The 57,315-nt window shown below is 64.6% G+C and carries 52 protein-coding genes, 1 tRNA gene and 1 riboswitch (2 of these 54 cut by a window edge); of the genes, 39 read left to right on the forward strand and 14 right to left on the reverse strand.

The window, feature by feature from the left end:
* The 18 genes from dapB to LO55_RS09075 all read left to right on the forward strand — a co-directional run.
* Nucleotides 1–9 carry the final stretch of a 4-hydroxy-tetrahydrodipicolinate reductase gene (dapB, locus tag LO55_RS08990; RefSeq protein WP_071361200.1) on the forward strand. 804 nt of this gene lie to the left of the window's left edge, so only the last 9 of its 813 coding nucleotides appear in the window; the start codon falls outside the window, past its left edge; the stop codon is at nt 7–9.
* Nucleotides 9–335 (forward strand): barstar family protein, encoded by a 327-nt coding sequence (locus tag LO55_RS08995; protein WP_071361201.1) that lies wholly within the window; start codon nt 9–11, stop codon nt 333–335. The genes dapB and LO55_RS08995 overlap by 1 nt, the downstream gene beginning before the upstream one ends.
* A gap of 129 nt (nt 336–464) precedes the next feature.
* Nucleotides 465–3,107: a leucine--tRNA ligase gene (gene leuS / locus LO55_RS09000; RefSeq protein ID WP_071361202.1), complete on the forward strand. Its 2,643-nt coding sequence runs from the start codon at nt 465–467 to the stop codon at nt 3,105–3,107.
* 8 nt (nt 3,108–3,115) lie between these two features.
* The gene (locus LO55_RS09005) at nt 3,116–3,625 is read left to right on the forward strand and encodes an LPS-assembly lipoprotein LptE (protein WP_071361203.1); all 510 of its coding nucleotides are present in this window, start codon (nt 3,116–3,118) and stop codon (nt 3,623–3,625) included.
* 14 nt (nt 3,626–3,639) lie between these two features.
* Nucleotides 3,640–4,653 (forward strand): DNA polymerase III subunit delta, encoded by a 1,014-nt coding sequence (gene holA, locus LO55_RS09010; protein ID WP_071361204.1) that lies wholly within the window; start codon nt 3,640–3,642, stop codon nt 4,651–4,653.
* A gap of 66 nt (nt 4,654–4,719) precedes the next feature.
* Nucleotides 4,720–5,985, forward strand: coding sequence for a glutamate-5-semialdehyde dehydrogenase (locus LO55_RS09015; RefSeq protein ID WP_071361205.1), 1,266 nt, complete (start codon nt 4,720–4,722; stop codon nt 5,983–5,985).
* Between the two features lie 21 nt (nt 5,986–6,006).
* A complete protein-coding gene (locus tag LO55_RS09020) occupies nt 6,007–6,420 on the forward strand; it encodes a CopD family protein (protein ID WP_071361206.1) in 414 nt (137 codons plus the stop codon).
* Nucleotides 6,421–6,555: 135 nt separating this feature from the next.
* Nucleotides 6,556–7,758 carry a THUMP domain-containing class I SAM-dependent RNA methyltransferase gene (locus LO55_RS09025; protein WP_441293275.1) on the forward strand — a complete coding sequence of 401 codons (1,203 nt, stop codon included), beginning with the start codon at nt 6,556–6,558 and terminating at the stop codon, nt 7,756–7,758.
* A gap of 12 nt (nt 7,759–7,770) precedes the next feature.
* Nucleotides 7,771–9,060, forward strand: a complete 1,290-nt coding sequence (locus LO55_RS09030) for a multidrug effflux MFS transporter (RefSeq protein WP_071361208.1) — start codon at nt 7,771–7,773, stop codon at nt 9,058–9,060.
* Nucleotides 9,061–9,376: 316 nt separating this feature from the next.
* Nucleotides 9,377–11,548 (forward strand): HDOD domain-containing protein, encoded by a 2,172-nt coding sequence (locus LO55_RS09035; RefSeq protein WP_071363729.1) that lies wholly within the window; start codon nt 9,377–9,379, stop codon nt 11,546–11,548.
* Between the two features lie 35 nt (nt 11,549–11,583).
* Complete coding sequence (locus LO55_RS09040) at nt 11,584–13,776, forward strand: putative bifunctional diguanylate cyclase/phosphodiesterase (RefSeq protein WP_071363730.1); 2,193 nt, start codon at nt 11,584–11,586, stop codon at nt 13,774–13,776.
* A gap of 6 nt (nt 13,777–13,782) precedes the next feature.
* Nucleotides 13,783–15,354, forward strand: coding sequence for a tetratricopeptide repeat protein (locus LO55_RS09045; RefSeq protein WP_071361209.1), 1,572 nt, complete (start codon nt 13,783–13,785; stop codon nt 15,352–15,354).
* Between the two features lie 104 nt (nt 15,355–15,458).
* Complete coding sequence (locus tag LO55_RS09050; RefSeq protein WP_005664860.1) at nt 15,459–16,688, forward strand: putative DNA modification/repair radical SAM protein; 1,230 nt, start codon at nt 15,459–15,461, stop codon at nt 16,686–16,688.
* Nucleotides 16,685–18,250, forward strand: coding sequence for a UdgX family uracil-DNA binding protein (locus tag LO55_RS09055; RefSeq protein WP_083415265.1), 1,566 nt, complete (start codon nt 16,685–16,687; stop codon nt 18,248–18,250). The genes LO55_RS09050 and LO55_RS09055 overlap by 4 nt, the downstream gene beginning before the upstream one ends.
* Before the next feature lie 109 nt (nt 18,251–18,359).
* Nucleotides 18,360–19,391, forward strand: coding sequence for a TraB/GumN family protein (locus LO55_RS09060; RefSeq protein ID WP_071361210.1), 1,032 nt, complete (start codon nt 18,360–18,362; stop codon nt 19,389–19,391).
* A 68-nt stretch (nt 19,392–19,459) separates the two neighbouring features.
* A tRNA-Gly gene (locus tag LO55_RS09065) sits at nt 19,460–19,533 on the forward strand.
* Between the two features lie 169 nt (nt 19,534–19,702).
* The gene (locus LO55_RS09070; protein WP_083415266.1) at nt 19,703–20,632 is read left to right on the forward strand and encodes an aldo/keto reductase; all 930 of its coding nucleotides are present in this window, start codon (nt 19,703–19,705) and stop codon (nt 20,630–20,632) included.
* Nucleotides 20,629–21,309, forward strand: coding sequence for a DUF6064 family protein (locus LO55_RS09075; RefSeq protein WP_071361212.1), 681 nt, complete (start codon nt 20,629–20,631; stop codon nt 21,307–21,309). The genes LO55_RS09070 and LO55_RS09075 overlap by 4 nt, the downstream gene beginning before the upstream one ends.
* Nucleotides 21,310–21,327: 18 nt before the next feature.
* Here LO55_RS09075 and LO55_RS09080 read toward each other — a convergent pair whose 3' ends face one another.
* Complete coding sequence (locus LO55_RS09080) at nt 21,328–22,443, reverse strand: succinylglutamate desuccinylase/aspartoacylase family protein (protein WP_071361213.1); 1,116 nt, start codon at nt 22,441–22,443, stop codon at nt 21,328–21,330.
* Nucleotides 22,444–22,612: 169 nt separating this feature from the next.
* Between LO55_RS09080 and trmB the strand changes: the two genes are divergently transcribed.
* The 3 genes from trmB (at nt 22,613) to LO55_RS09095 (ending at nt 25,385) form a co-directional block, all read left to right on the forward strand.
* Nucleotides 22,613–23,293 (forward strand): tRNA (guanosine(46)-N7)-methyltransferase TrmB, encoded by a 681-nt coding sequence (trmB, locus tag LO55_RS09085; protein WP_071361214.1) that lies wholly within the window; start codon nt 22,613–22,615, stop codon nt 23,291–23,293.
* Nucleotides 23,294–23,424: 131 nt separating this feature from the next.
* Nucleotides 23,425–24,639 (forward strand): sensor histidine kinase, encoded by a 1,215-nt coding sequence (locus LO55_RS09090; RefSeq protein WP_071361215.1) that lies wholly within the window; start codon nt 23,425–23,427, stop codon nt 24,637–24,639.
* Nucleotides 24,636–25,385, forward strand: coding sequence for a LytR/AlgR family response regulator transcription factor (locus LO55_RS09095; protein ID WP_071361216.1), 750 nt, complete (start codon nt 24,636–24,638; stop codon nt 25,383–25,385). The genes LO55_RS09090 and LO55_RS09095 overlap by 4 nt, the downstream gene beginning before the upstream one ends.
* Nucleotides 25,386–25,391: 6 nt before the next feature.
* Here LO55_RS09095 and recQ read toward each other — a convergent pair whose 3' ends face one another.
* Both recQ and LO55_RS09105 read right to left on the reverse strand, forming a co-directional pair.
* Nucleotides 25,392–27,224, reverse strand: coding sequence for a DNA helicase RecQ (gene recQ / locus LO55_RS09100; protein WP_071361217.1), 1,833 nt, complete (start codon nt 27,222–27,224; stop codon nt 25,392–25,394).
* A gap of 42 nt (nt 27,225–27,266) precedes the next feature.
* A complete protein-coding gene (locus tag LO55_RS09105) occupies nt 27,267–28,100 on the reverse strand; it encodes an undecaprenyl-diphosphate phosphatase (protein WP_071361218.1) in 834 nt (277 codons plus the stop codon).
* Between the two features lie 238 nt (nt 28,101–28,338).
* On the opposite strand from LO55_RS09105, the gene LO55_RS09110 reads away from it, so the two are divergent.
* Nucleotides 28,339–28,746, forward strand: coding sequence for a hypothetical protein (locus tag LO55_RS09110; protein WP_071361219.1), 408 nt, complete (start codon nt 28,339–28,341; stop codon nt 28,744–28,746).
* Nucleotides 28,747–28,768: 22 nt separating this feature from the next.
* Here LO55_RS09110 and LO55_RS26270 read toward each other — a convergent pair whose 3' ends face one another.
* Nucleotides 28,769–29,041, reverse strand: coding sequence for a YkgJ family cysteine cluster protein (locus tag LO55_RS26270; protein WP_143054485.1), 273 nt, complete (start codon nt 29,039–29,041; stop codon nt 28,769–28,771).
* Nucleotides 29,042–29,240: 199 nt separating this feature from the next.
* On the opposite strand from LO55_RS26270, the gene LO55_RS09115 reads away from it, so the two are divergent.
* From LO55_RS09115 to LO55_RS09130, 4 genes are all read left to right on the forward strand, one after another.
* Nucleotides 29,241–29,882 (forward strand): TetR/AcrR family transcriptional regulator, encoded by a 642-nt coding sequence (locus LO55_RS09115; protein WP_071361220.1) that lies wholly within the window; start codon nt 29,241–29,243, stop codon nt 29,880–29,882.
* Nucleotides 29,883–30,043: 161 nt separating this feature from the next.
* Nucleotides 30,044–30,697 carry a protein-L-isoaspartate O-methyltransferase family protein gene (locus LO55_RS09120; protein WP_071361221.1) on the forward strand — a complete coding sequence of 218 codons (654 nt, stop codon included), beginning with the start codon at nt 30,044–30,046 and terminating at the stop codon, nt 30,695–30,697.
* Between the two features lie 9 nt (nt 30,698–30,706).
* Complete coding sequence (locus LO55_RS09125) at nt 30,707–31,030, forward strand: rhodanese-like domain-containing protein (protein WP_005664887.1); 324 nt, start codon at nt 30,707–30,709, stop codon at nt 31,028–31,030.
* A 37-nt stretch (nt 31,031–31,067) separates the two neighbouring features.
* Nucleotides 31,068–32,426, forward strand: a complete 1,359-nt coding sequence (locus LO55_RS09130) for a TolC family outer membrane protein (RefSeq protein ID WP_071361222.1) — start codon at nt 31,068–31,070, stop codon at nt 32,424–32,426.
* Nucleotides 32,427–32,511: 85 nt separating this feature from the next.
* Here the strand turns inward: LO55_RS09130 and ribB are convergent, their stop codons facing one another.
* From ribB to LO55_RS09155, 7 genes are all read right to left on the reverse strand, one after another.
* Complete coding sequence (gene ribB, locus LO55_RS09135; protein WP_071361223.1) at nt 32,512–33,159, reverse strand: 3,4-dihydroxy-2-butanone-4-phosphate synthase; 648 nt, start codon at nt 33,157–33,159, stop codon at nt 32,512–32,514.
* A 102-nt stretch (nt 33,160–33,261) separates the two neighbouring features.
* Nucleotides 33,262–33,413: riboswitch (FMN riboswitch) on the reverse strand.
* A gap of 163 nt (nt 33,414–33,576) precedes the next feature.
* Nucleotides 33,577–34,101, reverse strand: a complete 525-nt coding sequence (locus LO55_RS26275) for a hypothetical protein (protein WP_143054486.1) — start codon at nt 34,099–34,101, stop codon at nt 33,577–33,579.
* Nucleotides 34,098–35,402: a hypothetical protein gene (locus LO55_RS26280; RefSeq protein ID WP_143054487.1), complete on the reverse strand. Its 1,305-nt coding sequence runs from the start codon at nt 35,400–35,402 to the stop codon at nt 34,098–34,100. Before LO55_RS26280 ends, LO55_RS26275 begins: the two co-directional genes overlap by 4 nt.
* On the reverse strand, nt 35,403–38,219 hold the full coding sequence (locus tag LO55_RS09140) for a type VI secretion system Vgr family protein (protein WP_071361224.1): 2,817 nt from the start codon (nt 38,217–38,219) through the stop codon (nt 35,403–35,405). It lies immediately after the preceding gene.
* Between the two features lie 207 nt (nt 38,220–38,426).
* Nucleotides 38,427–38,840, reverse strand: a complete 414-nt coding sequence (gene gloA / locus LO55_RS09145; protein WP_005664902.1) for a lactoylglutathione lyase — start codon at nt 38,838–38,840, stop codon at nt 38,427–38,429.
* Nucleotides 38,841–38,939: 99 nt separating this feature from the next.
* On the reverse strand, nt 38,940–39,371 hold the full coding sequence (locus tag LO55_RS09150) for an OsmC family protein (RefSeq protein WP_071361225.1): 432 nt from the start codon (nt 39,369–39,371) through the stop codon (nt 38,940–38,942).
* 3 nt (nt 39,372–39,374) lie between these two features.
* Nucleotides 39,375–39,695, reverse strand: coding sequence for a hypothetical protein (locus LO55_RS09155; RefSeq protein WP_071361226.1), 321 nt, complete (start codon nt 39,693–39,695; stop codon nt 39,375–39,377).
* A gap of 145 nt (nt 39,696–39,840) precedes the next feature.
* Here LO55_RS09155 and LO55_RS09160 point away from each other — a divergent pair, with 145 nt between their 5' ends.
* The 12 genes from LO55_RS09160 to LO55_RS09215 all read left to right on the forward strand — a co-directional run bounded on the left by LO55_RS09160 (nt 39,841) and on the right by LO55_RS09215 (nt 53,271).
* A complete protein-coding gene (locus LO55_RS09160; RefSeq protein WP_071361227.1) occupies nt 39,841–40,749 on the forward strand; it encodes a DUF3667 domain-containing protein in 909 nt (302 codons plus the stop codon).
* A gap of 129 nt (nt 40,750–40,878) precedes the next feature.
* Nucleotides 40,879–41,781: an NAD kinase gene (locus LO55_RS09165; protein WP_005664908.1), complete on the forward strand. Its 903-nt coding sequence runs from the start codon at nt 40,879–40,881 to the stop codon at nt 41,779–41,781.
* A 66-nt stretch (nt 41,782–41,847) separates the two neighbouring features.
* Entirely contained in the window at nt 41,848–43,512 is a 1,665-nt protein-coding gene (gene recN / locus LO55_RS09170) for a DNA repair protein RecN (RefSeq protein ID WP_071361228.1), read from the forward strand.
* Nucleotides 43,513–43,646: 134 nt separating this feature from the next.
* The gene (locus tag LO55_RS09175; RefSeq protein WP_005664912.1) at nt 43,647–44,075 is read left to right on the forward strand and encodes an organic hydroperoxide resistance protein; all 429 of its coding nucleotides are present in this window, start codon (nt 43,647–43,649) and stop codon (nt 44,073–44,075) included.
* A gap of 135 nt (nt 44,076–44,210) precedes the next feature.
* Nucleotides 44,211–45,314: a ferrochelatase gene (hemH, locus tag LO55_RS09180; RefSeq protein ID WP_005664914.1), complete on the forward strand. Its 1,104-nt coding sequence runs from the start codon at nt 44,211–44,213 to the stop codon at nt 45,312–45,314.
* A 237-nt stretch (nt 45,315–45,551) separates the two neighbouring features.
* The gene (grpE, locus tag LO55_RS09185) at nt 45,552–46,127 is read left to right on the forward strand and encodes a nucleotide exchange factor GrpE (RefSeq protein WP_005664916.1); all 576 of its coding nucleotides are present in this window, start codon (nt 45,552–45,554) and stop codon (nt 46,125–46,127) included.
* 121 nt (nt 46,128–46,248) lie between these two features.
* Nucleotides 46,249–48,198: a molecular chaperone DnaK gene (dnaK, locus tag LO55_RS09190; protein WP_005664918.1), complete on the forward strand. Its 1,950-nt coding sequence runs from the start codon at nt 46,249–46,251 to the stop codon at nt 48,196–48,198.
* A gap of 115 nt (nt 48,199–48,313) precedes the next feature.
* Nucleotides 48,314–49,444: a molecular chaperone DnaJ gene (gene dnaJ, locus LO55_RS09195; protein WP_005664920.1), complete on the forward strand. Its 1,131-nt coding sequence runs from the start codon at nt 48,314–48,316 to the stop codon at nt 49,442–49,444.
* Nucleotides 49,445–49,668: 224 nt separating this feature from the next.
* Nucleotides 49,669–50,367 (forward strand): carbonate dehydratase, encoded by a 699-nt coding sequence (gene can, locus LO55_RS09200; RefSeq protein WP_005664922.1) that lies wholly within the window; start codon nt 49,669–49,671, stop codon nt 50,365–50,367.
* Nucleotides 50,345–50,713, forward strand: a complete 369-nt coding sequence (locus LO55_RS09205; protein WP_071361229.1) for a nucleotide pyrophosphohydrolase — start codon at nt 50,345–50,347, stop codon at nt 50,711–50,713. Before can ends, LO55_RS09205 begins: the two co-directional genes overlap by 23 nt.
* A gap of 327 nt (nt 50,714–51,040) precedes the next feature.
* Nucleotides 51,041–51,820 (forward strand): gamma-glutamyl-gamma-aminobutyrate hydrolase family protein, encoded by a 780-nt coding sequence (locus tag LO55_RS09210; protein ID WP_071361230.1) that lies wholly within the window; start codon nt 51,041–51,043, stop codon nt 51,818–51,820.
* A gap of 80 nt (nt 51,821–51,900) precedes the next feature.
* Complete coding sequence (locus LO55_RS09215; protein WP_071361231.1) at nt 51,901–53,271, forward strand: glutamine synthetase family protein; 1,371 nt, start codon at nt 51,901–51,903, stop codon at nt 53,269–53,271.
* Nucleotides 53,272–53,304: 33 nt separating this feature from the next.
* Here LO55_RS09215 and LO55_RS09220 read toward each other — a convergent pair whose 3' ends face one another.
* The 3 genes from LO55_RS09220 to LO55_RS09230 all read right to left on the reverse strand — a co-directional run bounded on the left by LO55_RS09220 (nt 53,305) and on the right by LO55_RS09230 (nt 56,702).
* The gene (locus LO55_RS09220; RefSeq protein ID WP_071361232.1) at nt 53,305–54,765 is read right to left on the reverse strand and encodes a high affinity choline transporter 1; all 1,461 of its coding nucleotides are present in this window, start codon (nt 54,763–54,765) and stop codon (nt 53,305–53,307) included.
* Nucleotides 54,766–54,893: 128 nt separating this feature from the next.
* Nucleotides 54,894–55,640: a LytR/AlgR family response regulator transcription factor gene (locus tag LO55_RS09225; RefSeq protein ID WP_071361233.1), complete on the reverse strand. Its 747-nt coding sequence runs from the start codon at nt 55,638–55,640 to the stop codon at nt 54,894–54,896.
* A 3-nt stretch (nt 55,641–55,643) separates the two neighbouring features.
* Nucleotides 55,644–56,702 (reverse strand): sensor histidine kinase, encoded by a 1,059-nt coding sequence (locus LO55_RS09230; RefSeq protein ID WP_071361234.1) that lies wholly within the window; start codon nt 56,700–56,702, stop codon nt 55,644–55,646.
* 177 nt (nt 56,703–56,879) lie between these two features.
* Here LO55_RS09230 and LO55_RS09235 point away from each other — a divergent pair, with 177 nt between their 5' ends.
* Nucleotides 56,880–57,315: the 5' portion of a DeoR/GlpR family DNA-binding transcription regulator gene (locus tag LO55_RS09235; protein ID WP_005664935.1), read on the forward strand. It continues 341 nt past the right edge of the window; the window shows 436 of its 777 coding nt (coding positions 1–436); it begins with the start codon at nt 56,880–56,882; the stop codon falls past the right edge of the window.

Genomic DNA, 57,315 nt, shown 5'->3' on the forward strand with positions numbered 1-57,315 from the left:
GACAAATAATGGCCGTGGCAGAACTGAACGGCGCCGTCATCACGGACGAAGCGTCGTTTCACCAGCAGAGCCGCGAGGCCTTCGGTTTCCCGGCCTCGTATGCGGACAGCATCGACGCCTGGGTCGACTGCATGAGCTATCTGCGCGACGACGAGAACATGACCAAATTCAAGCTCAAGCCGGACGAGGTGCTGGAAATCGTCATCCTCGAGGCCGACAAGATGAAGGCGGCGGCGCCCGACCTGCTCGAAGAGCTGAGCTATTGCGTCGGCGGCATCAACGAACGCTACGAGGACTACGGCGAAAAGCCGGCGCTGGAACTGGTCCTGCGCTGATCCTCGAAGGCAGCGTTCAACGGGACGCTGCCTTTTTTGCATTTTCCTTCATGCACCGCGCCTCGCCGCAGTGCAAAATGAACGGGTTATAATGACCGGTTCCACCTTCCACATTACGTCTGCAGAATCATGCAAGAAAAATATAGTCCAGCCGAAGTAGAACAGGCCGCCCAGGCCTACTGGAAGTCGATCGACGCCTACAAGGCCGTCGAAAACGACCCGCGTTTCCCTAAAGGCAAGTATTACGCCTGCTCGATGCTGCCTTACCCATCGGGCAAGCTGCACATGGGTCACGTGCGCAACTATACGATCAACGACGTGATGTACCGCTACCTGCGGATGAACGGCTATAACGTCCTGATGCCGATGGGCTGGGACGCGTTCGGCATGCCGGCCGAAAACGCGGCGATGGCCAACAACGTCCCGCCGGCCGAATGGACGTATTCGAACATCGCCCACATGCGCGGCCAGATGGAATCGATGGGCCTGGCGATCGACTGGTCGCGCGAGATGACCGCCTGCAAGCCGGACTACTACAAGTGGAACCAGTGGATGTTCCTCAAGATGCTCGAGAAGGGCATCATCTACCAGAAGACCGGTACCGTGAACTGGGACCCGATCGACCAGACCGTGCTGGCCAACGAACAGGTCGTGGACGGCCGCGGCTGGCGCTCGGGCGCGCTGATCGAGAAGCGCGAGATCCCGATGTACTACGTGCGCATCACCGACTACGCCGACGAGCTGCTCGACCACGTCGACAACAAGCTGCCGGGCTGGCCGGAGCGCGTGCGCACCATGCAGGCCAACTGGATCGGCAAGTCGACCGGCGTGCGCTTCGCCTTCCCGCACACGATTGCGGGCGACAATGGTGAGCTGATCAATGATGGCAAGCTGTACGTGTTCACCACCCGCGCCGACACCGTCATGGGCGTGACCTTCTGCGCCGTGGCGCCGGAACACGCGCTGGCCCAGCACGCGGCCCGCAACAACCCGGCCCTGCAGGAATTCATCGCCGAGTGCAAGATGGGTTCCGTGATCGAGGCCGACATGGCGACCATGGAGAAGAAGGGCATGCCGACCGGCCTGTTCGTCACCCATCCGGTCACCCAAGAACAGATCCCGGTCTGGGTCGGCAACTACGTCCTGATCACCTACGGCGACGGCGCCGTGATGGGTGTGCCGGCGCACGACGAGCGCGACTTCGGCTTCGCGAAAAAATACAACCTGCCGATCAAGCAGGTGGTCTCTAGCGAGGGCCAGGAATTCTCGCTAGAAGCCTGGCAGGAGTGGTACGGCGACAAGGAAAACGGCCGCACCATCAACTCGGGCAAGTACGACGGCCTCGATTACATCTCGGCCGTGAACGCGGTCGCGGGCGAACTGGCCGAACAGGGCCTGGGCGAAAAGAAGACCACCTTCCGCCTGCGCGACTGGGGCATCTCGCGCCAGCGCTACTGGGGCACCCCGATCCCGATGATCCACTGCGGCGAGTGCGGCTCGGTGCCGGTCCCCGAGGCCGACCTGCCGGTCGTGCTGCCGGAGCACCTGGTCCCGGACGGCACCGGCAATCCGCTGAACAAGGACGAAGCCTTCCTCAAGTGCGACTGCCCGCAATGCGGCAAGCCGGCGCGCCGCGAGACCGACACGATGGACACCTTCATCGATTCGTCGTGGTACTACATGCGCTATACCTCGCCGGGCTCGAACGAGGCGATGGTCGACGCCCGCAACGATTACTGGATGCCGATGGACCAGTACATCGGCGGCATCGAACACGCCGTCATGCACCTGCTGTACGCGCGCTTCTGGACCAAGGTGATGCGCGACTTCGGCCTGGTGAAATTCGACGAGCCGTTCGTGAACCTGCTCACCCAGGGCATGGTGCTCAACGAGACCTATTACCGCGAGGACGAAGCGGGCAAGAAGACCTGGTTCAACCCGGCCGACGTCGAGCTGACGTTCGACGACAAGGGCCGTCCAGAGAGCGCGACCCTGCGCGCCGATGGCCAGCCGGTGGAAATCGGCGGCACCGAGAAGATGTCGAAGTCGAAGAACAACGGCATCGACCCGCAGGCCCAGATCGAACAGTACGGCGCCGACACCGCGCGCCTGTTCACGATGTTCGCCTCGCCGCCGGAGCAGACCCTGGAATGGTCGAACAGCGGCGTCGAAGGCGCCAGCCGTTTCCTGCGCCGCGTGTGGGCTTTCGGCTACGCGCAGCGCGAACGCATCGCGGCATCGTTCAACGGTGAAGCGCAGGGCACCTTGAACGACGACCAGAAGACGCTGCGCCGCGAAGTGCACAAGGTGCTGCAGCAGGCCGACTACGACCTCAAGCGCATCCAGTACAACACCGTGGTCTCGGCCTGCATGAAGATGCTCAACACCCTCGAGTCGGCGAAGCTGGACGACTCGCCGGCCTCGAACGCCATCGTCGCCGAAGGCTTCTCGATCTTCCTGCGCCTCCTGAACCCGGTCGCGCCGCACATCACGCACGCGCTGTGGCAGGAGCTGGGCTTCGCCGCCGCCCATGGCGACATCCTGAACGCCGCCTGGCCGCAGGTCGATCCGGCCGCGCTGGAGCAGTCCGAGATCGAGATGATGATCCAGGTGAACGGCAAGCTGCGCGGCTCGGTCAAGGTGCCGAAGGAGGCCGACAAGGCCGCCATCGAAGCCGCGGCGCTGGCTTCCGAGGCGGTGCAGAAGTTCATCGAAGGCACGCCGAAGAAAGTCATCGTGGTGCCGGGTAAACTCGTCAACATCGTGGTGTAAGGATCAATATGTCGAACAAGACCCTGGTGCGTGCGCTGGCGGCGCTCTTGATGGCAGGCGTGCTGGCCGGCTGCGGCTTCCAGCTGCGCGGCAGCGACGGCCAGTACAACCTGCCGTTCCAGAGCATCTGGCTGTCGTTCAACGAGTCCTCGCCGCTCGGCACGGAGCTCAAGCGCAACCTGCGCGCGGGCGACACCGTGCGCATCGAGACCGACGCCTCGAAGGCCCAGGCCCTGTTCGACGTGATCAGCGAAACGCGCGGCAAATCGATCCTGTCGCTCAACAGCCTGGGCCGGGTGCGCGAGTACTCGCTCAGCTACACCCTGGTGTTCCAGGTGCGCGACGCCAACAATCGCCAATTGCTGGCGCCGACCGAGATCACCCTGCGCCGCAACATCGCCTTCGACGAATCGCAGGTGCTGGCCAAGGAATCGGAAGAAGCGCTGCTGTACCGCGACATGCAGTCCGACCTGGTGCAGCAGATCCTGCGCCGCCTGGCGGCGATCAAGCCGGCATAAGGAAACCAGTAACGATGCAGTTGCGGCTCGAGGCGCTCGACGGCCATCTGAGCAAGGGCTTGGCGCCCTTGTACGTGATCACCAGCGACGAGCACCTGCTCGCGCTGGAAGCGGCCGACCGGATCCGCAAGACGGCGCGCGCGCAAGGGTATACCGAGCGCGACGTGCTCACGGTCGAGCGCAGCTTCAAGTGGGGCGAGCTGCTGGCAGCCAACCAGGCGCTGTCGCTGTTCGGCGACAAGAAGCTGATCGAGCTGCGCATCCCGACCGGCAAGCCCGGCAAGGACGGCAGCGCCGCGCTGCAGAGCTACGCCAAAGACCTCGGCCCCGACAACCTCACCCTGATCACGCTGCCGAAGCTGGACTGGCAGACCGCCAAGTCGTCGTGGGTGACGGCGCTGCAGCAGTCGGCGGTCTATATCGAGATCCCGAACGTCGAACGCGCCCACCTGCCGGGCTGGATCGGCCAGCGGCTGTCGAGCCAGGGGCAGAGCGCCGAACGCCAGAGCCTGGACTTCATCGCCGACCGGGTCGAGGGCAACCTGCTGGCGGCGCACCAGGAAATCCAGAAGCTGGGGCTGCTGTACGAACCGGGCAAGCTCAGTTTCGAGCAGGTGCACGATGCGGTGCTGAACGTGGCGCGCTACGACGTGTTCAAGCTGTCCGAGGCGATGCTGGGCGGCGACCCGGCGCGCCTGGCGCGCATGCTCGAAGGCTTGAAGGGCGAGGGCGAGGCGCTGCCGCTGGTGCTGTGGGCGGTGTCCGAAGAGATCCGCACGCTGCTAAAATTAAAGACCGGCATGTCGCAGGGACGCCCGCTGGGCGCGCTGCTGAAGGAATACCGGATCTGGGGGCCGCGCGAGCGGATGATGGAGCCGGCGCTGCGCCGCGTGTCGCTGGGCACGCTCGAGGCGGCGCTGCAGGACGCGGCGCAGGTCGACCGCATGGTCAAGGGCTTGCGCGCGAAGGGGTTCGCGGGCGATGCGTGGGATGCGATGTTGCAGCTGGCGTTGAAGGTGGCGCGCTAAGGCAGCCGCTTTCGATACGGATGTGCATCGCTCGGCGCGCCTGATCGATAACGCAACGGGAATACGATGGACATCACCGCACACATGCACCAACTTGGCCGCCAGGCCAGGATCGCTTCGCGCGCCATGGCGCGCGCCGACACGGCCACCCGCAACCGCGCACTGGAGCTGATCGCGACCGCCATCGAGCGCGACGCCGGGCTGCTGCGCGCGGCGAACCAGAAAGACCTGGACGCCGCGCAGGCCGCCGGCCTGGCCCCGGCCCTGATGGACCGCCTGGCGCTGTCGGATGGCGCGATCGCCACCATGGTCGCCGGCCTGCGCCAGATCGCCACCTTGCCCGACCCGGTCGGCGAGATCTCGAACATGAAGGTGCGTCCGAGCGGCATCCAGGTCGGCCAGATGCGCGTGCCGCTGGGCGTGATCGGCATCATCTATGAAGCGCGCCCGAACGTGACGGTCGACGCGGCGGGCCTGTGCATCAAGAGCGGCAACGCCGCCATCCTGCGCGGCGGTTCGGAAGCGATCCACTGCAACCGCGCGCTGGCGACGCTCGTGGCCGAGGGCCTGGCGGGCGCCGGCCTGCCGCAAGATGCCGTGCAGGTGGTCGACACGACCGACCGCGCCGCCGTCGGCGCCCTGATCACGATGCCGGAATACGTCGACGTGATCGTCCCGCGCGGCGGCAAGGGCCTGATCGCGCGCTTGATGAAGGAAAGCACGGTGCCGATGATCAAGCACCTGGACGGCATCTGCCACGTCTACATTGACGACAAGGCCGACGTCGAGAAGGCGCTGGCGGTCGCGTTCAACGCCAAATGCCATCGCTACGGCACCTGCAACACGATGGAAACCCTGCTGGTCGCGCGCGGGATCGCCCCCACCGTGCTGCCGCGCCTGGCCGCGCTGTATGCGACGAAAGAGGTCGAGCTGCGCGCCGATGCCGAGTCGCGCGCGATCCTGGCCGGCTATCCGCACCTGGCCAACGCGAGCGAAGAGGACTGGAGCACCGAATACCTGGCGCCGATCCTGGCGGTGAAGGTGGTGGCCGATATGGATGAAGCGATCGACCACATCACCGCCTATTCGTCGAAGCACACCGAGGCCATCATCACCGAGGACTACACGAGCGCCATGCGCTTCCTGCGCGAAGTAGACTCGGCCTCGGTGATGGTGAACGCCTCGACCCGCTTCGCCGACGGCTTCGAGTACGGCCTGGGCGCCGAGATCGGCATCTCGAACGACAAGCTGCACGCGCGCGGACCCGTCGGGCTGGAAGGACTCACGTCGCTCAAGTACGTCGTGTTCGGGCACGGCGAAGTTCGTCAGTAATCAACAATAACAAGGAATCGCATGTACCTCTGGATCAAAGCCCTGCACATCGTCTTCATCGCCTCGTGGTTCGCCGGCCTGTTCTACCTGCCGCGCATCTTCGTGAACCTGGCCCAGGAAACCAACCCGGCGGCGCTCGAGCGCCTGCAGGGCATGGCGCGCCGCCTGTACCGCTTCACCACGATCCTGATGGTGCCGGCGCTGCTGCTCGGCCTGTGGCTGGCGATGATGATCGGCATGAAGCACGGCTGGCTGCACGCCAAGCTGGTGCTGGTGATCCTGGCGATCGGCTACCATCATGCCTGCGGCTCGATCCTCAAGAAATTCGAGCGCGGCGTGAACACGCGCAGCCATACGTGGTTCCGCTGGTTCAATGAAGTGCCGGTGGTCCTGCTGCTGGTGATCGTGATCCTGGCGACGGTCAAGCCGTTCTAACGACGCAGTTTTCAAGCAGTATCTTGGCAGTCCCGCGCAGCGACCCATCAGGGCGTTGCGCGTTTTGCGTCATCGGCCAAGGGCCCTGGCGCGTTATTCCTGAACAGTTTCATCAACGGACAAAGGGTTCCCCTCATGGCTTCCTATTTTTGCCCATGCCCGCGCGGCATGGAAGCGGCGCTGGCCGAAGAACTGGGCGAGATCGCCCAACTTTCCACCACCTTCAAGGTGCACAACCAGGTGCCGGGCGGCGTGCACTGCTCGGGCACGATGCAGGATGCCTGGCTGGTCAACCTGCATTCGCGCATCGCCTCGCGCGTGCTGATGCGCATGGGTCAACGCAGCTACAGCAACGAAAACGACATCTACGACCTGGTGCTCGAGCAGCCCTGGGAAGACTGGTTCGGCCCCGACCACACGATCCGCGTGGACGTCACCGCCGTCAAGTCGCCGCTCAAGAGCCTCGAATTCACCACGCTCAAGATCAAGGACGCGATCTGCGACCGCTTCCGCGACCAGTACAACAAGCGTCCCTCGGTCAACACGCGCGAGCCGGACATGCGCATCGTCGGCTTCCTCGATCAGCGCAACTTCATCATCTACCTCGACACCTCGGGCGAAGCGCTGTTCAAGCGCGGCTGGCGCGAAGAGACGGGCGACGCGCCGCTGCGCGAAAACCTGGCCGCGGGCCTGCTGCGCGTCTCGGGCTGGAAGCCGGGCGTGCCGCTGTTCGACCCGATGTGCGGCTCGGGCACGATCCTGGTCGAGGCGGCCCAGATGGTGCAGGGCATCCCGCCCGGCGCGCGCCGCCGCTTCGCCTTCGAGCAGTTCGCCGACCACGACCGCCAGGCCTGGGCCGCGATGAAGGCCGCGATCAAGCCCAATCCCTTGCCGAGCGAGCCGACCATCTTCGGCTCCGACATCTCGGGCGACATGGTCGCCATGACGCGCCATAACCTGAAGGTGGCCGGCATCCTGTTCGACGTGCCGCTCAAGCAGATCGAGGCCCAGCACGTGTCGGCGCCGACCGCGCAGCCGGGCATTCTGCTTACCAACCCGCCGTATGGCGAGCGGATCGGCGTGCGCGGCGACAGCACCATGCCGCAGGACGAGATGGCGCTGGGCTTCTACTCGGCCTTTTCCACCACGCTCAAGCAGCGCTTCGCCGGCTGGACCGCTTATCTGTTCACCGCCGATCTTGGCTTGCCCAAGATGCTGCGCCTGAAGGAATCGCGCAAGACGCCGTTCTTCAATGGCGCGCTCGAATGCCGCCTGTTCCGCTTCGACATGGTGGCCGGTTTCAACCGCCGCGAAGAAGCAAAACCAAAGCAGGACTGACCTGGACTGACGATGCTGCCGCCAACCGACCCGCCCGATCTTCCCAAGGACCCCGTCACCCCGGTTCCACTTCCCACTCCCCACAAGATCGCGATGCTGTCGGCCGGCGGCCTGGCGACCCTGCTGGCGGCCCTGTCGATGCTGGGGCCGTTCTCGATCGACGCCTATCTGCCGGCCTTCCCGCAGATCCAGGCCGAGCTGCGCGCCACCCCGCTCGAGGTGCAGCAGACCCTGACCGCCTACATGCTGGCCTTCGCCGGCATGGTGCTGTGGCATGGCGCGCTGTCGGACGCCTTCGGGCGCCGCAACGTGATCCTGGTGGCGCTGGTGGTGTTCGCGATCGGCACCTTCGGCTGCGCCTCGGCCTCCTCGGTGCATTACCTGTGGGTGTTCCGCATCATGCAGGGCGTGTCGGCGGGGGCCGGCGTGGTGGTGGGACGCGCCATCATCCGCGACCTGTATTCCGACACCGCGGCGGCGCGCCTGCTGTCGATGGTAACGATGATCTTCTCGATCGCGCCGGCCATCGCGCCAGTGGTGGGCGGCTGGATCGTGCTGTGGTTCGACTGGCGCGCGATCTTCCTGGCGCTGTGCATCTACACCGTGCTGCTCGGCTGGTTCTGCTGGAAGCACCTGCCCGAGACCATCCCCAGCACTCAGCGCCAGCCGTTCAACCCGCGCTTCCTGGCCAAGAGCTATGGCGCGATCTTCAGCTCCTTCCTGTTCCACATGAAGGCCGGCGTGACCGCCCTGAACTTCGGCGGCCTGTTCCTGTACATCGCGGCGGCGCCGGTCATGCTGCCCGAAAGCCTGGGCCTGGGACCGTCGCAGTTCGCCTGGCTGTTCGTGCCGACCGTGAGCGGGATCTTCCTCGGCTCGCTGATGGCCAACCGCCTGGCCGGCAGGATGGACTTCGCGCGCCAGATCCGCATCGGCTACTTCTTCATGCTGGGGGCGGTGACCTTCAATGTGACCTACCACGCCTTCCTGCCGCCGGCGCTGCCGTGGACGGTGGCGCCGATGTTCTTCTTCACCTTCGGCAGCTCGCTGATCGCGCCCGGCGCGACCCTGCTGGCGCTCGACCTGTTCCCGCACATCCGCGGCACCGTGGCCTCGTGCCAGTCCTTCGTCTCGACCCTGCTCGGCGCGGTAGTGGCCGGCGCGGTCGCCCCGGCGCTGTCGCACTCGGTGCTGGCGCTGGCCGTCGGCCAGATGTTCTTCGTGCTGGTCTCGCTGGCGTTCTGGGACACGGCGCGGCGCCACCGGAGAAAATTGCGGGCGCGGGGGGAACACGTTCCCTGAGCGCGAACCCGGCGAATGCCGGGTTTTTTTGTGCCTGAATTTTACGATTTTTTATGCAACAGTCGTATCGATGCAACAAGCATATGTCTCATTTCGCTCTGCCATACAGTTAGAGCCGGCCCTCGGCAAGAGTTACTACTGTAACTATTGTTCCTGATCAGAAATGTATATATGCTACGATACGCGTTTTTACATCTGGAGCAGAGGGCAAGTTACTCGCCTGTTCCATTGACTGAAGTGCTAGATGTTGTGGCAGGCCTCCCGCAAGGGCAACGCCACCAACCAACCTTCGACAAGTGGCGCCGTGCTAGAAAACATGCACCAATCCGACCAGGACATCCGCAATCGCTTGCTGATTGCGCGTCTGCCGGCCATGCCGCAGATTCTGGTCAAGCTGATCGAGCATCTGCAGGCCGACGACCTCGGCATGCCGGAGCTTGCCGCCCTGATCGCGAAGGATGCCGGCATGACCGGCAAGCTGCTGGCGGTCGCCAACAGCTCCGCCTACCACCGCCACTCGCGCAGCGCCGACCTCGAACAATCGCTGGTGGCACTCGGCACCGACATGATCAAGACCCTGGTCATCAGCGATTCGGTGTTCCAGACCTTCAACAGCTTCCCCCATTCGAACAGCACCGACCTGCGCGCGTTCTGGAAGCATTCGCTCAGCGCGGCGGTGCTGGCGCGCGACGTGGCGCGTGCGCTGGGTTACGCGCATCCCGAAGAAGCCTACCTGGCCGGCTTGCTGCACAACGTGGGCCGGCTGGCGCTGCTGGCCGCGGCGCCCAAGGAATACGGCTTCAACTTCACCGCGCGCGATGACGACGACCTGTGCGCGGTCGAGCAGCGCACCCTGCAGATCACCCACACCGAGGCCGGCGCCTGGCTGATCGAGCGCTGGCAGCTCGATTCCTTCCTGGCCGACGCGGTGCTGTACCACCACGAACCGAGCGAACGGCTCGAGTCCAGCCATCCCCTGATCCGCATCGTGCGCCTGGCGCACGTGCTGTCCCATCATGCGGACGATGCGACGATGGTGTTTGAAGCCAGCGCGCTGTGCGGCCTCGACGCCGGAGACGGGGCCCAGCTGGTGGAAAAGGCCGCGCGCCAGGTGGAGCAGGCCGCCGCCCACCTGGGCATCGACCTGGCGGGCGCCGACGACATCCCGAGCCCGCCGGCCTACGCGCCGCCAGCGCCCGTCGATCCGGTGCAACAGCGCCTGAACGAGGAAGTGCGCAATATGGTGCTGGTGTCCGAAGTCGGCCAGAGCCTGGCGCGCCAGCAGGGCGAGTCCAGCCTGCTGGACGCGATGACGCGCACCGCGCGCATCCTGTTCGATTTCGACAGCGCCGTGGTGCTGCTCGAGAACCCGACCGGCCAGCTGCTTGCCGGCGCGCCGACCTTCGGCGCGCAGCGCATCGCCGAGTTCACGCTGCCGCTGGCGAAAGGCGGCCCGGTCGCGCGCAGCGCGCTGGAACGCCGTCCGGCCTTCGTGCAGCGCGCGCGCCACCACGACCAGCTGGGCCTGGCCGAGGAACAGCTGCTGCGCATGCTGGGCACCGACAGCCTGGTGGTGGTGCCGCTGGTCGCCGGCCCGCGCTGCCTGGGCGTGCTGATCGGCGGCGTGCCGGGCTGGCAGCTGCCGCATTGCCAGCGCCGCGAGCGTTTCATGCAGGCCTTCGGCGCGCAGGCCGCCGCGGCGCTGGAGAACCTGCTGCTCGAGCGCGGCCACGCGCGGCGCCAGCTGGCCAGCGTGGCCGAGGAATTCCGCGACGCCTCGCGCCGCGTGATCCACGAAGTGAACAATCCGCTGGCGATCATCAAGAACTACCTCAGCGTCCTGGACGGCAAGCTGGCGCGCCAGGAGCCGGTGGGCGGCGAGCTGTCGATCCTGAGCGAAGAGATCGACCGCGTCGGCCAGCTGATCGGCAGCCTGGCCGACCAGCGCACGCCGGACGCTGCTCCGCGTCCGCTCGACGCGGCCAAGGTGGTGGACGACGTGCTGCGCCTGTTCCGCGGCAGCGGCTACGTGCCGGCAACGACCCAGGTCGTGGCGCGCATGGAAGGCGATGGCGCGATCGAGGGCGATCCCGACCTGCTCAAGCAGATCCTGGTCAACCTGGTCAAGAACGCGGTCGAAGCCCTGGGCTCGCGCCCGGCGGGGCGCATCGAGATCGTCAACCGCGGCCACGTGAACCGCGAGCGCCGGGTCTACCTGGAACTCGTCGTCAGCGACAACGGCCCGGGCCTGTCGCGCGAGGTGCTGGCCAACCTGTTCTCTCCGGTCAGGAGCGCCAAGGACGGCCTCGAGGCCGGCGCCAACCGCGGCCTTGGCCTGTCGATCGTCCACGGCCTGGTCAAGCAGCTGGACGGCCACATCGCCTGCCGCAGCGGCAGCGCCGGCACTTCCTTTGAAATCCTCCTGCCGGCGTGGTCCGGCGCCGGCGCGGCCCCCGCGCTCCCGGCGCGCGCCCTCGGTTCCGCTTGACCCTCACCATGCACGCGCATCCAGTCACCGCCACCATGCTTCCCGGCGAACCCGCTCCCTTCTCCCAGACCCTCGAGACCGACAGCCAGCCACGCCTGCTGCTGGTCGACGACGAGCCACGCCTGCTGTCCTCGCTGTACGAACTGCTGCAGGGACGCGGCTACCGCCTGGTCACCGCGCCGTCGGGGACCGAAGCCCTGGCCCAGCTGTCCCGCCAGCACTTCGACCTCGTCCTGCTCGACCTGCGCCTGCCCGACATCGGCGGCCACGAGATCATGGACTTCATCAACGAGAGGGGCATCGACGCCGACGTCATCGTGATGAGCGGCGAGATCGGCATCGACGCCGCGATCGGCGCGCTCAAGCGCGGCGCCTACAGCTACCTGCGCAAGCCCTACAGCCGCGAGGAGCTGCTCTCCACCGTGAGCAACGCGCTGCAGCGGCGGCGCCTGACGCTGGATAACGCGCGCATCGCGAACCAGCTCGAGAACTCCGAGAAGATGTACCGCTACCTGGTGGACTCGTCGCCGGACATCATCTATACGCTGAACCACGAGGGCCGCTTCACCTTCGTCAACGACCGCGCCTACCAGCTGCTCGGCTACACGCGCGAAGAGCTGATCGGCCAGCACTACTCGATCCTGGTGCACGAGGAAGACCTGGAGCGCGCGCGCTACGTGTTCAACGAGCGCCGCGTCGACGAGCGCGCCTCGCGCAACGTCGAGCTGCGCCTGAAGTGCCGCGGCGGCAATGGCCACGACCGCACCTTCAACACGACCCTGATGACGATCTCGCTCAACGCGATCGGCATGCACGTGCCGGACCAAGAAGTGAAGAAGCTCGAATTCTTCGGCACCTATGGCGTGGCGCGCGACATCACCGACCGCAAGCGCGCCGAAGAGGTCATCTCCTACCAGGCCTACCACGACATCCTGACCGACCTGCCGAACCGCATCCTGTTCAAGGACCGCCTGGGCCTGGCCGTGATCCAGGCCAAGCGCAAGCAGACCGAGCTCGCGGTGATGTTCATCGACCTGGACCGCTTCAAGCTGGTGAACGACACGCTGGGCCACGTGAAGGGCGACGAATTGCTGCAGCAGGCGGCCAGCCGCCTGAAGGAATGCCTGCGCAAGGGCGACACCCTGGCGCGCCAGGGCGGCGACGAGTTCACCATCGTGCTGCCCGAGCTGCGCGACCGCGACGACGCGCGCATGGTGGCGGATAAATTCCTGGAAGTGCTGCAGGACCCGTTCGACCTGGACGGCCACGAGGTGCACATCTCGGCCTCGATCGGCATCGCGATCTATCCGAAGGATGGCGAATCGATCGACGAGCTGCTGCGCCACGCCGACATCGCGATGTACCAGGTCAAGGCGCTGGGCAAGAACGGCCACAGCTTCTACCACGACTCGATGCTCGAAGTGTCGCACCAGAAGATCGCGCTGGAGCAGGCGCTGCGCCGTGCGCTCGAGCACGACGAGCTGGAGATGTTCTACCAGCCGCAGATCGACGCCATGACCGGCCGCATCACCGGCGCCGAAGCGCTGATGCGCTGGAACCACCCGACCCGCGGCCGCCTGTCGGCGGGCGAGTTCCTGCCGTTCGCCGAAGAGAACGGCCTGATGCTGCCGATCTCGGACTGGATGATCGGCGCCCTGTGCCGCGACATGCTGCAGTGGAATGCGATCGGCGGCAGCGAGATTCGCCTGTCGCTGAACCTGTCGCCGCAATACCTGGACCGCGGCGACTTTTTCGAGAAGATGCGTGGCGCGCTGGCGCGCTACGGCATCTCGCCGCAGCAGATCGAGGTCGAGATCACCGAGAACATCTGCATCCGCAATCCGCAGTACGCGATCGAGCAACTCAACAAGCTGTGCCAGTTGGGCGTGTCGATCGCGATCGACGACTTCGGCACCGGCTACTCGTCCTTGTCGTACCTGCACCGCTTCCCGATCCACACCGTCAAGATCGACCAGTCCTTCGTCAAGGAGATCCACCAGGAAGACGGCCACTATCCGGTCATCCTGGCGATCATCTCGATCGCGCGCGGCCTGGGCCTGAACCTGATCGCCGAAGGCGTCGAGACCGAGGAGCAGGCGCGCTACCTGCGCGCCAACGGCTGCCTGACGATGCAGGGCTACCTGTACTACCGTCCGATTTCGCTGCAGGACTTCATGGCCGCGCTGCGCACCCAGTCGGGCGCCAGCCTGCGTGCGGTGCAGGCCTGACCGACCATGCTCGACGCCCCGCTAGTCTCTCGCGATACGCCTGCGTATAGCGCCGAATTCCTGCGTGTGAAAGCGCAGGCCGAGCGCGGCAACGCCCAGGCCCAGCACAGCCTGGGCTTCATGTACGTGAGCGGCCAGGGCGTGCCGAAGAGCGACGAGTTGGCGGTGGCCTGGTACCGGATGGCGGCGGCGGCGGGCCTGGCGCAGGCCCAGTACAACCTCGGCGTGATGTTCCAGAAGGGCCAGGGCGTCGAGCAGGACTTCGGCCAGGCGGCCCACTGGTACGGGCGCGCGGCCGACCAGGGTTATGCGCCGGCCCAGTACAACCTGGGCTGGCTGTACGCGAAAGGCCATGGCGTGGCCAGCGACGTGGGCAGGGCGCTGCACTGGTTCAGCCAGGCGGCGGACCAGGGCGAGCCGGGCGCGCAGCACAACCTGGGCATGATGTTCGAGACCGGCAAGGGGGTGGCCCAGGACCAGGAAGCGGCGCTGCGCTGGTACCGGCGCGCCGCCGAGCAGGGCTATGTGCGCTCGCAGTACAACCTGGGGCTGCGCTACGACGCCGGCCAGGGCGTGGCGCGCGACGCGCGCGAGGCGCTGGCCTGGATGCGCAAGGCGGCGGAGCAGGGCCATGCGCCGGCCCAGTTCAACCTCGGCCTGCGCTACGACAAGGGCCAGGACGTCGAGCAGGACAGCCGGCAGGCGATCCTGTGGTACGGCCGCGCCGGCGAGCAGGGACATGCCAGCTCGCAGTTCAATCTCGCCCTGATTTATGACACCGGCCACGGCGTCGCGCGCGACGAGGCGCTGGCCCTGGCGTGGTACCGGCGCGCCGCGGAACAAGGCCATGCCGGCGCCCAGAACAGCCTCGGCATGCGCCATGAACATGGACAGGGTGTGGCGGTCGACGCGGCGCAGGCGGTCGCCTGGTACCGGCGTGCGGCCGAGCAGGGGCTGCCGGCGGCCCAGTACCACCTGGGACAGTTGCTCGACGCCGGCAACGGGGTCGAGCAGGATCCGGCCCAGGCGACCGACTGGTATCGCAAGGCGGCCGAGCAGGGCCACCTGCGGGCCCAGTTCGACCTGGGCCTGCGCTATGAGAGCGGCAACGGCGTCGAACGGGACAGCGCGCAGGCGCTGGCCTGGTACCGGCGCGCGGCCGGCCAGGATTACGCGCCGGCCCAGTACATGGTCGGCGCGCTGCTCGACCGGCTGGAAACCGGCGACCCGGCCGAGGCGACCGACTGGTTCCACAAGGCGGCCGACCAGAAGCACGCGCTGGCGCAGTTCGAGCTGGGGCTGCGCTACGACTGCGGCAAGGGCGTGGATCGCGACTACGAGGCGGCCCATTTCTGGTACCTGTGCGCCGCGCGCCAGGGCCATGCGCGGGCCCAGTTCAATCTCGGCGTGATGTATGCCACCGGGCAGGGCGCCCAGCGCGACCTGGTCGAGGCCTATGCCTGGCTGCACCGGGCCGGCGGCGCCGGCGTGGCGCCGGCCAGCACCTACCTGGCGAAGCTCGCGGGCCGGATGGAAGCGCAACAGTTGTCCCAGGCCGAGCGCCTGATTGCTGGTTGACGTCCCGCATTTGAACCGTCGGCGGGCGCAGATGCCTGCGCCAGCGCACCGTGCGCGACTGCACGCGGCGTTATACTGTATGTCCATACAGTCACGCGCGCGCGATGGAACTCAACGACAAGCTCGAAATCCTGGCCGACGCGGCCAAGTACGACGCATCCTGCGCCAGCAGCGGTGCGCCCAAGCGCGGCTCCGAGGGCAAGGACGGCCTGGGCGCCACCACCGGCATGGGCATCTGCCACAGCTATACGCCTGACGGACGCTGCGTCTCGCTGCTCAAGATCCTGCTCACCAATTTCTGCATCTACGACTGCCAGTACTGCATCAACCGGCGCACCTCGAACGTGCCGCGGGCGCGCTTCGCGGTCGACGAGGTGGTCAAGCTGACCCAGGATTTTTACCTGCGCAACTACATCGACGGCCTGTTCCTCAGTTCGGGCATCATCCAGTCGGCCGACTACACGATGGAGCAGCTGGTGGCGGTCGCGCGCCAGTTGCGCGAGGTGCACCAGTTCCGCGGCTACATCCACCTCAAGACCATTCCCGACGCCGATCCATTGCTGATACAGGAAGCCGGCCGCTGGGCCGACCGCCTGTCGGTGAACATCGAGCTGCCGACCCACGACAGCGTGACCCGCCTCGCGCCCGAAAAAAGCGTCCACACGATCAAGCTGGCGATGGGCTCGATCCGGCGCAAGCTGGACGAAAAAGCCGAAGAACCGAAGGCGCCTGCCTTCGCGCCGGCCGGCCAGAGCACGCAGATGATCGTCGGCGCCGACGCCAGCGACGACCACACCATCCTGAACACGGCCGAGACGCTATACGGCAGCTACAAGCTCAAGCGCGTGTATTACTCGGCCTTCAGCCCGATCCCGCACAGCCCCGGCAGCGTGCCGCTGGCGCCGCCGCCGCTGCTGCGCGAGCACCGCCTGTACCAGGCCGACTTTTTATTGCGCGGCTACGGCTTCACGGCCGGAGAACTGATGCCGCAAACGGGCAACCTGGCGCTGGACGTCGACCCCAAGCTGGCCTGGGCCCTGGCCAATCGCGAGCACTTCCCGATGGACCTGAACCGGGTGGACGCGTCGCTGATCCCGCGCATTCCCGGCATTGGCCTGCGCAACGCCAAGCGCATCGTCGAGCTGCGCCGCCTGCGCCGCATCCGCTGGGAAGATTTATCTCGCCTGCGCTGCAGCCTCAAGAAGCTGGCGCCCTTCGTCGTCACCGCCGACTACAAGCCGGCGCAAGGCGCGACCAGCTCCGAGCTGCTGCGCAAGCACATGGCCGATGCGCCGCAGCAGATGAACCTGTGGCCCGAATTGCAGGCGGCATGAACCTGGACGCCAGCGCGAATGCCAGCGCCGCCGCCCTCGCCGCGACCGCGGTGGCGAGCGTGCACGCGGGGCGGCCGCTGCTGGTGGACGGCTTCACCGCATGGCGCGCGGTGGCGCGCGAACTGCTGCGCACCGGCGTGCCGCCCGAGGCGGTGACCTGGGGCGCGCCGGGCGCCGACCTGTTCTCGGGTGCGCCGGCTTGCCAGGCAGCTGCGCATAATGAAGGCGACCTCCTGTCTCCGGCCAAACCGCAAGCGGCCGAACAGGAGCCTTCCAATGCAACGGCGCCAAGGCCGCATGTCCCTCGCTCCCTGATGGAGATGCTGCAGACCGCCGCCTGCTACCGCGATCACGACCGCTGGGCCTTCCTGTATCGGGTGATCTGGCGCTGGCAACAGGGCGAGCACGACGTGCAATCGCCCGCCGATCCGGACGGGCAGCGGCTGCACGCGATGGTCAAGGCGGTGCGGCGCGAGGTACACGATATGCACGCCTACATCCGATTCCGCGAACGGCCGATCGAGGCCGGCGCGCCCCATTTCGTGGCCTGGTTCGAACCGAGCCACGACGTCTTGCCGCAGGTGGCCGAGCATTTTGTGGCGCGCATGGGCAAGGTGAGCTGGATGATCGCCACGCCCGACGCCAGCGTGCTGTGGGACGGCGCCACCCTGCACCATACCGGCCCGCTGATGTCGAGCGCCGCCGACCTTGACGATGCGGGCGAGGCGCTGTGGCTGACCTATTACCGCAGCATCTTCAACCCGGCGCGCCTGAACACGCAGGTGATGAACAGCCATATCCCGTCGCGCTTCTGGAAGAACCTGCCGGAAGGCGCGCTGGTGCCGTCGCTGGTGAGCCAGGCCGGCCTCGGCGCCCGCCGCATCGGCCAGGTCGAGGCGGTAGGGCGGCGCAGCGGTCGTACGATCCCGATCGAAGCCGACCAGGCGCAGCCCGAGCGGCAGCAGCCGTCGAAGCTGGACGAGTGCCGGCGCTGCGACCTGTGGGAACACGCGACCCAGGCGGTCGGCGGCGAAGGGCCGAAGCACGCGCAGATCATGCTCGTCGGCGAGCAGCCGGGCGACCAGGAAGACCTGGCCGGCCAACCCTTCGTCGGCCCGGCCGGCAAGCTGCTCGACCGCGTGTTCGAGCACGCCGGCGTGGAGCGCAAGGGCGTCTACATCACCAACGCCGTCAAGCATTTCAAGTGGGAGCCGCGCGGCAAGCGGCGCCTGCACAAGACGCCGGCGCAGAAGGAGATCGAGGCCTGCCATTACTGGCTCGAGAAAGAGATCGCCACCCGCAAGCCCAAGGTCATCGTGGCGATGGGCGCGACCGCGCTCAAGTCGGTGCTGCAGGCGGGTAGCGCGACGCTCAAGGACAAGCTGGGACGGCCCATACGCCATGGCGACAGCTGGGTGGTGACGATCTACCATCCGTCGTACGTGCTGCGCGTGCCGGACGAGGCGTCCAAGCACGAGGCGTTTTCGGTGATGGTCACGGGCTTGAAGCTGGCGCAGGAATTATTGGACCGGCCAGATGTGCCGGAGCCGCCGGAAGGCTGACGTATGCATGATATGCGTCGTTCATGTAATTGAAACAGCCGTGTTACAGCGGCTTCGCCGACGCTGCCATTGGCGTAAGATCTGGCGATTCCCATCACCGGATCATTTCATGAGCAAACTCGCCGTACCTGCTTTCTGCATATGCATGCTGGCCGCTCCCGCCTGGGCGCAATCGGAAGATGCGACCGTTCCGGCGCAGGCCGCCGTCGATGTGCTTGAGACCGCCGCCGAACCGGCGCCGGAGCAGATCCACGTCGTGGCCCAGCGCCCCGGACCGGGCATGTGGAAGGTAACGAAGGGCGAGCACGTCTTGTGGGTGTTCGGCATGTACGGGCCGGTGCCGAAGAACATGCAGTGGCGCTCGCAGCAGGTCGAAAACGTCATCATGAATTCGCAGGAATACCTGTCGGCGCCAAGCGTCTCGGCCAACCCGGGTTTCTTCAGGGGGATCACGCTGCTGCCAAGCTTCATCGGCATGCGCAAGAATCCGGATGGCGCAACCTTGCGCGACGTGATGCCGGCGGAAGAGTATGCGCGCTGGACCACGCTCAAGTCCAAGTACTTGCCCGAGAACGACGACGTCGAGCGCGAGCGCCCGATCTTCGCGGCGGAGGTGTTGTCGAACGCCGCGCGCAAGCAGGCGGGCCTGGTCGACAGCTACGCGGTGCGCAAGCCGCTGCTGGGCCTGGTCAAGAAGGCGAAGCTGAAGGAGACCTCGTCGACCTTCCAGCTGCCGATGGACAATGCGCGCACGGTGCTGAAAAACTTCAAGAAGTCGACCCTGGGCGACGCCGCCTGCCTGGCGCGCACGATGGCCACGCTGGAGCAGGACATCGATGCCGCCAGCCAGCGCGCCAATGCCTGGGCCAGGGGCGATATGGGTGAAATGCGCAAGCTGGATTTCGCCAGCCGCGAAGAGGCCTGTTTCGGAGCCTTGATGAACAGCGCGGCATTCGATGCCGAGCCCGAATTCAAGCATATGAGGACGCGTGCGAACGAAAAATGGATCGCTTCGGCCGAGAAGGCGCTCGCGGCTAATGCCTCGACCTTCGCCGTGCTGAAAATCGAGGATATCTTCGACCCGCAAGGGGTCATCTCGGCGCTGGCGGCGAAAGGATATGCGGTCGAGCAGCCGGATTGATCCGGGGCAGGCACGGGAGGGGCGGAAAATTGTCAAACCGTCCCAAACGCGCGTAGAATGCTGGCAACGCGGGTGTAGTTCAATGGTAGAACGGCAGCTTCCCAAGCTTCATACGAGGGTTCGATTCCCTTCACCCGCTCCAGTCAAATGACCGCTTCAGCCATCAGTCCGGACGTCGGCCTTGCCGGTCAGAGAATCAGTTCGCTCGCTGCGCAACAAGCCGCTTTCGGAACAGCACTGACGGCAGCGCCATCTCATCTTTAGACGCAGTATCCTGTTGATTCCTGCACTCAGCCATGCGAGGGACAAGGATGATACTGGACTCACCTTCACGCCGCCGCCTGCTGCAATCGATGCTCGCCGCATCCGGCAGCCTGGCGCTACCATCGCTGTACGCCGCGCCAGCCCCAGCGCCGCTGCTCACCCGCCCGATTCCCTCGTCCGGCGAGCAGATCCCGGTCATCGGCCTGGGCAGCTGGATCACCTTCAACGTCGGCCGCGACCCGCAGGCGCGTGCAGAATGCGCCGACGTGATGCGCCAGTTCTTTGCAGGCGGCGGCAGGTTGATCGACTCGTCGCCGATGTACGGCTCGGCCCAGGACGTGATCGGCGAAGCGATACAGGCCATCAAGCCGCAGCGCCTGTTCTCGGCCGACAAGGTGTGGATCAGCGGCGGCGCGCGTGGCGTGCAGCAGATCGAGACCTCGCGCAAGCTGTGGCGCGTGCCGCGCTTCGACCTGCTGCAGGTGCATAACCTGCTGTCGTGGGAAGAACACCTCAAGACCCTGCTGGCAATGAAGAAGGAAGGGCGGCTGCGCTATGTCGGCATCACGACGTCCGAAGGCCGGCGCCATGGCGAGATCGAAAAGATCATGGCCTCGCAACCCATCGACTTCGTTCAGGTCTCGTACAACGCCCTTGACCGTGAGGTGGAGCAGCGCATCCTGCCGCTGGCGCGTGAGCGCCGCATCGGCGTCATCGTCAACCGGCCGTTCCGCCAGGGTGACTTGACCCAAACGCTGGCCGGCAAGCCGCTGCCCGGCTGGGCCGCGGACATCGGCTGCACCACCTGGGCCCAGGCGCTGCTGAAGTTCATCGTGTCCCACCCCGCCGTCACCTGCGCGATCCCTGCCACCTCGAGTGTCGTCCACGTGCGCGAGAACCTGCTGGCCGGCACCGGCCGCATGCCCGACGAGGCCCTGCGCAAGCGCATCGCCCAGGATGCCGAAAGGCTGGCATGAGCGAGTGGTGGACTTATACGCTGTCGGACTTTTTGATGTTCTCGCAACGCAGCTACTACCGGCTCATCGCCCTGTACAACGAGGCGGTCTGGCCCGCGCACCTGCTGGCGCTGGCGGCCGGTCTGATCGTCATCGGCTGCATCGCGCGCCCTGGCGTCCACACACACCGCATCGCGCTGCTGGTGCTGGCCGTGGCCTGGGGCTGGGTGGGTTGGGCCTATCACCTGGAACGCCATGCGGACATCAACACCGCCGGCCCCTGGTTCGCGCTCGCCTTCGGCGTGCAGGCCGTGATGTTGTGCTTCATGGCGCTGCGTCCGCGCGCGACGACGCCGGCCGGCATGCAGAAACAGGTGGCGCTCGGCCTGACCGGCCTGGCGGTGATCGCGTATCCGCTGCTGGCGCCGGGTAGCGGCCGTGGCTGGAGCGAAGCCGAGGTATTCGGCATCGCGCCCGATCCGACCGCGATCGCGACGCTGGGCGTGCTGCTGGCCTGTCGTGCGCACCCGATTGCCTGGCTGATCCCGCTGGCGTGGTGCGCAGTGAGTGGGGCGACCCTGATGGAATTGGGCGTTGGTTACGCCTGGTTGCTGCCGACGTTCGCCATCCTTGCGGTTGCCGCCGGGTTGCTCTTCAGGCGCTCACCCCAGGCGCATTGGCACGGCCAGGACAAGTAGAGGCCGACCGATCGGCCCTCAGTTCGACAACAAATTGCCCGACCTGAACGAATCCGCCCCCGCCACCTTACACACGTGCATGCCACGCAGCAGGTGCCGATGCGCCGTGCTGGCGAACAGCAGTCCAGGGCGGCTGGCCGCCACCGGCGTGACCTGGCCGCTGACCGGATTGACGATGTCCGCGATCGGCTCGCCCGCCGCCACCTGATCGCCCAGCTTCTTGCGAAAGACCAGCACGCCCGCATGCGGCGCCGTCAACGGTTCGACCGCATCCAGCGGCGTCGGGCCGCATTGCGCCGGGGGCAGGGCGCTAGTGGGGATATCGAGCACGCCCTGGTGCGCCAGGTATTGCAGGATGGCCTCGGCATCCTGTTGCGCGTAGTCGTAGTTCACGTCGTTCTCGCCGCGCAACTCGACGGTGACGGCGGCGCAGGCGGGCGGGATGGCGGCGTCGATGAAATGGTCGGCCAGGTCCCACCACAGCCGGCTGCAGGCTTCGTCGAAGGCTTCGCCGCCCGATTCCTTGGCCACCAGCAGCACGCGTGCGCCCATCAGGTCGGCCAGCGGCTGCACCACCTCGACCAGCGGCGTGCCGGTGTACATGTGCAGCACCGCCTCGTTATCGCAGTGCAGGTCGAGCACGATGTCGGCGTCGATCGCCATCGTCAACAAGGTCTTCTTGAGCGTCGCGGCATTGTCCGGCGGCTCCCAGGCGGCGACCTCGCGCCGCGCATGCTCGCGGATCAGGGCGACGTTGGCCGCGGCGTCCGCGCCCAGCCGGCCTTCGAGCGCGCTCTTGAGCGCATCGGCGGCGTGGCGGTAGGCGCGATTGAAGTTGGTGCCGGTGGACAGGTCGTAGCGGCCGAACGGCGCGCCATGCACGACTTGCGACAATCCGAGCGGATTGGCGGCCGGGACCAGGATGACCTCGCCCTTGATCCGGCCCTCGGCATCGAGCTTTTCCAGCTGCCCGCGCAGCACGTGGGCCACCAGCATCGCCGGCACTTCGTCGGCATGGATCGCGGCCTGGATGTACACCTTCTTGCCGCTGCCGGGGGCGCCGTAGTGGAAGGACGTCAGGTGCAGGGTGGCGACGTTGTCGTCGATGGCGATCGGGTGTTTCGTCGAGTGCATGGCAAAGGGCTCCGGCGTTGCTGGGGGAAGACAATGATTATGCTTGATTCCGCCTTGCCGCCACGCACGGCCGATGGCAGGGGCGGCTGCGCTATAATGACAGCCGTTTTTTCCGCATATTCCACTCCCCATGTCTTCTGAAAAGCCCACCAGTGGTCCGGCACGGTCCATGCTGTACGATCCCACCGAACACCGCATCCGCAGTTTCGTCACGCGCGCAGGACGGCTGTCGACCGCGCAGGCGCGGGCCTTCGAGGAGCAGGGCCCCAAGTTCCTGATCGAGTACAAGAAAGAGCCGCTCGACCTCGAGCAGGCCTTCGGCCGCAAGGCGCCCGTCGTCCTCGAAATCGGCTTCGGCATGGGCGACACCACGGCCCACATCGCGAAACTGATGCCCGAGAAGGACTTCCTGGGCGTCGAGGTGCACACGCCGGGCGTGGGCAGCCTGCTCAAGCAGATCGGCGAGCAGGATATCGCCAACCTGCGCCTGGTCCAGCACGACGTGTTCGAGGTGCTGAACCACATGATTCCTGACGGCGCGCTGCACGGCGTGCACGTGTTCTTCCCCGATCCATGGCACAAGGCGCGCCACAACAAGCGCCGCCTGATCCAGCCGGCCTTCGTCAAGCTGCTGTGCCAGAAGATCGCGCCGGGCGGCTACCTGCACCTGGCGACCGACTGGGAAGACTATGCGGTGCAGATGCTCGAGGTGTTGAGCGCCGAGCCGGAGCTGGTCAATACCGCCGAGGGCTATGCGCCGCAGCCTGCATACCGTCCGCTGACCAAGTTCGAGAACCGCGGCATCAAGCTGGGCCACGGGGTGTGGGACCTGGTCTTCACGCGCAAGTAAGTGCCTATCCGGGGGCGAATCGTCGTTCGCTCCCCCGTCTTCGTCGTTCATCACCACTTGCTGTTCCGGGCTGCCGGAAGTTCCTAGACTGGACTTGTTGATATACATTAACGAGCACAGAGGAGAACGGCATGTGGAAGCGCATCGAACAATGGAACCGTGAGGTGGAAGCGGAGCAGCTCGCGGTGCTGCGCGACCCCTCGCTGGTGGAGCAGGTGCCGGCCGGCTGCCGCCGTTTCTTCGCCCGCAAGCTGGCCGAGATGTCGCCCGCCGAACGCGAATCCCTGTACCGGTTTTCCAGCACCGTCAGCACCTCGGCAGCCCTGCTGGCGCTGCTCAAGCTGTGCGTCCTGCTGTCGGTGCTCGGTTTCCTGATCAATCTGGCCTTCCTGCCGTCGAAACCATGGTGGCAAACGGTCATCGCCGCCAATGCGATCGGGATCGCGGTGGCCATGTCGCTGATGGGCGTCTGGTTCAACTACGGGAAAGTCGTGCGCGCCAAGGGCAGGGCGCTGGTCACGATCGTCGGCCTCGGCCTGGTGGGCGGGCTGTTCGGCGGATTGACCGCCATGTTCGAGACGGGCACGCATTGGTCGGTCCTGCTCGACAAGCTGCCCAGGATCGTCGTCACCGTGACACTCGTCGTGACCGCGCTGGTGGCGATACCGACCATCGTGGTCGCCGTGCTGCGCAATCGCCACTATCAGATCCAGGCCGAGCAGCTCAAACGCGATGCCGAACAGGAGCGCCTTGCGCGCGAACTGAGCGAAACCCAGCTGCGCCTGCTGCGCGCCCAGATCGAGCCGCACTTCCTGTTCAACACCCTCGGGGCGGTGCAGCAGCTGGCCGAGCAGGGGGCGCCGCGGGCCGCCGAACTCACCTCGCACCTGATCGACTTCCTGCGCGGCAGCATGAGCGATATGCGTTGCGAGCAAGTGGCGCTGGCGACCGAATTCGGCCTGGTCGGCTCCTACCTGCGGGTGATGCAGATCCGGATGGGCGAGCGCCTGCGCTACACGGTCGATGTGCCCGATGCATTGGCCGCCACCCGGATTCCCAGCATGCTGGTGCTGACCCTGGCCGAGAACGCGATCAAGCACGGCATCGAGCCGTCCCTGCACGGCGGCGAGATCGCGGTCACGGCCCATGACGACGGCGGAACGATCCGCATCCGGGTGCGCGACAGCGGCGTCGGCATGAGCGACACCCCGGGCGCCGGCGCCGGCCTGGAAAACGTGCGCCACCGCCTGCGCCTGGCCTACGGCGAGGGCGCCTGCCTGCTGCTTTCCGAAGCCGAGCCCGGCCTGCTGGCCGAGATCGCCATCCCCTGCAAGGAGCAAGCATGAGCGCCACCGTGCTGGTCGCCGAAGACGAACCGTTGATGCGCGAGCGCCTGCTCGGCCTCTTGGCCACGGCCTGGCCCGAGGCCAGTATCGTAGCGGTTGCCGAGAATGGCCTGGATGCCTGGGACGCTTGGCTCGAACACGAGCCGCAGGTCGTTTTCCTGGACATCCGCATGCCCGGCATGTCGGGGCTGGAAGTGGCCGAACGCATCGGCCGCCGCTCGCACGTGGTGTTCGTCACCGCCTATGACCAGTATGCGGTCGACGCCTTCGACGCCGGCGCGGTCGACTACCTGCTCAAGCCGATCCAGCCGGGGCGCCTGGACAAGGCCTTGACGCGCCTGCGCGAAAAACTGGATGTCCGCCCGGACGATGTCAGCAAGGTCATCCAGCAGGTGAAGGACGCGTCGCCCGAGCCGAAGCGCGAAAAGCTGAAATGGCTGAAAGCCAGCGTCGGCAAGCAGATCCGCCTGATCGACGTCGAGGAAGTGCTGTTCTTCCAGGCCGACACCAAGTACACGCGGGTGGTGCTGCCTGACTCCGAGGCGCTGGTGCGCATCCCGCTGAAGGACCTGGTGGGAGGGCTCGACCCAGGGCTGTTCTGGCAGATCCACCGCGGCACGCTGGTGAATGTGAACGCGATCAAGGCGGCCGAGCGCGTCGACGCCGAACGCATGCAGGTGCTGCTGCGCGGCAGCAGCGAGGTGCTCCCGGTCAGCCGCAGCTTTACTTACCTGTTCCGGGAGTGAACCTGGTCAGCTCATCTCGTTGATGATCGCGACGATCTCGTCGCCGTACGAGACGAGCTTCTTCTCGCCGACGCCCGACACGCCGCGCAGCTGGTCGATCGAGGTCGGCTTGACCTTGGCGATCTCGCGCAGCGTCGCGTCCTGGAACACGACATAGGCCGGCACGCCGTGTTCGCGCGCGGTGCCCATGCGCCACGAGCGCAGGCGGTCGAAGATCGCCTGTTCGTCGCGCGACAACTCGGTTTCTTCGTAGCTCGAGCGCGAGGTGGACGGGCGCTTGGCCTTGACCGGCTTGGCGTACTGGCGCAGCTGCACCTTCTGCTCGCCCTTGAGCACCGGCCGCGCGGCGTCGGTGAGCTTGAGCGAACTGAAGGCGTCGTGGTCGACCGTCACCAGGCCGAGGGCGATCGCCTGGCGCAGGATGGCGCGCCATTCCTGCTCGGAGCGGTCGGCGCCGACGCCATACACGGTGAGCTTGTCGTGGTGCCACTGGCTGATGCGTTCGGTCTGCGCGCCGCGCAGCACGTCGATCACGTGGCCGCCGGCGAAGCGCTGGTCGACCCGGTAGATGGCCGACAGCAGCTTCTGCACCGGCACCGTGCCGTCGAAGCTGACCGGCGGCACCAGGCAGGTGTCGCAGTTGCCGCAGGGGCCGGAGCGCTCGCCGAAGTAGTCGAGCAGGCGCATGCGCCGGCAGCTGAGCGTTTCGCACAGCCCGAGCATGGCGTCGAGCTTCATCGACAGCACGCGCTTGAAGGTTTCGTCGGCCTCGGATTCGTCGATCATGCGGCGCTGCAGGACGACGTCCTGCAGGCCATAGGCCATCCAGGCGCTGGCCGGCTGGCCGTCGCGGCCGGCGCGGCCCGTTTCCTGGTAATAGCCCTCGATGCTCTTGGGCAGGTCGAGGTGGCAGACAAAACGCACGTCGGGTTTGTCGATGCCCATGCCGAAGGCGATGGTGGCGACCATGACGATGTTTTCTTCGCGCAGGAATCTAGCCTGGTTGGCGGCGCGCACCGTGTGCTCCATGCCGGCGTGATAGGCCATGGCGCGGATGCCGTGCTCGTTCAGGAAGTCCGCCGTCTCCTCGACCTTCTTGCGCGACAGGCAATAGACGATGCCGGAATCCTGCGGGTGCTCGCTCGTGATGAAATCGATCAGCTGCTTGCGGCCGGTGGTCTTCTCGACGATCGAGTAGCGGATGTTGGGGCGGTCGAACGACGAGACGAACTGGCGCGCGTCTTCCAGTTGCAGGCGGTGCGCGATCTCGGCCCGGGTCTGCTGGTCGGCGGTCGCGGTGAGCGCGATGCGCGGCACGTTGGGAAAGCGCTCGTGCAGGATCGACAGGCGGATGTACTCGGGGCGGAAGTCATGGCCCCATTGCGAGACGCAGTGCGCCTCGTCGATGGCGAACAGCGAGATGCGCGAGGCCTCGAACAGCTCGAGGCAGCGCGGCGTCATCAGTCGTTCGGGCGCCACGTAGACGAGGTCGATCTCGCCGCTGCGCACCAGGCGCTCGATGCGCAGGGTCTCTTCGAACGTTTGCGTCGAGTTGAGGAAGGCGGCGCGCACCCCGACTTCTTCGAGCGCATCGACCTGGTCTTGCATCAGCGCGATGAGCGGGGAGACGACGACGCCGACGCCGTCGCGCAGCAGGGCGGGGATCTGGTAGCACAGCGACTTGCCGCCGCCGGTCGGCATCAGGACCAGCGCGTCGCCGCCGCTGGCCACGTGCTCGACGATCTCTCCCTGCTGCCCGCGGAAGGCGGGATAGCCGAAGACCGTCTCCAGCACGTGGAGAGCGCGCGCGCCGAGGTCGGCGCCGATATCGGGATTCATACTGTCTGTTTCAGTGTTTTGGACGAAGGTAAGGCTGGTAGTTTACTCCGACCAGTTGACCAAGCCAAAGTGAGCGGTCACCAGCACCAGGATACCGAATACGATACGGTACCAGGCGAAGATCGTGAAGTCGTGCGTGCTGATGTAGCGCAGCAGCCAGCGCACGCACAGGAAGGCCGCGATGAAGGCCGAGACGAAGCCGAGGCCGAACAGCGGGAAGTCGGCCATCGACAGTGCCTCGCGTTCCTTGACCACAGAATACACCGTAGCGCCGAGCATCGTCGGCATGGCAAGAAAGAACGAGAACTCGGTGGCCGCCTTGCGCGACAGGCCGAACAGCATGCCGCCGATGATGGTCGAGCCCGAACGGCTGGTGCCGGGGATCAGGGCGAAGGACTGGGCGAAGCCGACCTTCAGGGCGTCGAGCGCCGTCATCTCGTCGACGCTCTCGACCCGCGCCGGCGCGTTGCGCTGGCGTTGGCGCCGTTCCACCCACAGGATGATGACGCCGCCCACGACCAGGGCGATCGCCACCGGCACCGGGTGGAACAGCAGTTCGGTGATCGTGGCGCTGAACAGCACGCCGGCAACGGCGGCCGGCAGGAAGGCGATCGCGACGTTGCGCGCGAAGCGCTGCTGGAGCGGATCCGAGCCCAGCCCGGAAAACAGGCGCATGACGCGCTCGCGGTATTCCCAGACGACGGCCAGCACGGCGCCCAGCTGGATCACGATCTTGAATACCGTTTCTCTGACGCCTGTGAAATTGAGCAACTCGCCCGCAAGAATCAGGTGACCGGTGGAAGAAATCGGAAGAAATTCGGTGAAGCCCTCGACCAGGCCCATGATGATCGCCTTGATGGCGAGCGCAATATCCATGAATTGTATTGGTGTGGAAGTGATCTGGGGACGGGCCGCACAGGCAGGCCGGCTCGGGCTCGAAGCTTACCATGAGCCGGGCCGCCACCGTTGGGCTAACTGAACCGTACAGACGATTTTACGGACGGCAATGTGCAGCCGCCCGGCGTCTGGACAGGCGCGCGAATGAAAAAAGCGCTTGCACCGAATGTGAAATCGCGTGCTAAACTAAATCCATGAGTAATCCTGCACTCACCCAATGAGTCTATTATTAGTCATCATCCTTGCCGCGCTGTCCTGGCTGGCATTTCATGACTGGCAGTTGCCCAACGCATTACGCTACCGACCCTTCCAGGGCCGGGTCTGGCGCAGTTCCTTCCCATCCGCATCCCGTAAAGACATCCGCGATTTCCTGTCGGTGTTCGGCGCCGCCTTCTCGTTCGGCGACAGCGACAAGCTGCACCTGCGTCCCGACGACCAGGTGCTGGGCGTGGTGCGCGCGGCCCGGTCCGCACGCTGGATGCCCGATGCATCCGACATCGAGCCGCTGGCGCGCGCCTTGCGCGAGCGCTACGGCCTGCGCCTGGACGAGGTCTGGCATGACGGCTTGACCCTGGGCGGGCTGTTCCAGCGCGTGCAACAGGCGCGCGGCAAATCGGCGATGTAGGGGCGGCGGCTCGCCGTCGACCCTACGGCGCTGTCGCTTCTTCCAGCTCGCTCAGCCAGCGGATCGCCTGCGGACGATCATCGCCGCACATTTCATGCGACGGCTGCAGGCCGCCGCAGAAGGCCGGCCGTTCGGCTTGTCCAAAGAGTCGGCAGCGCTCATCCTCTCCCAATTGCACGCAACGCACTCCGGCCGGCTTGCCGTTCGGCATACCCGGAATCGGACTGGTGATCGAAGGTGCGGTGCAGCAGGCGCCACATTGCGGCCGGCACTGGAAGGAGGCGGACATGGACATCGGGGGAGTGCTTGGAACGGAGCCCGCCAGTATACCTCGGTCGCCTGCAAGCGAACGGCGACCTCTTCATAAAAGCAGTTGAATCTACGGTTACTACCACATTTCGACTAATATAGTTTCGCATATACAACGGTTGCTTGACTGTACGGACAAGCGCGTTCTATATTGATTGTTCCTTAGATAATTTCTGGGCGGGAATATGGACTGCCAAGTTGACAGCAAGCCGCGCTGGGAACGTCGCAAGGAAGCGCGTCCCAAAGAGCTCCTGGCTTCCGCGATCGAGCTGTTCGTCGAACGTGGTTTCGCCTCTACCCGCCTGGAAGACGTGGCCCGCCGCGCGGGCGTGTCGAAGGGAACGCTCTACCTGTATTACGCCAACAAGGAAGACCTGTTCAAGGCCGTCGTCCGCCAGACCATCCTGCCGATGATCGACGATGCCGAGACCTCGGTGGCGGAGTTCGACGGCCATAGCGCCGAATTGCTGCGTCAAGTGATCCTGTCCTGGTGGGTGCGCATCGGCGCGACCAAGGCGTCCGGCATCAGCAAGCTGATCCTCGCCGAAGCCGATAATTTTCCCGAACTGGCGCGCTTTTACCAGGAAGAGGTCATGACGCGCCGCATGCGCATGATTTCGAACATGCTCGAACGCGGCATCCGCCGCGGCGAATTCCGCGCGATCGACGTGTCGCAGACGGCGCAGGTGCTGATCGCACCGCTGCTGATGCTCTCGACCTGGAAGCATACGATCGCCCCCTGTGATCGCTGCGACCTGCAGCCTGAGGCCTTCCTGGAAGCATTCCTCGACATCACCCTGCACGGCCTGCTTCCCGCATCCAGGTAACTTGCCTATCACGCCAGGGACGGATTTCTGGCGTTCATCCCCCTCAAACTGCAGACTGTCGCAATTTTCCGCTGGCTCGGCCGTGCATCGTTAAGATGTGCGTCCAGAGGCCATTGAGCGATTAGAATATCGGATTATTTATTTTTCCACCGAGAACTGAAATGAATATCGAACAAGCCCGCTTCAACATGATCGAACAGCAAATCCGTCCGTGGAACGTCCTGGACGAAGATGTGCTGGCGCTGCTGCACGTGGTCAAGCGCGAACAATTCGTGCCGAAGGCCTACGAGAACCTGGCGTTCGCGGATGTCGAGATCCCGTTGCCGGGCGGCGAGACGATGTTCAATCCGAAGGTCGAAGCGCGCATCGTGCAAGAGATCGCGGTGAAAAAACATGAGAACGTGCTCGAGATCGGTACCGGTTCCGGCTACATGGCCGCGCTGCTGGCGCACAAGGCGCGCCACGTGACCACGGTCGAGATCCAGCCGGAGAGCGTCACCCTGGCCAGGGAAAACCTGGCCAAGGCCGGCGTCGGCAACGTCAGCGTGGAAGAAGGCAACGGCGCCCAGGGCTGGTCGGCTGGCGCCGAATACGACGTGATCGTGGTCTCGGGCGGCCTGCCGGTGCTGCCGGAAGCGCTGGTCAAGCAGCTGAAGGTGGGCGGCCGCATGATCGCCATCCTGGGCGAGGCGCCGGCGATGAGCTGCCAGCTGATCACCCGCACCTCGGAAACGGCGCACGATGCGGTCAAGGTGTTCGAGACCGTGGCCAAGCCGCTGACCGGCGCCGAAGCGCCGTCGCGCTTCACCTTCTGAGGGCGAGCGATGCGACAGATTACCGCACCCGAGTTGGCCGCCTGGCTGGCCGACCCGGCGCGCGAGCAGCCGCTGCTGCTCGACGTGCGCGAGGACTGGGAATTCGAGACCTGCAGGATCGCAGGCTCGACCCAGATCCCGATGCACCTGATTCCGGTCCGCGTGAGCGAGATCGACGACGACAGGGAAGTGGTGTGCATTTGCCACCACGGCGCGCGCAGCATGAACGTGGCCGCTTTCCTCGAGCGCAATGGATTCAGTAACGTAACGAATTTAACGGGCGGGGTACACGCCTGGGCCGTACAGGTCGATCCGTCGATGCCGAAGTATTGACCTGATCCTCAACTAGATGACTCCTGTGGAGATAGCAATGCAGAAACCCCTACTTGCCGTGCTGCTTGCCAGCGCGTGCTTCTCGCTTAACGCCCATGCTGCCGACCTGATCCAGGTGTACCAGCAGGCGCTGGCCAACGATGCGACGTATGCGAGCGCGCGCGCCTCGCTGGCCGCCGGCCGCGAGCGGATCACCCAGGGGCGTGCGGGCTTGCTGCCGACCGTGGGTCTCAGTGGTGGAATCAGCAAGAACGACAACGAGTTCGATCCATGGAATATCGGCCAGGTAGGCACCTTGCCGAACGGCCAGCCGGGCATCATCGATTCGAGCGGCTCGAACCTGCGCACCAACGAATACACGCTGTCGCTGCAGCAGCCGTTGTACCGTTGGGATCGCTGGCAGACTTACCAGCAGAGCAAGCTGCAGCAGGCGATCGCCGAGGCGCAGTTCGCCCAGGCCCAGCAAGACCTGATCACACGCGTGGCCACGGCCTATTTCGACGTGCTGGCGGCGCAGGATGCGCTCGAGTCGACCCGCGCCCAGAAGGAGGCGACCACCGAACAGCTGGCGTCGGCCAAGCGCAACTTCGAGGTCGGCACCCAGACCATCACCGACACCCACGAGGCGCAGGCCGCCTACGACCTGGTGCTGGCGCAGGAATTCGCCGCCGTCAACGAGCTGGACAACAGGCGCAACACGCTGCAGACGATCATCGGCACCGCGCCGGGCAACCTGGCCCCGCTCAAGCCGGGCGTGACGCTGGCGGTGCCGCAGCCGTCCTCGGTCGATCCCTGGGTGTCGTCGGCCGAGAACCAGAACTACGGCGTGACCGTCGGCCAGCTGCAGGTCGAGATCGCCATGCGCGACATCTCGCGCAACCGCGCCGGCCACCTGCCGACCGTCGACCTGGTGGCGAGCTCGACCCGCCGCGACGTCAACGGCCGCACCGGCAGCTCGGGCGACACCAAGAACAATGCGATCGGCGTGCAGTGGAGCGTGCCGATCTTCAGCGGCTTCGCCGTCACCAGCCGCGTGCGTGAATCGATCGCCCTGGAAGACCGTGCCCGCAACGACCTGGAAGCGACCCGCCGCAACGCGGCGCTGCAGGCGCGCCAGTCCTTCCTGGGCGTGAACAGCGGCCTGGCCCAGGTCAAGGCGCTGGAAGCGGCGGAAGTGTCGAGCCAGTCGGCGCTGGAGTCGAACAAGCTGGGTTACCAGGTCGGCGTGCGCATCAATATCGACGTGCTGAATGCCCAGCGCCAGCTGTACCAGACCCGCACCGACCTGTCGCGCGCGCGCTATGACGTGATCATCAACGGCCTGCGCCTGAAGGCGGCGGCCGGATCGCTGCGCGAGGCGGACCTGGTGCCGGTGAACAGCTTGTTGGGAGAGTGATCTTCGAGCCTGCGCCTTGGGGGCGCAGGTTTGAAAAGCCCGGGTGGCCAGCGTACTGGCAACCCGGGCTTTTTCATTTTTTAGATTACAGCGCCCGTGCGCGGCGCCACTGGATCAGTTCGGCGATGGTGAGGATCGGGAAGGCGCGCTCTTCGGCGAACTGCTCGATCTGCTCGCCGCGCATCATGGTGCCGTCCGGGTTCATCAGCTCGCACAGCACGGCGGCCGGCTGCAGGCCGGCCAGCCTGGCCAGGTCGACCGAGCCTTCGGTATGGCCGGCGCGCGCCAGCACGCCGCCCGGCGTCGCGCGCAGCGGGAACACGTGGCCAGGACGCACCAGGTCGTCCGGCTGCGCATTGCGCGCGATCGCGGCCTGGATGGTGGAGACGCGGTCCGCGGCCGAGACGCCGGTGGTCACGCCATGGCGGGCTTCGATCGAGACCGTGAACGGGGTGCCGTAGCGGCTGCCGTTCTCCGGCGCCATCGGCGGCAGTTCGAGCGCGCGCACCTTCTCGTCGGACAGGCACAGGCAGACGATGCCGCTGCATTCGCGGATCATCAGCGCCATGGTTTCTACGCTCAGTTTTTCGGCGGCGACGATCAGGTCGGCCTCGTTCTCGCGATCGAAGTCGTCGAGCAGGATGACGGGAATGCCGGCGCGCATGGCGGCCAGGGCGGCGGCGATACGACCTTCGAGGTCATTGCTTTGAAGGGTGTAGGTAGGGACTAACATGTGAAACGCTCCTCGCAGTGGTTGGCGAAAAACGCATCAGGGCAAAGCGAAACCGCGCACCTGTTCAACCGCGAAGGCGCGGGTGACCAGGCGCATGACAGCGCACATCTTCTTTCATCCGGACTATACCGTCGGCCCTGGCTTCTCACCAGGTCTGCTGACCCTGCTCAATGGGAGTTGAGCAGGCGCTCGCGGGCTCGACCCGTGAAGGTCATACCGCCGGTGGGGAATCGCACCCCGCCCCGAAGACGTAATTACATTGTGGTGCTCTGCTCAGTGGCAGGCGAAGGGATTGTAGCAGCGCTGGACGAACCTTGCTGAAGAGCACTTGAAATGCAGACTTACAACGTGGGCAGATACGTTATTGGTATATTTGGCTTGTTCTTCCCATTCGCTGGAGCTGGACTCTGCGATTTATCAATCGCAAGCTGCGGAGAACTCGGATAGATACCATTGCGCGCTGTGGAATTTAAAAATCAGGCCTTCAATGCACGCCTCATCTTTCAGATAACTTACTTTCAACTCATTCCTATTTGCATCAATTTCGGCATCCCATGCCTTTCCATTTGCCATTAACGATTCAATTGTTTCTTTGGTTGATTTCACCACCCTTGAATCCGGGCTAGCACCAGTCTCTTCATAATTGTTCTTTATTTCTGACTTCGAAAAAGTTAAAGCGGTGTTGATGTTCTTATCATTGTGCGTAGAGCAAAGAAAAGTCTGTATGGCTCGCCATGCTTTTTCAGGGGCTAAGGCTGAGCTTTTGAAAAGAACGGATCTTAATCTTTTTTGTTGATCTTCATTGCATGAGTTAGGGTAGATCACTCCATGTGTCGACAACGAAGGTCTGTCGTTCTGCGTTTGTGCCTTAGTCTGCACGGTTAGCAGAAGAGCTAGGAGTATCAAACTCAAATTTTTCTTGGTTGTGGAAAATTCGTTCATAATATTTTTGGTTCGTGGGCAGTTATGTGAAGGTGGTGCGCATGTAACTTCTCATTTTCATTTTTTTGGAGATTTGGAATTGCTGGCGAGCTGTCTTGAGTGCTAACATCCATAAACCATGGGTCAAATAATTGTCCAACATATTTGTTTGATGCCAGTGCTTCTCGGAATCGTCTCACTATACTTGATTCATTCTTGTCACGTTCGGTCAGCCACTCTATCTCTGCTTTCTTTAATTGAATTTCGTTATGGTCGTACTCCTCTTTTATCTTTCTTGTATTTGTTCTTGAATTCATTAGGGCGGATGAGTCCTCTTTCTCCAAGAGAGCATCTTTGTTCGCTTTCTCCAAAGATTTTCCCAATGATTCTTTGTTCGACTTTAGTTTTTCTAAATCTGCAAACAGGATTTTTTCGCGTTCACTGACAGCATTCGTGTCCACAGCGCTCTTCTTTCGGAGTTCTTGGCGATTTAATAGTTCTGAGTCTATATAGCTAACATCTAATCCTAAACCCGCACGGTGCGCTATTGATCCCAACAAAGGGCGCCAAGTTGAGGTCAAGACCAGCCTTTGCACTTTCGCTTCGCGAGCTGCTATAAAAAGTGCTGCATAGCCCGCCGGATGCACACGTGTTAAACCTTCTTTTAATAAGTTATATTCGTCGCTAATATTTTTCACGCAATTGTCGCTGTCTTGAAAAATAATATTAATTTCGCCTGCGCTGTGGCAGATGAGCAGATTTGGTTCGTCTAGTCCAGAGTATATTTTTGACACTGTTTGTTTTATTGTTTTATCCGGTTCGTTTGCCAGGATGCCGTTCACATCAGATATGGAGTATTTGTGTGAAATTTTCATCCAGATGTCGCCGGTGAGCAATGCGGTATAAACATCAACCGTTTCCGAACTTTTTTTGTTGTCTTTGATTAATTTTTCATCGCCGGAATGTTTGCCGAGTTTTTCATTAATCTCTACGACGATATTTTTTGTTGAAGTCGTGATCTGATAGACAGGCTTATTTCTGTTTCGTGGGTCTGCATCGCTGTTGAGGAAAAGTCTAATGCTTTGATTTGGTTTTAAATTCCGTATATCTATTTTTCCGGATAATGTCTTTAATAAAGCGGGTTTGCTTTTGAAGTCATCTCGAACTTTTCCGTCTATCTCAACGGCGTAGGGCAGAGTGAGGGACTTGGTGCTAACGATTCTGAAGATATAAGTGACTGATACCGTTTCCGTCAATATAACATCCGTCGGTGACGTCTTGTTCTCCTTCGTTGTGGAACTGGTTTTTTCAATTTTATTCATTCAGCATCCTCCATCTTCGATGTGGTTTTCAGTATTTCCATCATCGAATTCGGTATCCCAAAATACTTTTAGGGGCAGAGACTCAGTTGTCGTCGCTAGCATCGTTTCGCCAGCATCATCCGTTATTCCATTAATAACTGTTCCGTCAGCCAAAATCATCCTATACGGAAGTCCTATTATCGGTTTTCCTGTGGTCGAGCTAATTGCACGGAACTTCTCGCTATAAATCGGTGTTCTTGTGTCAGGAAGCCGTTCGAATGTGGCGGATGCGTTTTCGCCTGCATTAAATGAATGTTTTCCACCCTTGACCGAAAACTTCCCAGGGCAGGCGAACGTAATATCCCCACCTTCCAGCGTGATGGCCGACTCGCCCGCCTGCAGCACGATCTTTTCCTTGGCCTTGATCTCGATCCGGTCATTCACCGACATCACGGTGACTTCCTTGTCCGCCAGAATCTCCAGCTGATCCGTATGCGCTTGCAGCGACACCGGCCCATTCGCCGCAATCGCCTGGATCCCGCCCGCATGCGAAAACAGGCTGGCCGCGCCGCCCGCCACAGTCGACACCGTATGCGCCGCAGCGATATGGAAATCCGACTGCGTCGTCCACTGCATCTGTCCGCCCGCATAGACCACGGTCGATGCCGGGGTTGCCCAATTCACGCTGGCCGCCGAATCCATCAGCACGATCGCCGCCCCAAATTTTTCAACGGGTTGCCCGCCATCGAGCTCGCGCGACCCTGCCTTGGCCTTGAGCGCCGTCTGCCCACCAACCGCGCCGTCATACTTGCCCTTGGCCTGAGGATCGATCAGCGCGATGAATTCCTCCTGCGCCTTGGCTGCATCCCTACTAAACAGCGCCTGCGACTGGCCCGCCGCATCGCGCAGCGCGTCGCCCAGCGATTGCGCCGCCTTGAACTGCGCCACGGCCTCGGCCGCATCCATTTGCGTCGACGTGATCCCGCTCCCGAGCTGCGGCCGCGTACTGGTCGACAGCAGCACGCCTTCACCGCCGCGCACGACCGCCCAGGCATCGGTGCGCAGCTCGAAGCCGCTGCCGCGATAGCGCCCGCGCTGTGATGTGCCGGGTGGCTGCTCGATCAGATAACCAAGATTGAGTTCGCTGCCGGCGCTGCTGCTTGCCAGCCGCGTGCGCAGCTGGCCGGGCGTATCGTCCACCTGCCACTGATTGAAACCCCCGCCATCGAAGTTTCGGCTATGAATCCCCGACAGCACGCCGGCATGCTCGGCGCCGGAATCCACCCCAGCCGGAAAGGGCGGCAGATCGACGCCGTTATGCAACTGCGCGACGATGACTGGCCGGTCGATATCGCCTTCAATAAAATCCACCAGCACCTCGGTGCCGATGCGCGGCGTGAACACCGTGCCCCAGTTCGGCCCGGCCAGCGCCTCGGCCACGCGTATCCAGCTGCCGCAAGCATCGTTGCCCGGTGCGCTGCCCCGCTCATCCAGGTTGTGAGCAATGCCGCCGGGATTCGGATTGACGCCACGCTGCCACGCGAACTGGACTTTTACCTGATGGTCGCGCGTGCTGGTGGCGACCGCATTCGGCAAGCCGACCACCAGCGCGGTCTGCGGCCCCAGGCTCGTGCAGGGATGCGGCGCGGCGGTTGCGGCCGGCACCAGCGCGACCACGTCGCGCACGCAGGCGAAGGTATTGCGGTAGGTGCCGTTCTCGACCTGTTTCGACGCGCCCGCGATGCCGGTGTCGAAGTTGTTGCGCGCCTCGTGTTCCACCCACAGCACGGTGAAGGCGTTGGCGCCGGCCGGATAGCGGTCGTGCTGCGTCAAGCTAAAGCCATGTCCGGCCGCCAGCCGGCGCACGGCGCCCGCGCCTTCGAAGACCTTGTTGTCCAACTCGAGCGCCAGCAGCATCAACTCGCTGTGGCCACGCATCGCGGCGCCGGTGTCGCCGCCGATGCGTTCGCCGCTGCCGTCGTGGATGGAAAGCGCGGGCAGGGCGCCGGCATCGAGGTGCGAATTCAGTTCTGCCGCCGGCGCCAGCAAGATGGCCGGGTTCCAGCTGCTGATGCTGACGCCGTTGGCTGCTACCCGGCGCCGTGCGTGGAAGGTGTCGATTGCATCGTCGCGCTCGGTCGCACGCACGCCGTGAAAGCGCAACGTCGCGCCGCCGGGCGTCGCGGGAATCCGCGCCCGCCGGTCGAAGATCACCAGGCGGTGCCGCGCCTGGCCGTGGTCGGCGCCCGCCACTGTCTCGAACGGAGAATGATCGAAGCGCCAGCTCAGGCCCTCGGAGGCCAGCAGCCGCGCGAAGAATGCGTAATCGCTTTCGCGGTACTGGGTGCAGACGGGCCGTGGCGCCAGCTCCTGCGTCACGTCGAATGCGACGTCTACCTGTGGGTAATCGGCCAGTAATTCACAGACGATGTCGCGCACGGTCTTGTTCTGGAACAGGTAGCAATCGCGCCGCAGCGTCAGCAGCGCCAGCGCCGGTTCGAGCACCAGGCGGTAGCGGGCGACGCCGCCATCGGCGCCCAGCCAGGCGGCTTGCGTACACAGGCCATGCCAGGCGCGCCGGCCGCCGTCCGGCTGCAGCAGCCCGACGCTCAATTCTTCGCCGATGAAGGAAGACAGGTCGAGGTCGGTCGAGGTGCTGAGCGCATCGACTTCGAAGCGGAACAGTTCGTTGATGGCCTCGCGTCCCGCGAAGCGCTCCGCCACCAGCGATTGCGGCAAGCCGCTTTTCTGGCTGCTGGCCAGGGTGAGGAGCCGCGCGTGCTGGCTCAGGCCCGTGCCGTACAGGCCGAGCGAAGCGGGGGCGGGAAAGGCTCTCATTGGTGCGGGCAGGCCTGGATAGACATTGTGCACTCCGTCTCGTTGGCGGCAATGTCGATCTTAAGAGAGCGGGTCTTTTAGGTGATGCCTGCAGGCATGACGGTCGTCAAGCCGCAAGTCGGATATGCGCAGCGGGTAGGTCGGGATAAAAAAATGGCGCGGTGCCTGGAAGCGCCGCGCCATCCTTGCTGAAAATTCAGTCAGCGCTTAGTTGCTCAGCCCACCGCCGCCGGCATTGTCGGCGCGCTCGATCAGCTCGACCTTGTAGCCGTCCGGATCGGTGATGAAGGCGATCACGGTGGTGCCGCCCTTGACCGGGCCCGGTTCGCGGGTGATGTTGCCGCCGGCCGCGCGCACCTGGTCGCAGGTGGCGTAGATGTCTTCGGCCGAGATCGCGATGTGGCCGTAGGCCGTGCCCATGTCGTAGCTGTCGGTGCCCCAGTTATAGGTCAGCTCGAGCTCGGCGTGGTCCGGGTTGCTGCCGTAGCCGAGGAAGGCCAGGCTGTACTTGTATTCAGGATTGTCGCTGGTGCGCAGCAGTTTCATGCCCAGCACCTTGGTGTAGAAGTCGATGGAGCGTTGCAGGTCGCCGACCCTCAACATGGTATGCAGGATGCGCATTTTGGCTTGCCCTATGTGTTTCGAAGAACCGCCATTCTATGCGTTCGACGGCATCCTTGCCGGAGGCGCCGCGGGCAGGACGGCCCGCGGCGCGCCGGATCAGTTCTCGAGCCTGGCGTCGAGCGTGATCTTGGCATTCAGCAGCTTCGACACCGGGCAGTTTTCCTTGGCCGTGGTGGCCGCCTTGTCGAAGGCTTCCTGGCTGGCGCCCGGGATCTTGGCCACCAGGTCGAGGTGCACGGCCGTGATCGAGAAGCCACCCTCGACCTTTTCCATCGACACCGTCGCCTTGGTGCGCAGCTCGTCGGCGGTCAAGCCGGCCTGGCCCAGCTGGCCCGACAGCGCCATCGTGAAGCAGCCCGCGTGCGCCGCGCCGATCAGCTCTTCGGGATTGGTGCCCGGCGTGTCTTCGAAGCGGGTGTTGAAGCCGTAGGGCTGGTCCTTGAGCGCGCCGCTGCCGGTCGAGACCTGGCCCTTGCCGTCCTTGAGGCCGCCGCTCCAGACGGCGCTGCCATCGCGTTTGATCGTCATCTGTTATTTCCTTTCCTTGTCGTTGTCTTCGGGCGCCGGTTCGGCGTCATGGTCGCGCATATCGCGGTGGCGGTCGGGCTGCGGCTGGGCCTGGCCGCTGGCGCCGGGGGCCGGATCGACCGCCTCCGAAATGCCGGGCGTGTTGCGCGAATCGGTATCGACCAGGCCCTGCTCGAGGTCCTTGGCCGCCTGCTTCATGACGCCGCGCGGTTCCTGGTCTTGCCCGTCCGGCGTCTCGTCGCGTTCATGCGGCTGGCGTTTGACGCCATCGTTGCTCATCGGTTCCTTGGTATTGACGAACCGGTCCTTGGTTTCGGTCACCATGGTGCTCTCCTTTGCATTTTCGTCATCATCATCGTAACTGCCTGTTGGTGAATGAGTCGCGCAATTGAACTCCGTAATTTGATGATGCTTTTTTGCAATTACACCGCTAAGATGGGAAGGTGAACGTATTGACTGAAGGCGCGCCTTGAGCACCGACACCCTGACCCACGACGCCGGCATCGCCTGCAAGAACTGCGGTACGACTACGCAAGGCAATTACTGCCAGCAATGCGGGCAGGCCACCCACCTGCACGTGCCGAGCGCGCGTGAATTCCTGCACGAGTTCATCGCCCACTACGTGGCGCTGGAGGGCAAGCTGTGGAAGTCGCTGGCCCTGCTGATTGCCAAACCGGGCTTGCTGACCTGCGAATACATCGAGGGCCGCCGCGTGCGCTACCTGGAGCCGCTGCGCCTGTATCTCACCTTCAGCATCATTTTCTTTGCGCTGTTCAAGCTCAGTGGCGTCGAGGTGGCGCGTTTCGACGAGCCGTCGCCGGCCCTGGCCGCGGCGGTGGCCGAAGGGCACGCCAAGGAGACGGTGCTGGGCCCGGCCATGGGGGCGGACGCCGCCGAGTATGAACGAGTCCTGGCCGTGCTGAACCAGAAGGCCGGCAATGTGCATCCGGTATTGCGCGAGCGCGTGGCGCGCTTCCTGTCCCTGTCGCCGCAGGCGCAGAAGGCCGCGCTCAAGCAGGCTTTCTACAGTTATACGCCGTATGCGATCTTCGCCATGATGCCGCTGTTCGCGCTGTATATGAAGATCCTGTACCTGGGCACCGGGCGCCGCTACGGCGAGCATTTCCTGTTCGCCCTGCACGCGAATGCCTTTGCCTTCCTGATGCTATCGGTGATGATCCTGGTGCCGGAAAGCTGGAAGTTCATCACCTTCGCGCTATTGCTGTGGCTGGTGTTCTACCTGCCGCTCGCGATGCGCCGCGTCTACGAGCGCAGCTGGGTGGGCACCGTCATGCGCTGGGTCGTGCTGATCTTCGCCCACGTCGTGACCCTGGCCTCGGCCGTATTGACCGTGATGGGCATGGTACTGATGGGCTGAACTTGCAGGTCAGGGGCGGCGCCCGCTATACTGTTCATTTATACAGTCATTACCGAGCGCCGTATGGCAGCCGCAGGGATTATCGGTTAATCTCCAGCGTACGCTTAACCCTCAACTGCAGAGAACGTCATGCCCGCTTCGCCCCAACCGCAACAGATCATCGCGCTCGTGGTGCGGCACAACACGGCAGGCGTCGAGGAGCCGGTCGGCCGCATCCGCGATTTCCTGCAAGAGGCGGGCTACCGCGTGGTGTTCGAGGCCGATACCGCGGCGCACCTGCAACTGGATAACATCGATTCGATGACCGTGGCCGAGATCGGCGCGCAGGCGAAGATCGGTATCGTGGTCGGCGGCGATGGCACCATGCTCGGCATCGCGCGCCAGCTGGCCGAGTACGACATTCCCCTGGTCGGCATCAACCTGGGCCGGCTCGGCTTCATCACCGACATTCCGCTCGACGACATGCTGCCGGCGCTCGGCGAGATCCTGCAAGGCCGCTCGCGCGCCGAGAAACGCACCCTGCTCGAGGCGCGCGTGATGCGCGGCGGCGAGCAGATCTTCTGCAGCGTGGCCGTCAACGACGTGGTCGTGGCGCGCGGCACCGGCGCCGGCATGGTCGAACTCAAGCTGACCGTCGACGGTCAGTTCATGTACAACCAGCGTTCGGATGGCCTGATCGTGTCCACGCCCACCGGCTCCACGGCCTACGCGCTGTCCGCGGGCGGGCCGCTGCTGCATCCGAGCCTTGGCGGCACGGTGCTGGTGCCGATCGCGCCGCATGCGCTGTCGAACCGGCCGATCGTGGTGCCGGATACCAGCGAGATCGTGGTCGAGCTGGTCAGCGGACGCGACATCAGCGTGAACTTCGACATGCAGACCTTCACCAGCCTGCAACTGGGCGACTGCATCGTCATTTCGCGCTCGCCGCACACGATCACCTTCCTGCATCCGCTCGACTGGAGCTATTACCACACGCTGCGCCAGAAGCTGCACTGGAACGAATACCCCACCAACGACGGCAGGCTCAAGTAAGACGCCGGAATTGTCCGCCCGACTTGTTCGCCACAGAATCGCCAATCACCGGAGACCCGATTTTTCATGCTGCGCACACTGACCATCCGCGACTTCGTCATCGTCGACGCGATCGAACTGGAGTTCTCGAACGGCTTTTCGGTGTTCACCGGCGAGACCGGCGCCGGCAAGTCGATCCTGATCGATGCGCTGCAACTGGCGCTGGGCGGACGCGGCGACGCCAGCATGGTGCGCGAAGGCGCCCCCAAGGCCGACATCACGGCCGATTTTTCGCCGACCGCGGCGGCGTCGCGCTGGCTCGAGCAGCACGAATTCAGCGTCGAGGAGGGCGGGGCGCTGCTGCGCCGCGTGATCGACAACGCCGGCCGCTCCAAGGCCTATATCAATGGCGTGGCGGCAACCGCGGCCCAGCTGCGCGACCTGGGCGAGCTGCTGGTCGACATCCACGGCCAGCATGCCCACCAGTCGCTGCTCAAGCCGGACGCCCAGCGCGCGCTGCTGGACAATCAAATCGCGGTGCGCGATCCGCAGGCGCGCATCGAGGCGCAAGCCGTGTCGCAAGCCTGGCGCGCCTGGCGCGCGCTGGTGCGCCAGCGCGAAGAATACGAGACCAATGCCAAGAACGTGCTGATCGAGCGCGAGCGCCTCGAGTGGCAAGTCAGCGAGCTGGATAAACTGGCGCCGAAGGCCGGCGAATGGGTCGAGATCAGCAATGAACACAGCCGCCTGTCGCACGCCGCCAGCCTGCTCGAAGGCGCCCAGGAAGCCTTGGCCGCGATCTCGGAATCGGAGCATCCGATCCTGTCGCAGCTGTCCTCGCTCAATGCCAAGCTCGGCAAGCTGGTCGACGTCGACGCCCAGCTGCAGGCGGTGCTCGACTGCATGGAGCCAGCCCGCATCCAGCTGCAAGAGGCCGTATCGGAGCTGAACAACTATATCGACAAGGTCGAGCTCGACCCCGAGCGCCTGCGCGACGTCGATGCGCGCATGGACGCCCTGCACAGCGCCGCGCGCAAGTACCGCGTGACGCCCGAAGAGCTGCCCGACGAACACGCGGCGCTCGGCGCCAAGCTGCGCCAGCTGGCCGACGCCACCGATATCGAAGGCTTGCGCAAGCAGGAAGACAAGGCCAGGGCCGTCTACATGGACGTGGCCGGGCGCCTGTCGGCGCGCCGCGTCAAGGCCGCCGCCGAACTGGGCGCGCAAGTGACGGCCGCGATGCAGGAGCTCAGCATGAGCGGCGGCAGCTTCGCCATCGGCCTGAATAGCGGCGAGCCGGGCGCGCATGGCCTCGAACAGGTGGAATTCCTGGTCGCCGGCCACGCCGGCGTGGCGCCGCGTCCGCTGGCCAAGGTGGCCTCGGGCGGCGAACTGGCGCGCATCTCGCTGGCGATCTCGGTGATCACCTCGAACGCGACCACGGTGCCGACGCTGATCTTCGACGAGGTCGACACCGGCATCGGCGGCGGCGTGGCCGAAGTGGTGGGGCGCCTGTTGAAGCGCCTGGGCCAGCAGCGGCAAGTGCTGTGCGTGACCCACTTGCCGCAGGTGGCGAGCCAGGCCAACCAGCATTTCCAGGTGGCCAAGGGCACGACGGGCGAGGGCCGCACCGTGTCGCGCATCGACGTGCTCGACAGCCGCGCGCGGGTGGAAGAGGTGGCGCGCATGCTGGGCGGGATCGAGATCACCGAAACCACGCGCAAGCATGCGCGGGAGTTGCTCGCTTCCTGAACCACTGCGGTTCGCTACAGAACTCTTCATTCCGATGTCATGCCGCTTTCTTCATTCTGTGGCAGAGTGACGTTCGACCTGCGGCCTTCACGCCGCAGCATCGTCCGCCACCCCCAACCATGGAAGGAATTCGCATGAGCATCGAAAAAGTCCTGTACCGCGCCCAAGCCACCTCGCAAGGCGGCCGTGAAGGCACCTCGAAAAGTTCCGATGGCGTCCTTGACCTGAAACTGAGCACGCCGAAGGAACTCGGCGGTGGCGGCGGCCCGGGCACGAATCCGGAGCAACTGTTCGCGGCCGGCTATTCGGCCTGCTTCCTGGGCGCCCTCAAATTCGTGGCCGGCCAGGCCAAGGTCGCCCTGCCGCAAGACCTGACCATCACCGGCGACGTCGGCATCGGCCAGATCCCGACCGGCTTCGGCATCGAAGTCGACCTCACCATCAAGGCCCCGGGCATGGACCAGGCCCAGCTGCAAGAGCTGGTCGACAAGGCCCATATCGTGTGCCCGTACTCGAACGCCACCCGCGGCAATATCGACGTGCGCCTGCACGTGAACACCTGATTCCGGCGGCATAAGACGTGTCCGTGGCGCAAGCGCCACGCAAGGCGGTGGCGACGCCCTCGTAAAAGAGGGCGTCGCCTGCCGGGTTGGCAGGGCGCACTTATAATAGGCAGGTCCTGTCACCATTCCTCATGTATGCCATTCCGTAAAGAACCGCCTCACATCCACGGCAGCGTGTCGCGCAGCGCGATCGTCCTGGTCAACCTCGGCACGCCGGACGAACCCACCCGTTCCAGCGTGCGCCGCTACCTGAAGCAGTTCCTGTCCGATCCGCGCGTGGTCGAGATCCCCAGCCGCATCTGGTGGGTCATCCTGAACCTGTTCATCCTGCCGTTCCGTTCCGGCCAGTCGGCCGCCAAGTACCGCACCATCTGGACCCGCGAAGGCTCGCCCCTGCGCATCCACACCGCCCAGCAGGCCGCAAAACTGCAGGCGTTGCTGGCCGAACGCGGCCACGAAGACGTCAAGGTGGCGATGGCCATGCGCTACGGCACGCCGTCCCTGCCCGACGTGCTCGATCAACTGAAGGCCGACGGGTGCGACCGCATCGTCGTGCTGCCCGCCTACCCGCAATATTCCGGCACCACCACCGCCTCGATCTGGGACGCGGTGTTCAAGCATTACGGCCAGGTGCGCAACGTGCCCGAGCTGCGCCTGGTGAAGCACTACCACGACCATGAAGGCTATATCAACGCGCTGCGCGACAGCGTGCAGGCCCACTGGGACGCCCACGGCCGCGGCCAGAAGCTGGTGATGAGCTTCCACGGCACGCCCAAGCGCACCCTGGAGCTGGGCGACCCGTACTTCTGCGAATGCCAGAAGACCGGGCGCCTGCTGGCCGACGCGCTCGGGCTCGGGCCGGACGACTACCTGGTCACCTTCCAGTCGCGCTTCGGCAAGGCCGAATGGCTGCAGCCGTACACCGCGCCGACCGTGCAGCAGCTGGCGCGTGACGGCGTCGAGCGCATCGACGTGCTGTGCCCGGGCTTCACCAGCGATTGCCTCGAGACGCTGGAAGAGATCTCGATGGAAGTGCGGCACGATTTCGAAGCCAATGGCGGCAAGCAATTCCACTACATCCCCTGCCTGAACGCCTCGCCGTCCTGGATCCACGGCATGGCCGAGATCGCCGAGCAGCACCTGATCGGCTGGTCCACGATCCAGACCCCGGCCCAGCGCGAGGCCCGCCGCCTCGACGCCGAGCGCGGCGCGCAGAACGCGGCCCGCCTGGGCGCCTGACCCTCCACATGCCGGCCCCACGCCGGCATGTTTTTACGGACGTCCGCAAGCGCTTGCTTATTGACAACCTGCTAAAATGCCAGGTTGTTGGTGCTGGGTGCCGTATTTATCCGTTTTTCAGATGCCATCTCTGCAATTCCCCTTGAAATTGTAGGAGATCGCCCCATCTGGGGCGCTGTGTATCGATCCGGATACGTTTCTAACTCAGCCAAGTCCTTGATTCTAGGAGTTTTTCCGATGCAAGACCAAGAAAACAAAGAGGTGCTCGACCAGCAAGCTGGCGAAGCGCCTGCCGCTGACGCCACTGAGGGTGCGACCGCACAAACCGCCGCTCCGGCCGCGCCATCGGCCGAACCGGGCCTCGAAGAACAACTGAGCGCGACCGAAGCCAAGCTGGCCGAGATGCATGACGCCTTCATGCGCGCCAAGGCCGAAGCGGACAATATCCGCCGCCGCGCCCAGGAAGACGTGAGCAAGGCCCACAAATTCGCCATCGAAAGCTTCGCCGAGGCCATGGTGCCGGTGCGCGACAGCCTGGAAATGGCCGTCAAGGTCGAAGCCCCGACGGTCGAGTCGATCAAGGAAGGCGTCGAAATGACCCTCAAGCAGCTCACCGCCGCGTTCGAGAAGAACCGCCTGGTCGAAGTGATGCCGCAGGCGGGCGACAAGCTGGACCCGAACAAGCACCAGGCCGTGGCCGTCGTGCCGTCGGAACAGGAAGCCAATACCGTGGTCACCGTGCTGCAAAAGGGCTACATGATCGCCGACCGCCTGCTGCGTCCGGCCATCGTCACCGCCGCAGCGCCGAAATAAGGAGCCGCAGCGGCATCTGTGTGTGTTCTAACTGACGCTGTCAACTGAGCCACTTGAAAGCACGCTGCCCCTTCCCAATATTGAATCCATCAGAAATTCACAAATACTAAAGGAACACATCATGGGCAAAATCATCGGTATCGACCTGGGCACCACCAACTCCTGCGTCGCCATCATGGAAAACGGTACCCCGAAGGTGATCGAGAACGCCGAAGGCGCGCGCACCACGCCGTCGATCATCGCCTACCAGGAAGACGGCGAGATCCTCGTCGGCGCGCCGGCCAAGCGCCAGGCCGTCACCAACCCGAAGAACACCCTGTTCGCCGTCAAGCGCCTCATCGGCCGCAAGTTCGACGAGAAGGAAGTGCAGAAAGACATCTCGCTGATGCCATACCAGATCGTCAAGGCCGACAACGGCGACGCCTGGGTCGGCGTGCGCGACAAGAAACTGGCAGCCCAGCAGATCTCGGCTGAAGTCCTGCGCAAGATGAAGAAGACCGCCGAGGACTACCTGGGCGAAGAAGTCACCGAAGCCGTCATCACCGTGCCGGCCTACTTCAACGACTCGCAGCGCCAGGCGACCAAGGACGCCGGCCGCATCGCCGGCCTGGACGTCAAGCGCATCATCAACGAGCCGACCGCGGCCGCGCTGGCATTCGGCCTGGACAAGACCGACAAGGGCGACCGCAAGATCGCCGTGTATGACCTGGGCGGCGGCACCTTCGACGTCTCGATCATCGAGATCGCGGACGTGGACGGCGAGAAGCAGTTCGAAGTGCTGTCGACCAACGGCGACACCTTCCTGGGCGGCGAAGACTTCGACCAGCGCGTGATCGACTACATCATCGACGAATTCAAGAAGATCAACGGCCTCGACCTGTCGAAAGACCCGATCGCCCTGCAGCGCATCAAGGCATCGGCCGAGCGCGCCAAGATCGAACTGTCGTCGTCGCAGCAGACCGAGATCAACGAGCCGTACATCGCCATGGCGAACGGCGCGCCGGTCCACCTGAACCTGAAGATCACCCGCGCCAAGCTGGAATCGCTGGTCGAGGAACTGATCGCCAAGACCATCGAGCCATGCCGCATCGCGATCAAGGATGCCGGCGTCAAGGTCTCGGACATCGACGACATCATCCTGGTCGGCGGCATGACCCGCATGCCGAAGGTGCAAGAGAAAGTGAAGGAGTTCTTCGGCAAGGATGCACGCAAGGACGTGAACCCGGACGAAGCCGTCGCCGTCGGCGCCGCCATCCAGGGCTCGGTCCTGTCGGGCGAGCGCAAGGACCTGCTGCTGCTGGACGTGACCCCGCTGTCGCTGGGCATCGAGACCCTGGGCGGCGTGATGACCAAGATGATCCACAAGAACACCACGATCCCGACCAAGTTCTCGCAAGTGTTCTCGACCGCCGACGACAACCAGCCGGCCGTGACCATCAAGGTCTACCAGGGCGAGCGTGAAATCGCGCAAGGCAACAAGAGCCTGGGCGAGTTCAACCTGGAAGGCATCCCGCCGGCAGCACGCGGCACCCCGCAGATCGAAGTGACCTTCGACATCGACGCCAACGGCATCCTGCACGTCGGCGCGAAAGACAAGGCCACCGGCAAGGAAAACAAGATCACCATCAAGGCCAACTCGGGCCTGTCGGAAGAAGAAATCCAGAAGATGGTGAAGGACGCCGAGCTGAACGCCGAAGAAGACAAGAAGGTCAAGGAACTGGCCGAAGCCCGTAACCAGGGCGACGCGCTGGTCCACTCGACCCGCAAGTCGCTGACCGAATACGGCGACAAGCTGGACGCGGCCGAGAAAGAGAAGATCGAAGCGGCGATCACCGACCTGGAAGGCGCGATCAAGAGCGGCGACAAGGCCGACATCGACGCCAAGACCGCGGCCCTGTCGAGCGCAGCGCAATCGCTGGGCGAGAAGATGTACGCCGACATGCAGGCGCAGCAAGCTGGCGGCGCGGGCGCCGCGGGCGCGGGCGCCGGCGCGGCCGGTGGCGAACAGTCGGCCAAGCAGGACGACGACGTGGTCGACGCCGACTTCAAGGAAGTGAAGGACGCCAAGTAAGCGTCTTTGGCGCGGGAACGAACAGCTTCCCGCGCACAGGCCGAGCCGACACCTTCACTGGTCATCGGCTCGGTTTTTTTGTCAGAGATACAGCAGATAACTTTAGGTGCCGACCATGGCGAAGCGTGATTTTTACGAGATCCTCGGGGTCGCAAAGGGTGCGTCGGAAGACGAGATCAAGAAGTCGTATCGCAAGCTTGCGATGAAGTACCACCCTGACCGCAACCCGGACAACAAGGAAGCGGAAGAGAAGTTCAAGGAGGTCAAAGAGGCCTACGAGATGCTGACCAATCCGGAGAAGCGCGAAGCGTATGACCGCTACGGTCACGCCGGCGTCGACCCGAACAGCGGCATGGGCGGCGGCTTCGGCGGCGGCGCCGGCGGTTTCGGCGATGCCTTCGGCGACATCTTCGGCGACATCTTCGGCGGCGGCCGTGGCGGCCGCGGCGGCGGTCCGCAGGTGTACCGCGGCGCCGACCTGCGCTACAACCTCGAGATCACGCTGGAACAGGCGGCCCACGGCTTCGACACCACCATCCGCGTGCCGAGCTGGGACAAGTGCGACACCTGCCACGGCAGCGGCGCCAAGCCGGGCACCCAACCCGTGACCTGCACCACCTGCGCCGGCCACGGCCAGGTGCGCATGCAGCAGGGCTTCTTCAGCATCCAGCAGACCTGCCCGAAATGCCATGGCAGCGGCAAGATCATCCCCGAGCCGTGCGCGGCCTGCGGCGGCGCCGGACGCATCAAGCGCAACAAGACGCTGGAAGTGAAGATCCCGGCCGGCATCGACAACGGCATGCGCATCCGCTCGTCGGGCAACGGCGAGCCGGGCACCAACGGCGGGCCGCCGGGCGACCTGTATGTGGAGATCCACATCAAGCAGCACGCGGTGTTCCAGCGCGAAGGCGACGACCTGCATTGCGAAATGCCGATCTCGTTCAGCAAGGCCGCCCTGGGCGGCGAGATCGAGGTGCCGACGCTCACCGGCAAGGTGTCGTTCACGGTGCCCGAAGGCACCCAGACCGGCAAGACCTTCCGCCTGAAGGGCAAGGGCATCAAGAACGTGCGCTCGGGTTACACCGGCGACCTGTTCTGCCACGTGGCGGTCGAGACCCCGGTCAAGCTGACCGACAAGCAGAAGGAACTGCTGCGCGAATTCGACCGCCTCACCAGCGAAGGCGGTTCCAAGCACAGCCCGCAAAGCAAGGGCTGGATGGACAAGGTCAAGGACTTCTTCGAATAAGCATCCCTCTACCGCCGACAGCGCGAGCATCGGCGGTTTTTTTTGCCTGCCGGCTTGGCAATATGCCAACCGGTCGCGCCGGGGCCGCGAAGCAGGTGCCAAGACCGCGCCCATCAACACTGTTACACTTCACGTATTTTGAGGAGTGCCTCGCCAAGCGCCCGCATAGAACGGGCCTGGCAACGTCCCGCGCGGGACGGCAACACAAAGCATAAGGAATCACAATGGACAAGTACAAGACCAAGGGATTGACCGCGGCGGAGCTGTTCGAACGGAACCGTACCTGGGCCGCCTCGATGGTGGCCGAAGACCCGAACTTCTTCAAGGCGCTGCAAGACCAGCAGGCGCCCGAATACCTGTGGATCGGCTGCTCGGACAGCCGCGTGCCCGCCAACGAACTGCTGGGCATGGCGCCGGGCGAACTGTTCGTCCACCGCAACATCGCCAACGTAGTCGTGCACTCCGACCTGAACTGCCTCTCGGTGCTGCAGTTCGCGATCGACGTGCTGAAGGTCAAGCACATCATCATCTGCGGCCACTACGGCTGCTCGGGCGTGCATGCGGCGCTGACCGACGGCCGCGTCGGCCTGGCCGACAACTGGCTCGGCCACGTGCGCGACGTGCGCGACAAGCATGGCAAATACCTGGGCAACGTGGTCGGCCGCGCCGCCACCAACCGCCTGGTCGAACTGAACGTGGCCGAGCAGGTCATGAACACGGCCCACACCACCATCGTGCGCGACGCCTGGGAACGCGGCCAGCCGCTGACCATCCACAGCTGGGTGTACGGCGTGCACGACGGCCTGTTGCGCGACCTGGGCATCACCATCAGCAGCTTCGAGGAAATCACGCCGAAGCTCGAGCGTGTGCTGAACGGCTACGTGGACGGCGGAGAGGTGCGTGACGAACGCCGCGGACAGTGATCTCGCGCGCCTGCGCGACCTCGTTCGCGTATTCGTGGACGAGCGCGACTGGGACCAGTTCCACACGCCCAAGAACCTCGCCTCGGCCCTGAGCGTCGAGGCGGCCGAGCTGCTGGAGCATTTCCAGTGGCTGCAGACGGGCCGCGCCGAGGAACTCGGCGCTGCCAAGCTCAAGGAAGTGCGCCACGAGATGGCCGACGTGCTGGTCTACCTGGTGCGGCTGGCCGACAAGCTGGACGTCGATCTGTTCCAGGCGGTCGAAGAAAAGATGGTGCTCAATCGCGCCAAGTATCCGGCCGAGCTCGTGCGTGGCGATATGCGCAAGTACGACGAGTACAAGAAATAGGAAGGCCTCGCCTTCACGCATTTACCGGTCGTCGGCATCCCGCCGACGCCCCACCCCTCCAGCAGTACCGCGATCGCCATCCCTGGCGCTTGCCCCTATCCTTGCATCCCACAATTGCTTCATAAAGATTTCGTGACAGCCAGAAACGTGTGGGCCTTCTTTGTCGAATGACATTAAACTTTTGACATTGGAATAGCAGTTTTTGAGCAGATCGGCAGGAGAGCCGCCGCCGTGGATCCCATGGCGCTTGATCTGGATTAAAGGCCCTCGCGCAGGACCGGATTGCCCGTACCATGGTCTCGCGCGCTCGAACACAAGGTAGAAACCATGCGCCCCATCGTCATCGTTCCCGCATGCACGCGTGATTTCGGCGAACACCCGTACCACGCGGCCCAGCACAAATACGTCGACGCCGTCACCCTCGGCGCCGATTGCGCGTCCCTGATCCTGCCGTCGCTTGGCGCGTCGCTGGACCTGGACACCCTGTTCGCCACTATCGACGGCATCATGCTGACCGGTTCGGCATCGAATGTGCATCCCAGTTATTACTCTGAAGAAGTGCTCGATCCCTCGCTGCCGCAAGACCCGGCGCGCGACCAGACCACCTTGCCGCTGATCCGCGAGGCGGTGCGGCGCGGCGTGCCGATCATTGCGATCTGCCGCGGCTTCCAGGAGATGAACGTGGCGCTGGGCGGCAGCCTGCACCAGGCGGTGCAAAGCGTGGCCGGCAAGTTCGACCACCGCGAGAATCCCGAGCTGGGCATGGACGAGCAGTATGGCGACGCGCACAACGTCAGCCTGTGCCCCGGCGGCCTGCTGGAACGCATCCTGGGCGTGCCCGAGATTCCCGTCAATTCGCTGCACGGGCAGGGCGTGAACGAACTGGCGCCCGGCCTGACGGTCGAAGCCTTGGCAGAGGACGGTCTGGTGGAGGCATTCACGGTGTCGAACGCGCCCGGCTTCACGCTGGCCGTGCAGTGGCACCCCGAGTGGCGTATCCAGCACAATCCGTACTCGATGAAGATGTTCGGGGCCTTCGGCCAGGCGTGCCGCGAGTACCATGAGCGGCGCTGCGAAAATCATGACCGGCGCCGGAGCGCCGCATGAGCGCCTCTACCAAGGGGCCGGGATCGCGGCCCCCCGACTCTCCTGCCTGCTGCACCCTTCAACGACAGTGAGGCAACTACATGGCAATTCGCGAAAAGTTCAGCTATACCGATATGGAAGAGTGGCTCGATGCAAAGCGGGTCACCGAGATCGAATGCCTGGTCCCCGACCTGACTGGGGTGGCGCGCGGCAAGATCCTGCCGCGCGTAAAATTCGCCGACGACCGTGGCATGCGCCTGCCCGAGGTGGTGCTGGGCATGACCGTCACCGGCAACACGCCCGAGCGCGACGACGCCTATGAGCGCGCCATTTCCAGCATCGACCGCGACATGATCCTGCGCGCCGACCCGACCACCATCACCATGGTGCCGTGGGCGGCCGATCCCACCGCGCAAGTGATCCACGACTGCTATTACGCCGACGGCCGGCTGGTCGATTTCGCCCCGCGCAGCGTGCTGCGGCGCGTGCTCAAGCTCTATGAGCAGCGCGGCTGGAAGCCGGTGGTGGCGCCCGAGCTGGAGTTTTATCTCACCGCCAAGAACATCGATCCCGACCTGCCGCTGGCGGCCCCGATCGGCCGCAGCGGCCGCGCCGAGACCAGCCGCCAGGTGTACAGCATCGACGCCGTCAACGAATTCGATCCGCTGTTCGAGGACATCTACGATTACTGCGAGATGATGAACCTCGACGTCGACACCCTGATCCACGAGATCGGCGCCGGCCAGATGGAAATCAACTTCCAGCACGGCGAGCCGCTGGGCCTGGCCGACAAGGTCTTCTATTTCAAGCGTACCCTGCGCGAGGCCGCGCTCAAGCACGATATGTACGCCACCTTTATGGCCAAGCCGATGGCGGGCGAACCAGGATCGGCGATGCACGTGCACCAGAGCGTGGTCGATGCCGAGAGCGGCAAGAACATTTTCAGCAACGACGACGGCTCGCCCTCGACGCTGTTCCAGCAGTACATCGGTGGCCTGCAGCGCTATATGCCGTCGGCGATGGCGATCGTCGCGCCTTATGTGAATTCCTACCGCCGCATCGTGCGCGAAACGGCGGCGCCGATCAACCTGCAGTGGGGTATCGACAACCGCACGGTGGGCTTCCGGGTGCCGGTGTCGGGCTCGCAGGATCGCCGGGTCGAGAACCGCGTGATCGGCGCCGACGCCAATCCCTACCTGGCGCTGGCGATCACCCTGGCCTGCGGCTACCTGGGCATGACGGAAGCGATCGAACCGTCACCGATGGTCGAAGGCAATGCCTACGATATGCCGGTGGAGCTGCCGCAGGGCCTGTCCGAAGCGATCACCCTGCTGCGGCGCGAAGACCGGCTGCGCGACGTGCTGGGAGAGCGCTTCATCGACGTCTACACGGCGGTGAAGGAGCTCGAGCACCGCGAGTTCATGCAGGTGATCAGCCCGTGGGAGCGGGAGCATTTGTTGCTGCATGTCTGAGCGGCAGGCGCGAGCCTGACGAGCGACCGCTCGTCAGGCTCGCGCCTCCAGCACGTGCTGCGCCTCGCCGCGATTCTTGAACACCTGCGGCGCCAGCGACCCCACCACCATGCCGATGAAGGCGGCGATCAGCCCCGCCAGCTGGCCCGGGAAGTGCTCGCCCAGCGACGTGACCTGCTCGAAGAACAGGATCCAGGTGAACAGGCCGGCGCCGATCGAGAGCATGGCGCCCTGGGTGGTCGCGCGCTTCCAGTACAGGCCCATCACCAGCGGAATGAAGGCGCCGACCAGCGGCACCTGGTAGGCGCCCGAGACCAGCTCGTAGATCGAGGTGCCTTCCATCGCGATCGCGTACAGCAGCACCAGGGCCGCGAACACCACGATCGAGATGCGCATCGCGAACAGCTGTTCGCGGTCGGTCATGCCCGGACGCAGATTCTTGAGGATGTTCTCCACGAAGCTGGTCGACGGCGCCAGCAGGGTCGCCGACGAAGTGCTCTTGATCGCCGACAGCAGGGCGCCGAAGAACAGGATCTGCATGAACAGCGGCATCTGCGTCATCACGAAGGTCGGCAGCAGGCGCTGGTAGTCGTTCTGGGCCAGGTCGAGCGCGGTGCTGCCCATCACGACCACGGCGGCGGCCACGATGAACATCGGCACGAAGGCGAACACGATGTAGCTGGCGCCGCCGACGATGGCGCCGGTGCGCGCGGTCGGCGCGTCCTTGGCCGACATCACGCGCTGGAACACGTCCTGCTGCGGGATCGAGCCGAACATCATCGTGACCGCGGCGGCGATGAAGAACATCACGTCCTTGAGGCTGGGCTCGGGCAGGAAACGCCACAGGTCGGCCTGCTGGGCCATCGCCAGCACGTTGCCGGCGCCGCCGGCCAGGTCGGCGGCGAACCAGGCGATCACGCTCATGCCGACCACCAGCACGATCATCTGGATGAAGTCGGTCACGGCCACGGCCAGGAAGCCGCCCACCACCACGTAGATCAGCACCGTCAGGGTGCCGACGATCATGCCCACCGCCGGCGACATGGCGCCGGCGGTCAGCACCGAGAACACCAGGCCCAGCGCCGTGATCTGGGCCGCGACCCAGCCCAGGTAGCTCAGGATGATGGCCACCGAGCAGAACACCTCGATGCCCTTGCCGTAGCGCTGGCGATAGTAGTCGCCGATCGTCAGCAGGTTCAGTTTATACAGGCGGGCGGCGAAGAACACGCCGACCAGGATCAGGCACATGCCGGCCCCGAACGGATCCTCGACCACCGCGTTCAGGCCGCCCTGCACGAACTTGGCCGGGATGCCCATCACGGTCTCGGCGCCGAACCAGGTGGCGAAGGTGGTGGTGATCACCATGATCAGCGGCAGGCTGCGGCCGGCGACGGCGAAGTCGCTGGTGTTCTTGATCCGTGTGCCCGCCCACATGCCCAGGGCAAGCGTACCCAACAAGTAGAGCACGACGAAAGAGATCAGGGTGATATTCATGCTGGTGAGTGCTCCGAAGGCCAGGAATTATTATCGGGCGGAAAATTCGCGATTATAAAGGCAGAACCCGGCGGTAAGTGCAACTTTGCGCCGATTTGCCAGTCGATGTTGCCTGAAAGTAAATTCACTCAGATTGCCATCTCACGCAGCAGCTTCGAGGCTTCGCGGTTGGCGCCGATGCAGGCGCCGTCGCGCATGAAGATCTGCAGCTGCGACTGCTCGTCGGCGCGCATCGATTCGACGAAGTCGAGATTCACGAGCGCCGAGCGGTGCACGCGGATGAAGCGCTGCGGGTCGAGCTGTGTCTCCAGTTCCGAGATGCCGATGCGCACCAGGAAATGCTGGCCGCGCGCCACGATCACCGTGTACTTCGAATCGGCCTTCATGTATTCGATCTCGCCCACCGCGAGAGGGAAGATGCGGCCGCGGTCGCGCACCAGGATGCGGTCCAGCCGCGCCGGGCCGCTCGCCGCGCGCGCCAGCGCGTTCTCCAGGCCGGCGCGATCCTGCTGCGGTTCTGCGCCGTCCAGCAGGCGCGCCACGCTGGCCGCGAAGCGCGCCCTGGTAAACGGCTTGAGCAGGTAGTCGACCGCATGCAGTTCGAAGGCGGTCACCGCGTACTGGTCGTAGGCGGTGGTGAACACGATTTGCGGCAGGTAGTCGAGCCGGCGCAGCACCTCGAGGCCGGTCATTTCGGGCATCTGGATGTCCATGAACACGACATCGGGGCGCAGCTGCCCGATGCGTTCGAGCGCGCTGGCGCCATCGGCGGCTTCGCCCACCAGGCGCAGGGCGGGATGGGCATAGATGGCGTCGCGCAGCACGTCGCGCGCGAGCGGTTCGTCTTCGGCGAAGAATACGGTCTTGGTGTTCATGTGTCAGGTGCAGGGGAGGGTGACCGAGACGGCAAAGCCGGCCCCGGGACGCGAATCGATTTCCAGGGCCGCGCGCCCGGCGTAGTCGAGTTCGAGGCGGCGGCCGATGGTGCGGATGCCCAGGCCGGGCGAAGCGGCGATCGCTTCCTGCGCGGCGCCGGGTCCGTCGTCGCGCACGGTCAGGCGCAGCAGGCCCGCATCGGCGTCACGCCGGCTCTCGATGCGCAGCAGGCCGGGCCGGGTATAGGGATTGAAAGCATGCTTGATGCTGTTTTCGATGAGCGGCTGCAAGGTCAGGGCGGGCAGCAGGAGGTCGCCGGTGTCGGGATCGAGATCCCAGTGCACCTGCAGCCGCGATCCCAGGCGCAGCTGCTCCAGCTCCAGGTAGTCGCGCGAGAATTGCAGCTCGGCGTCGAGCGTCACGCGGTCGGCGCCGGCGCGCTCGGTATCGAGCACATAGCGCAGCATGTCGGAGAACTGGAACAGCGCCGTCTCGGCGGCGGCCGGGTCGCGCTGGGTAAGGGCGATGATCGAGTGCAGGGTATTGAAGAGAAAGTGCGGATTGAGCTTGCTGCGCAGCGCGCCGAGTTCGGCGGCAACGAGCAGGGTGCGCGCCTGCTGGGCTGCAAGCGCCTGGCGCTGGGCGGCGGCAGTGGCGCGCATTGTATGGAACAGGCCGGCCACCACGGTATAGCTCATGACGTTGTACAGAAACGGCCAGACATGCCACTCGATCCCGCGCTCGAGAGGCTCCTGCAGGAGCGTCAGCAGCATGTGCGCGCCGAAGGCGAACGCCAGCGCCGCCGTGAAGTGGATCGCGCAGCGCAACCCCAGCCCCACGCCGCGCCGCTCGAACCAGCCGGTGAGCGGCCAGACCAGCGTCAGCACGATTGCCGAAGGCGCGATGCTCACGAAGGCGAAGAAGATCATCGCCGGGTCGAAGTTCCCGGTCAGCAGGGTGTCGGTCTGGAGCACCACCGCGATCAGTACGATGTACACCAGCCAGATGGCGATATAGCCGCGCCACATCGGGGTCAGGGAAATGGACTTGATCAGGTTCATCTATTCAGTATCGTCGAGATTGCATCGCTTGCGCCATGCCATGCGCCCAGTTGCAGGAATTACGGCACGAGTTGCGGCCTGGATGCGACGACGAGTAGTGATGCATGTTTTTGCATGTTGTTGCATGAAGCTGCATGTTTGTGTACAGTGGCGCATCAAGCGAACTGGAGCGAATACATGCAATTGCCGGAAGAACGACGCCAACTGATCGCCGACGCGGTCGAGCGTGAAGGACGGGTCTCGGCGGCCGAGCTGGCGCTACGCCTGTCGACGTCCGAAGACACGATCCGGCGCGACCTGCGCGACCTCGATGCGGCCGGCCTGCTGCGGCGCGTGCACGGCGGCGCGATCCGCCTGCGTCCGGCCGCCAGTTTCGAGCAGCGCGCCGCCAGCGACCTGCCGCGCAAGACGCAGCTGGCGCAGGGGCTGCGCGAGTGCATCCGCCCCGGCGACACGGTCCTGATCGACGCCGGCTCGACCCACCTGGCGCTGGCGCGCCTGCTCGAAGACGGCTGCTGCGCCGCCATCGTCACCAACAGCCCGCAGATCGCGCTGGCGCTGGGTGGTTTCCAGCGCACCCGCATCGTGCTGCTGGGCGGGACCTATCATCCGA

The organism is Massilia timonae (genome assembly GCF_001866515.1).
Classification (GTDB): Bacteria; Pseudomonadota; Gammaproteobacteria; order Burkholderiales; family Burkholderiaceae_D; genus Telluria; species Telluria timonae.

Coding starts and splice junctions, on each gene's coding strand:
- LO55_RS09230 (WP_071361234.1), bottom strand. CDS start 56,702: ATGAACCTGATCAAGTCCATTTCCCTGACCCCGATGTGGCGCGGCTAT.
- LO55_RS09035 (WP_071363729.1), top strand. CDS start 9,377: ATGCACCAATCCGACCAGGACATCCGCAATCGCTTGCTGATTGCGCGT.
- LO55_RS09140 (WP_071361224.1), bottom strand. CDS start 38,219: ATGAGAGCCTTTCCCGCCCCCGCTTCGCTCGGCCTGTACGGCACGGGC.
- trmB (WP_071361214.1), top strand. CDS start 22,613: ATGCTGTACGATCCCACCGAACACCGCATCCGCAGTTTCGTCACGCGC.
- can (WP_005664922.1), top strand. CDS start 49,669: ATGGACAAGTACAAGACCAAGGGATTGACCGCGGCGGAGCTGTTCGAA.
- LO55_RS26275 (WP_143054486.1), bottom strand. CDS start 34,101: ATGAACGAATTTTCCACAACCAAGAAAAATTTGAGTTTGATACTCCTA.
- dnaK (WP_005664918.1), top strand. CDS start 46,249: ATGGGCAAAATCATCGGTATCGACCTGGGCACCACCAACTCCTGCGTC.
- LO55_RS09040 (WP_071363730.1), top strand. CDS start 11,584: ATGCTTCCCGGCGAACCCGCTCCCTTCTCCCAGACCCTCGAGACCGAC.
- LO55_RS09025 (WP_441293275.1), top strand. CDS start 6,556: ATGGCTTCCTATTTTTGCCCATGCCCGCGCGGCATGGAAGCGGCGCTG.
- grpE (WP_005664916.1), top strand. CDS start 45,552: ATGCAAGACCAAGAAAACAAAGAGGTGCTCGACCAGCAAGCTGGCGAA.
- LO55_RS09155 (WP_071361226.1), bottom strand. CDS start 39,695: ATGGTGACCGAAACCAAGGACCGGTTCGTCAATACCAAGGAACCGATG.
- LO55_RS09095 (WP_071361216.1), top strand. CDS start 24,636: ATGAGCGCCACCGTGCTGGTCGCCGAAGACGAACCGTTGATGCGCGAG.
- LO55_RS09090 (WP_071361215.1), top strand. CDS start 23,425: ATGTGGAAGCGCATCGAACAATGGAACCGTGAGGTGGAAGCGGAGCAG.
- recQ (WP_071361217.1), bottom strand. CDS start 27,224: ATGAATCCCGATATCGGCGCCGACCTCGGCGCGCGCGCTCTCCACGTG.
- LO55_RS09030 (WP_071361208.1), top strand. CDS start 7,771: ATGCTGCCGCCAACCGACCCGCCCGATCTTCCCAAGGACCCCGTCACC.
- LO55_RS09220 (WP_071361232.1), bottom strand. CDS start 54,765: ATGAATATCACCCTGATCTCTTTCGTCGTGCTCTACTTGTTGGGTACG.
- gloA (WP_005664902.1), bottom strand. CDS start 38,840: ATGCGCATCCTGCATACCATGTTGAGGGTCGGCGACCTGCAACGCTCC.
- LO55_RS09060 (WP_071361210.1), top strand. CDS start 18,360: ATGAGCAAACTCGCCGTACCTGCTTTCTGCATATGCATGCTGGCCGCT.
- LO55_RS09175 (WP_005664912.1), top strand. CDS start 43,647: ATGAGCATCGAAAAAGTCCTGTACCGCGCCCAAGCCACCTCGCAAGGC.
- ribB (WP_071361223.1), bottom strand. CDS start 33,159: ATGTTAGTCCCTACCTACACCCTTCAAAGCAATGACCTCGAAGGTCGT.
- holA (WP_071361204.1), top strand. CDS start 3,640: ATGCAGTTGCGGCTCGAGGCGCTCGACGGCCATCTGAGCAAGGGCTTG.
- LO55_RS09015 (WP_071361205.1), top strand. CDS start 4,720: ATGGACATCACCGCACACATGCACCAACTTGGCCGCCAGGCCAGGATC.
- LO55_RS09115 (WP_071361220.1), top strand. CDS start 29,241: ATGGACTGCCAAGTTGACAGCAAGCCGCGCTGGGAACGTCGCAAGGAA.
- recN (WP_071361228.1), top strand. CDS start 41,848: ATGCTGCGCACACTGACCATCCGCGACTTCGTCATCGTCGACGCGATC.
- LO55_RS09215 (WP_071361231.1), top strand. CDS start 51,901: ATGGCAATTCGCGAAAAGTTCAGCTATACCGATATGGAAGAGTGGCTC.
- LO55_RS09125 (WP_005664887.1), top strand. CDS start 30,707: ATGCGACAGATTACCGCACCCGAGTTGGCCGCCTGGCTGGCCGACCCG.
- LO55_RS09210 (WP_071361230.1), top strand. CDS start 51,041: ATGCGCCCCATCGTCATCGTTCCCGCATGCACGCGTGATTTCGGCGAA.
- LO55_RS09110 (WP_071361219.1), top strand. CDS start 28,339: ATGAGTCTATTATTAGTCATCATCCTTGCCGCGCTGTCCTGGCTGGCA.
- leuS (WP_071361202.1), top strand. CDS start 465: ATGCAAGAAAAATATAGTCCAGCCGAAGTAGAACAGGCCGCCCAGGCC.
- LO55_RS09165 (WP_005664908.1), top strand. CDS start 40,879: ATGCCCGCTTCGCCCCAACCGCAACAGATCATCGCGCTCGTGGTGCGG.
- LO55_RS09070 (WP_083415266.1), top strand. CDS start 19,703: ATGATACTGGACTCACCTTCACGCCGCCGCCTGCTGCAATCGATGCTC.
- LO55_RS09055 (WP_083415265.1), top strand. CDS start 16,685: ATGAACCTGGACGCCAGCGCGAATGCCAGCGCCGCCGCCCTCGCCGCG.
- LO55_RS09020 (WP_071361206.1), top strand. CDS start 6,007: ATGTACCTCTGGATCAAAGCCCTGCACATCGTCTTCATCGCCTCGTGG.
- LO55_RS09050 (WP_005664860.1), top strand. CDS start 15,459: ATGGAACTCAACGACAAGCTCGAAATCCTGGCCGACGCGGCCAAGTAC.
- LO55_RS09045 (WP_071361209.1), top strand. CDS start 13,783: ATGCTCGACGCCCCGCTAGTCTCTCGCGATACGCCTGCGTATAGCGCC.
- LO55_RS26270 (WP_143054485.1), bottom strand. CDS start 29,041: ATGTCCATGTCCGCCTCCTTCCAGTGCCGGCCGCAATGTGGCGCCTGC.
- hemH (WP_005664914.1), top strand. CDS start 44,211: ATGCCATTCCGTAAAGAACCGCCTCACATCCACGGCAGCGTGTCGCGC.
- LO55_RS09005 (WP_071361203.1), top strand. CDS start 3,116: ATGTCGAACAAGACCCTGGTGCGTGCGCTGGCGGCGCTCTTGATGGCA.
- LO55_RS09075 (WP_071361212.1), top strand. CDS start 20,629: ATGAGCGAGTGGTGGACTTATACGCTGTCGGACTTTTTGATGTTCTCG.
- dnaJ (WP_005664920.1), top strand. CDS start 48,314: ATGGCGAAGCGTGATTTTTACGAGATCCTCGGGGTCGCAAAGGGTGCG.
- LO55_RS09080 (WP_071361213.1), bottom strand. CDS start 22,443: ATGCACTCGACGAAACACCCGATCGCCATCGACGACAACGTCGCCACC.
- LO55_RS08995 (WP_071361201.1), top strand. CDS start 9: ATGGCCGTGGCAGAACTGAACGGCGCCGTCATCACGGACGAAGCGTCG.
- LO55_RS09150 (WP_071361225.1), bottom strand. CDS start 39,371: ATGACGATCAAACGCGATGGCAGCGCCGTCTGGAGCGGCGGCCTCAAG.
- LO55_RS26280 (WP_143054487.1), bottom strand. CDS start 35,402: ATGAATAAAATTGAAAAAACCAGTTCCACAACGAAGGAGAACAAGACG.
- LO55_RS09105 (WP_071361218.1), bottom strand. CDS start 28,100: ATGGATATTGCGCTCGCCATCAAGGCGATCATCATGGGCCTGGTCGAG.
- LO55_RS09120 (WP_071361221.1), top strand. CDS start 30,044: ATGAATATCGAACAAGCCCGCTTCAACATGATCGAACAGCAAATCCGT.
- LO55_RS09130 (WP_071361222.1), top strand. CDS start 31,068: ATGCAGAAACCCCTACTTGCCGTGCTGCTTGCCAGCGCGTGCTTCTCG.
- LO55_RS09225 (WP_071361233.1), bottom strand. CDS start 55,640: ATGAACACCAAGACCGTATTCTTCGCCGAAGACGAACCGCTCGCGCGC.